Consider the following 57,671-nt stretch of genomic DNA (forward strand, 5'->3'; position numbering starts at 1 on the left):
TTAGATTTTATTTGAACCTCATTGTGGATAATTTTTATAAGATGGTTCCGCAGCGCCATAGCCTCACTATCATCATGTATTGTTTTTCTATCTAGTTTTTTATCGTTTTCAAATGAATGGGTGTAAATGATTTTACTAGGTGTTTGCCCAAACACAAAAATATCCGTTGCTAGGAGTAATGCCTCATCTACATCATGTGTAACAAAAAAAATTGTCTTCCGATTTGCAGTTTCTTTCTTCCACAATTCTAAAACTAAATCTTGAAGTTTTATCCTTGTTACTGCGTCCAGCGCACCAAATGGCTCATCCATTAAAAGAATAGGAGGATCTATGCTGAAGGCACGGGCAATTGCACAACGTTGCTTCATACCGCCAGAAAGCTCTTTGGGGAGCTTGTCAAAAACTGACTCAGCTAACTTCACATCTTTCATCCTTCTAAGTGCTTCCGCTTTGCGCTGGCTGAAGCTCAAATTCTTAAACTTTTGTTTAAGGGCAATCATTATATTTTCTCCAGCAGTCATCCAAGGAAAAAGACCATAATCCTGGAAAACCACACCTCTCTGTAGGTCTGCTTTTTTAACAGATTCGTTGTTTACAAAAATTTCCCCAGAGTTTGGCTTTTCCAAGCCTGCAAGTAAACGAAGGAAGGTGCTTTTTCCGCAGCCAGATTGCCCTAGTAGGCAGATAAAAGCTCCAGCTTTAACCTTCATATTAATATCATCTAATATCAAATCCTTGTCATAAGAAAAACTTAAGTGCTTTACTGATACATTCAGCATAGATTTCCTCCCTTTTCTACTGTCCCTTATACTATGATCATTGATATAAGTTTCTTCTTGCATAACTTAAATTAATAGTTGCATAAAAACACATAAGATTTTTTATTACCAAATCAATTAGAAATCAATAACGTTACAGTGAAGTTCTTTAATTGGCAATATTTATGATGAATCTTTTAAAACTATACACGATTACAGTGGAATTGTCTAATTGTTTATATTTATAAAAAAGCCTTCACTCATTGATTTCTTCGATAAGTGAAATAGCCATCCAACCAATTCATTACCTTTATTATCTATAAATATATAATTGCACTCCTCCCAAAGCTTATGGTATAATATCAAGTATTAGTACCAGGTAATAAGGATATAATATCATTAAAGCATAACATAAATTTAAGGAGGTTTTTTTAACTATGGACATGAAAGAAATTAAGGACTTAATTCTGACAATAGACAAAACCAGTATACAAACAGTTGAAATAGAAAAAAATGATATTAAAATCAAGATTGATAAAAGATCTATAAATAAAAACAGTCCATCAATGATTGTTACAGATACAAATGAAGCGAAGGTAACTTCTAAAGATGTAGCATCTGAAGTAAATGTTCCAGAGCATATTCAGCCAATAAATGAGGATGAAAATATTTATACAGTAAAATCCTCTATGATCGGTACATTCTATGAAAAACCCAGTCCTGATGCTCCACCTTTTGTAAAGGCAGGAGACAAAGTAGACAAAGGCCAAACCTTGTGCATTATTGAAGCGATGAAAATGATGAACGAAATACAATGCGAATTTGACGGTGAGGTCATAGAGGTATTGATAGAAAACGAAGATATCGTTGAATATGGCCAGCCTTTAATGAGGATCAGGAGGTATTAGGATGTTTAAGAAAATACTTATTGCCAATAGAGGAGAAATCGCCCTTAGGATTATTCGAGCCTGCAAAGATATGGGCATAGAAACTGTGGCTGTTTATTCTGAAATAGATGAGGATTCTGCCCATGTACATATGGCAGATAGAGCAATTTGTATAGGGCCTGCGACATCTAAAAAGAGTTACTTAAACATAGATAACATAATAAGTGCAGCGCTGGTCACAAAATGCGAAGCTATCCATCCAGGTTACGGATTTCTCTCAGAGAATTCTAAGTTAGTAGAGGCATGTGAATTAAATGATATAAAGTTTATTGGCCCTTCTAAAGAACATATGGAGAAGATGGGAAATAAGTCCGAAGCAAAAAAAACAATGATAGAAGCCGGCGTTCCTGTTGTCCCTGGTTCACAAGGTTCTACAAATAAAGCAGAGGAAGCCTTTGAAGTAGCTAAAAAAATTGGTTTTCCCGTTATCATAAAAGCTGCCAGCGGTGGCGGTGGAAGAGGAATGAGAATCGTATATTGTGAAAATGAGTTTATCGAAAAGTTTAACATGGCAAAATCAGAATCCGCTACAGCCTTTAATGATGACGCTATGTATGTAGAAAAATTTATAGAAGAACCTAGGCATATAGAATTTCAAATATTAGCAGATCATTATGGCAATGTAATTCATCTAGGTGAAAGAGACTGTACCCTACAAAGAAGAAATCAAAAGGTTTTAGAAGAAGCTCCTTGTGCAATTATAGGTGAAGATCTAAGAAATAAAATGGGAGAAATGGCTCTTCGAGCAGCTAAGTCTGTTCATTATACAAATGCTGGCACAATAGAATTTTTGTTGGATAAACATAATGATTTTTACTTTATAGAAATGAATACAAGAATACAGGTGGAACATCCTGTAACAGAAATGGTCACTGGTATCGATTTAATAAAAGAACAGATAAAGATAGCCTATGGAGAAAGACTGAATATTACGCAAGACCAAATAAAAATCAATGGTCATGCTATTGAATGTAGAATCAATGCTGAAGATCCTAGTAAGGACTTTAGGCCTTCCCCTGGTGAAATAGAAGGATATTTTCCTCCCGGTGGCTATGGTGTTCGAATGGATAGCCACATTTACAGCGGTTATAAAATCCCCCCTACCTATGACTCCATGATTGGCAAACTTATCGTATGGGGAAAAGATAGAAATGAAGCTATAGATCGAATGAAAAGAGCCCTAGATGAATTAGCAATCACCGGTATCAATACGAACATTGAGTTTGAAAAAGCTCTTGTAAGTAATGAAAAATTTCTAAAGAACCAATTAGATACTTCCTTTATAGATAAAGAAATGTTTAATAATAAAGTCACAGAAACGGAGGCAAATAAATGTTAAAAGACCTCTTTAGCAAAAAAAAGTATGCACCTATCAATGCCCCTAATCAACAAACAAAAAAAAATGTTGCACCTAGCAATACCGTAAAGCCTACCCCAGTAACCTCAGAGAAGGTTGAAAAACTTAAAGGCTTAGGAGCCAGAGATAGAATAAAAGAATTAGCAGACGAAAACACATTTATAGAATATGATGCAGAATTAAAAACTACAGATCCTCTAAATTTTCCTAATTACACTGAAAAGGTTATATCAGCAATGTCCAGTACCCATGAAAACGAAGTTGTAATCACAGGAGAAGCCAAAATCCAGGGAGAACCTTGTATTCTTTGCGTGATGGATCCTAATTTTATTATGGGAAGTATGGGTTCTGTGGTGGGAGAAAAAATCACAAGGGCTATTGAGAAAGCTATTGAAAGCAAACTGCCTGTTATTATTTTTTGTGCCTCTGGTGGAGCTAGAATGCAGGAGGGAATATTATCTTTAATGCAGATGGCGAAAACATCAGCAGCTTTAGCTAGATTATCAGAAGAGGGATTATTATATATTTCTGTTTTGACGAATCCAACAACAGGCGGGGTTACTGCTAGTTTCGCTATGTTAGGGGATATTATTCTTGCTGAACCTGGGGCTCTTATTGGATTTGCAGGGCCTAGAGTAATTGAACAAACGATTAGGCAAAAACTACCCGAAGGGTTTCAAAAATCTGAGTTTTTGCAAGCAAAGGGCTTTGTTGACAAAATCGTAGATAGAAAAGATATGAGAAATGTTCTATCTAAAATTTTAAAAATCCATGCAGTGGGCGGTGAAGAAATAGATGCATAATATTTTAGAGTTTGAAAAGCCGATTCATGAGCTTGAAGGAAAAATTATTGAATTAAAAAACTTTGCAGATAAAAATAATATCAACCTATCTCATGAACTTGAAGTACTAACACAAAAGCTTGAACTCATGAGAAAAGAAGTTTATGAAAGCCTAAGTCCTTGGCAAAAAGTAAAATTAGCACGGCTTCAGGAAAGACCAAAATCCTTAGATTATATCAAAAGGCTCATTTCTGATTTTACAGAGTTTCATGGAGATCGGTTTTATGGAGATGATAAATCAATCGTAGCAGGAATCGGAATGTTTGAAGGGATACCTGTTACAGTAATAGGCCATCAAAAAGGTAAGAATACCAATGAAAATGTTAAAAGAAATTTTGGTATGCCTCATCCAGAGGGATATAGAAAAGCCCTAAGATTAATGAAACAGGCAGAAAAGTTTAAAAGACCTATTATAACTTTTATTGACACGCCGGGAGCTTATTGTGGTTTGGCTGCTGAAGAAAGGGGCCAAGGAGAGGCTATTGCTGTTAATCTAATGGAAATGAGCAGGCTTAAAACCCCTACCCTATCTATCGTTATAGGAGAAGGTGGAAGTGGCGGTGCATTAGCCCTTGGTGTTGCAGATCGAGTTTGTATGCTAGAACATGCTATCTATTCTGTCATATCACCAGAAGGCCTTTCTAGTATATTGTGGAAGGATGCTAGCCTCGCAGAAAAAGCAGCGGATATTATGAAATTAACAGCTCAAGATTTACTCTCTTTAAATGTTATAGACGGTATCATCAAAGAGCCTTTGGGTGGTGCTCATAAAGACATAGATTTTACAGCAGATAATATCAAGCAATATATCTCCCAGGAGTTAAAAACCCTTAGAAAAATGAATTCAGTAGAGTTGCTGGACACTAGATACAAAAAACTTAGGAAAATAGGAGTTTGGCAATAAAAGGTATATAAGCAACAAAAATAAATAGACCTAAAAGCTCTATATATAAAGCTTTTAGGTCTTTATCATTAAGCGTTACTTTCTGCACAGCAGCGACGCAATAAGCTCTAGCTTGAAAATAGAAGGCATCGGGTAAACAATCTCTCATATCCTTCTGATGCTCCCAGTTCCATATAATCCATTTTATTCGCTAGCGCTTCAATTTCTTTCCTTACTTCAACAGACATCAATGCCATATAGGCTCCTGTTTTAGAGGAATTTCCTACATAGACTATTTTTTCCTTAACCTCTTCTGGTAAAATCCCTGTTCCTACTAAGCTTTCAGCAGGTAGATGGGCTCCAAACTGCCCTGCGATCATCACTTTATCAAGTTGCTGCATAGCTATGTTTGCCTGATTTAGCAAAGCATAAAAACCTGAGAGGATAGCACCCTTTGCTAATTGCACCTGACGGACATCCCCTTGTGTAATGAACAGTTCTTCAGCACCATCCTTTAAAATAAATGTTCGCTTTTTTCCATCTACTTGAAGCATCCCATAGCGATAATCTGATTCTTCAAGTTTTTCTTTCTTTATAAATGCTCCATCTTTTTTTACAAGTCCTATGCGAAGCAGTTCCTTCACAGCAGCCAATATTCCGCTTCCACATATCCCTGCTGGTTCCTCGCTCCCTATCACCTTAAGTTCAATCCCTTTTTTACTGATTTTTACATCTTCAATAGCACCCTCCGCAGCCCTCATACCACAAATAATATTCATTCCCTCTAGAGCAGGGCCTGCAGCACAGGAACAGGATAATAGTTTTCCATGATTGGATAAAACGATCTCTCCATTTGTACCAATGTCTATGAATAGTATATTTTCCTTTGCCCTATGAAGCTGGCAGACATAGGCCCCTGCTACAATATCTGCCCCTATATAGGATGAAACCGATGGAAGACAGTAGAGTCTTGCCCCCTGTGCTGCCTTTACACCAATATCTCGCGCCAATATATTTTTTGATTTCACAAATACTGGAGCATAGGGAGATTTCCCGATGGATGTGGCATCAATGCCCAAAAGAAAATGCATCATTGTACAATTTGCTGCAATAACTATCTCATAAATACTACTTCTGTCTATTTGGGATTGACTACATAGGTCTTCAATCATCTCATTGATCCCCTTGACAATTACATGTTGCAACTTTTCTTTAGCATCTTTTGGATTCTCAAGTTCATAAGTAATCCTGGTTAGAACATCAAGACCAAACTGTTTTTGAGGGTTAATCATGGAGGCTATAGCCAATTCTTCACCTGTCTTTATGTCAATTAATGCAGCTACAACAGTTGTGGTTCCGATATCAATAGCAATGCCATAAAGAGAATCAGTGGTATCGCCTGATTCAATGCCAATTAGGTCCTCGCCGTGAAAAACCCCCGTGACTTTTCCATATGTGATTTCATGCTGTTGCAATAATCGCCAATCAAGCTTTTGGATGCCCAACGCAGCACATAGGGCATCCTCAAAGGAATCTTGCTTCTCTAAAGTTGGCTTTTCTATTTGGAAAACTTCTTTATGAATTGCAGGATGAAAGTGAAATTCCGGTAGATATCCCTTTGTAAGAATCTCATGTTTTCTTTCTTTTTGTAAGATTTCAATTGTAATGTCTTCTTGTGGTATTACAAGACAGGATAATCTGACCCCAGCATGGATTTCTTCTTGTTTTAGAAACTTCTCTTCCGTCTCTGAAATAGCAGGTAATTTTCCTTCTAGAAATCTTATTTTACACTTTCCACAAGATCCTTTACCATTACAAGGATTATCCACGAAAACTTCATTTTCTAATAATAGCTGCAATAAATCTTTATCCGGCATATATTCAATCGCTTTATTTCTATTCTTGATAAAAATCTTAGGCATTGCTGATTGCATCTCCTTTTGTTAAGGATTCTATCATTGATTTTACATTTTTTAATGGAGACTTCATTCCAAGACCGCATGCAGGAGATAGGATATTTGCTCCGTCTTTTACACATTTTTGCGTTAATTCAGCAACCTTCCTTGGTTCTCCAAATTCAATGGTATAAGTACTAACATTTCCCATCAGCAACCTCTCAGGTAGATTCTCTTTTGCTTCCTTCATACTGACGATAGAATCAAAACTTAAGACATCACTTTTTATTTTATTTACTTCTGCATAGACATTTTTCATCCGTCCGCATATATGCACAATGGTTCCTACATTTTCTTTTTGTATAGCTTCAATAATTTTGTTAATATATTTCACAGCAAATTCTTCAAACAGTTTCGGCCCTAAAATTTCACCAGTACCACTTGGGTCAGAAATCGCAATTATATCTGCTCCTGCTTCTATTTGCTTCTTTGCAAATAAAATAAGTTGTTCTGTAACAAAATCAATAAATCCATGTGCCTCATCATTATTCTTTCTTAATTCTTTGTAAAAGACAACCGGTTCCATGATGGAGCTTGCGGCACTAATGGGTCCAGTTAAGTTACCTATTATGGGTACACCACTGTCCTTTGACTTCAACAATTTAATGGCATCAAGCACTACTTTTGCTCTTCCTTGTTGAAAATTAATTTCAGAGACCTTTTTCCATTCCTTCACAGAATTCATCACATATCCAACAACATGAGGCTCATAAATATTTGTCCCCATATCTACCTTTGCCCCAAAGTCTTCTGCTTCAATGGTCATGCAAAAGGGCACACCGTAATTTTCAAAACATCCCTTTTCATATACTGCTGTTGCCAAATCCACCATCATTTCTGCATTGGTATGGGCTTGCGGAAATTTTATTTTAACTTCTTCTATTAACTCTGTTGTGACCATATTCATCATGCCGCCAGGACAAATACATGGTGGTCGATCAACTTCTTTTCTGTTAAGTACCCTGTTTAATCGTTCTATCGGCGATAACATAGCTTTCACCTCTTTCTATGCTATATCAAGCAGATTTTTTACCAGTTTCACTGCCTCAACTGCATTAGGAGCATAGCCATCTGCCCCGATGGTATCAGCATATTTCTTTGAAATTGGTCCTCCGCCTATTAGTACTTTTACTTGTTCTCTTACCTCTGCTTCCTTCAGCATCTCTATCACTTTACCCATCCCACTCATTGTCGTTGTCATCAATGTTGACATACACACAAAGGAAGCATTCACTTCTTTGGCCATATCAACAAAACGCTGCAGCGGAACATCTCTTCCCAGGTCAAACATCTCAAAACCAGCTGTCTCCAACATGATTTTTACGAGGTTTTTTCCAATATCATGGGTGTCTCCTTCTACTACACCAATTACACCCTTTATTTTCTCCTTTTCTGCTTCCTCTGCAGGAAGATGAGGTCTTAAAACTGCTAGTCCTTCATACATGGCATCTGAACATAATAATACATCTGTAACAAAGTATTCTTCTTCCTCATATAATTGACTTGCACGATTCATACCATCCACAAGCCCCTCCATGATCCCGTCAAATGCTGGATATCCTGCTGTTATATATTCATTACATGCTTCAATGACATCTTCTTCCTCCATATTGACTACACCATCTGATAATCTTTTTAATAACGCTTCCTTTGATGCTGACATCATTTCGCCTCCAATTTGTTAGTTAATATTTTAGATGAAATTTTTCGGATCTAACGGCCACTTTCCATACTTTCTAGCGGAAGCCATAAATTGGTCAATATTTTCTAAGGGAACATCCCCCGAAAGATCACATCCTGATGCCAAAATATATCCACAAGGACTATCATAGGCTTTTTGGATGCAGTCTTTTACCGCTAGGTCTACATCATTGGTATTTCCTAAATACAACACCTCTACTGGGTCTACATTTCCCAGGATAGGCACTTTACCTCCTGCCACCTGCTTTGTATAGGCTAAATCTACCCTGTTATCGACACTTAACATATCACAGCCTGATGTCACCATATCCCCTACAATTGCAGTTGTGTCTCCACAGATATGATAACAAACCATGCCATTGGCATCGTGAATATCCTTCATTAAATCTATCGTATAAGGTAAAACAAATTCTAAGTATTGCTTTCGATGAAGAATCGTTCCTGATGCAATGGGATCACATAATAGAATCATAGCTCCTGCTTTTATAAACTCTCTATAGATCATTTTTAATCCTTCATTACAGAAATTGATTAATTGATGTAATTTTTCAGGATTTTTTTTCGTTGCTCTTAACAAATTTTCTGTTTGATAGATGCTTGCAGCTGCAGTAAAAGGACCAGATATTAAAACCCCGGTTGGAACCTCTTTTCCTACTTGATCAATTAAAATTTTTGTAGCCTCTATATGCAATTGGAGTTTTTTATCGTTTTTCAGCTCTAGTTTTGACATATCCAGTTGATCTACGTCATTTAGATCATTTAAAGCATATTTTATGATGGCTGGTATTGAATCCTCAGGATCACTCATCTGACTGCCTAAAGCCCCACCAACCCCATGTAATCCATACTCAATGATAGTTAAATCATTCCCAAATCTTTCGTAGCAGGCCACCTGTGCCTTAGCTTCGTTTACAGCACTCATTCTTTTTTCTTTATGGGTGATTCCTAAACCTAGTCCGGACATCGAGCATAGGACCGGCATGGCCAGTATCCTGTCCATAGGCTTTCCAGTCATAAATGCCCCCAAGCGTTCATTTGGTGTCATTTGATCATCTTTATGCATTATAATATCCTCCCTTTATAAGTTCCACGTTGTCCTAAGCTGGCTAATTGGTTATCCTTCTTCTTCATATCAAACACTTAAGCCAATTTAATGGTTTTTATTATTCCATTTTTTAACTGATACCCTTTGTTTTTAATACACATTTGTCCAACAAACTTTGCCTGCCCAATTACTTTTATGCAGGCTTCAGAATATTTCATTGGAGTACCTAAGTTTATATCCTCCCATTGAGCTTTATCTGTTCCTAGCAGTGCAAAAGTAGTTTTGGGACAAAGCAGTACAATGGTTTCATCACAAAGTTTTTCTTCTATGCTTTTAAACAATGGATAAGTAAACATCTCTGCCACTGCTTCTGAAAGCTTAGGGCCTAAAATGTTTAATCCTCCAGTTGAATCCCCATAACTAATCATGTTAACCCCTGCTTTTTGAGCTTCTTCTACAAAACGCAATATTTCTTTTCTAAATTTATCTAAAATGGCCTTCATAGTCTCAGGATTTTTTCTAAATAGCTTAAAAATATGACGTGGATCCATTAAAACATTCATGATGGTAAAAGGACCTGAAATATATAAGACTACGTTTTCCCCTTCTTCTTCTAAATATCTGCAGGCCTTTAGAACTTCTGCTATACGCCCTTTTGAATAGTCAATTTCTGGTAAACCCAGCATTTCTTCAGCAGTAGTACAAATATAATCCTTTGCTCTTGGTCCTATATTTTCATCACCATAATTAATACTTCCACCTAGGGCTTCTCCTTCAAGGGTATGGCAAAAGGGCAATTCACAAAAATTTACATCATCATGCTCTTTTATAGCAATGGCTAGCTGAGCCATGCTATCCCAGTTTTTATAGGCTTGAGGAAATTTCAAATTCGTTTTTTCTACAATCTCTTTGCTCATACCTACGGAATTATCATAGGTACATTGAAAGTCAATTATTTTACTCATACCAACGCCTCCAAACTATTGTTGAAACCCTTCAGCTATTTTTTCTTTATTTAAATTGCTGCCAATAACAGCTACTTTTGTTTGTTTATTTTCTTCTAAATATTTCCAGTGATAATGATGTGGTGTAAAATCAAAGTGAACAAATCTCTTAGAATCAAGTTCTAAGATTCCTTTTGCTCTCAAAATACTACCGTATTCCTTATTTTTTAAAGAAATTAGTAGGCTATTCAACTCATCTTCAGAAAAAACTCTTGGACTCACTATGGAGAAAGTAGCAAACATCCTACTGGCAGGACTTAATATGGACTTCTCCTTGGGATCAACACTACAATTTTCAACAGTATTTAATATCTCAATGATTTTTTCTCCATCATAACCATACCAATCTTCCTTTAAAATAAAGGCTGTGGGATTGTTTAATCTTATTTTAGAAATGATCTTTTCTACTTCTTCATGGTTCAATTTATCAAAATGGCTTAGAAAAATGATATGTGCATTTCTTATTTGATCTAAATAAAAAGCACCAAAGCTTTCTAAATAATCGTCAAATGCACTTACATCTACAATCGTAATTAATTGATGGATGCTGATACCCATATGAGGCTTCTCAGAAAGTTTGCTACAAACCTTTACAATATCCGAGAGGCTTCCCACCCCAGATGGTTCTATTAATATGTGGTCAGGTCTATATTCTAAGGCCAACGCTTCTATCGCCTTTTTAAAATCCTGTACCACACTACAACAAATACACCCAGCATAGATTTCTTTAATAGGAAGCTGATCATCCATCAGATCTCCATCAATTCCAACATTTCCAAATTCATTTTCGATTAAAGCCGTCTTACCTTCCATGTTAGGAATAATTTTTTTTAAAAATGTAGTTTTTCCAGCTCCTAAAAAACCAGAGATAATACTAATTTTTGTACTCAATGTAGGCCTCCTTTGTAATAAAAGGGTTTATTTTTCTAATCCCACGACTGCTCATTTCAACACCTTTAACTTTAAAAAGCTTATATTTTGTCAATTCTCTATAATTCTAACACTTAACATGTCTAATATCTAATCGATGTTTTCTATTATGATATATGTGTGTATAGATATTTTCTATGAAGCTCAGCTGAGTTTAAAATCATTTCTATATTTATCATTGCAGTACTGCCTTTAAATCTTTAATAAATATCTATACACCATCAATATATTTCTTCATATTATAAATAGTAAAGGTTGTAAAGTATAGGGAGGTGTTTGTTTATGGAAATTTTGTTTCTATCCATCATTGCAAAGTGTGGTGTATTCACCCATGTCCGAGAATTAGCTTTATGTATGCAAAAACATGGTGTTCAAGTCACTGTAGGATTCATCCATAATTCAAAAACCATACGCATGTTTAAATCAACGAAAGAAGACCTGCAAAATATGGAGGAATCTCTAAATGGTATCAATCATTTCTTTTATGAATCTGACGAGCATTTATTACAACAAATCAGCTGCAAACACATAGATTTGATACATGCTCATTCACCTCTGGTTTTTCCCACTACGGTACAGGTTTCTAAGAAGCTTAATATCCCTTTCATAGTAACACTTCATAGTGTATTGGATTGGAATAAGCTTTACCCTAATACAATCGCACAGGCAGAGTACATAATTGCCGTTGGCCCAGAAGCAGGAAAGTCTGTAGGTAAAGATTTCCAAGAAAAACTTTATACAATATTTAATGGTATTGATGTAGACTACTACAAGCCTTGCAGCAATAAAACGGTAGGTGGACCCTTACGTATCATATGGATGGGTAGAACTAGTGGTGCAGCCGCAAGTGGAGTCAGTTATTTAACCAAAGCAATCCATATCCTCCAACAAAGAGGCATTCCTATAGAAGCCAAGATTATTGGTTATGCTGTAGGTGCAGATACTAGTAGGCTGAATGTCTGTGGTTGGGTCCATGACCCCTTACCTTATCTACAGTGGAGTCATATTGTATTCGGTCGAGGGAGAGCCCTTAGAGAGGCTATGGCTTGTGGAAATGTAGGTTTTTTAATTGCTCAAGGTTATGGGGGAATGGTTCAGGAAAGTTGGTTTGAAAAGGGCAGACAGCCCCAGCTCAGTGGTTCACTAAAGCACGGATACTCAGAACTCAGTATTTCTACAATAGCTAATGATATATTATATTTTCACAAACATCGTAACCAACTTACACGAGCAAGAAGCTTAGCAAGAAAAATAGCTGAAGAAAATTTTGATATAAAAAAAATGGTAGAACAAACTTATTCCGTCTACCAAAAGGCTCTTCAACATTACATTGGCAAAAGAAAATAGGATTACTAAAGAAAATAATACCCGTTCAGCTAATTTTTCCAAGCCTAACGGGTATTTTTAATATCTTTCATGAAATAAAACGCTATATTGCTAACTGGATCTCTAGTTCTTATACTGAAAATACTACTACTGAGACTCCTGTATCTATCATTAGGTTTTTGCTAAGTAAGCAGCGTAACTTAGTGGTGTAAGAAAAGCCCTTTCTACTGCCTCCTCACTAATTTCTTGAAAGATCGTTTTCTCTGGCTTACCATTGACTTCGATAATCCATAGTTTGTTGTCTAATCCAATACCCAAATCCACACTGATTTCTCCTAAGACGCACAATTCTTTTTCTAAAGTCTTTGCTACCTGAATACTGACTTTCCTAAGTTCATGTGTAATATCTTTTTTCACTACTATGTCCTCTAGAACCTTCCCAACAGGGCGAATAGCATAAGTTATATTGGTTATAAAATGTTTTTTGTAGCTGATTCTGCTCATATCTTCGGTTATATCCCAAAGACCCTCATGATTTTTTTGTACTAACATACGTATATCAAATATACGTCCGTTTATAGTTTTAAAAAAAATGAAGGGTTGCATAATGTAGTTGTCCAGATGCAGATATTTTTTCACATAATCAATGAATGTTTCGGTAGTTTTAAATATTTTCATGGGATAGGGACTTCGCATATACATTTTATATTCCTTGTTTTCGAGGCTAAATTTATAGATATTGCTTCCTAATGAAGAATTTTGAGGCTTTATTATTATAGCCCCTTCTTCTTTCAACATGGCTAGCATAAGTTTTTGATTGTATAGATATGTTGGTATCAACAAATCCTTCAGTTTTGTTTCCTTTAAAATAGAATAAATCTGATATTTATTGAATCGAGTAAAGCTGTTAAAGACCTTGCCCTTTCCTATCACCGTTTCTAAACGGCTAGTTATTTCTGTTGAGCTGGTGTAGCATCTATGATAAACGACATCAGGAAACCCAGTCGTTATTTGTTGCCATTCACCATTTTTTAATATAATCCCTCTAATCTTTTGATTTGTCCAGCTAATTCCTTTAACTGTGAATTTTAAAAGATTGATGGGAGAATCTTTATCTATCTTGTAAAAGGATACCGGTTTTAAATTATTACAGAGTAAACCTATTAGCACCTTTTCTTTCATGATCACACCCCTCCTTAGTACATCATATTCACTTTCGATTTTATTGGTGTGATTCACTTCCAAAAAACCCTCTTAAACTACGAGGGTATAGTAGTACACTTTCCAAACATAATTCATAAAATAAATGAGAAGGGTGGTGATGAAGAATGGGTATCAGGAGTTGTGGCTGCACTTGTTTGGAGTTAACAGAGGACTTTCAATTAGGCGATGATGTTCAGATACGTACTGTTTCAAACTCTTTAGAGCGTGGCGAAATAAGTGAAGTTAGGGAAAATACCATCGTGCTGGATCAAGGGGGAGATGAATTTATTGTTATCTGTTGTGCTCATATTGTCAGCATAGAACCAGCAGGTGATTAGTAACTTAGATAAACAAAATATAGATGTGCGCTTCTAAAATTAAATTTTAATATCGACGGTCTACAGTTTCACCCAAAACCTTGGGCTGCAAATGTAGACCTTAGTATATTAAAATTTAGAGGTACACATCTATAGACAATGTTTTTTTAGACGCTATGATCTTCATCAAGGACCAATTGTTAGTTGCCTCAATGCCTTATCTACTATATTACTTTTTATGCTTTCATCAAAGCCTGTTTTATTTCAAAGTATACTCTAAAATAGCTTAGCATTAGCCAACAGAATAAATATCTGAAAACTCAACATTTATTCTTTCCACATGATCTTGCTTTGCTGGTGGATTTAACTGCCAATTTTCCTCAACTACTCTTGTAGGCAATTGTATAGTAAAAGTGGAACCTTTCTCCAATTCACTTTCTGCACTAATTTTACCACCGTGCATTTCTACGAGAGCTTTGACAAGACTCAACCCTATACCACTTCCTTCATGGTGTCTGGAAAACAAGTCTGTTACTTGACAAAGTCTTTCGAATACTTCTTGCAATTTTTCTGGAGGGATGCCCTTTCCACTATCCTTTACATCGATGTATAAATGATCCTTGTCATGATGAATGTTAACCAATATAGTTCCCTCCTTTGGCGTAAATTTCACAGCATTAGAGAGAAGGTTTAACATAATTCTTTCTATTTTTTCATCATCACAGGCAACTATTTTTTCTTCTATATCTGTATCAAAAATAAGGTGAATACCTTTATTTTCTATATAATTTGATACAGATAGTGTAATTTCCTCTACAATTCTTACTATATCGCAATTCTTTAAATGCACTTCAAATGCTAAAGCGTCTATCTTAGTAATATCTATTAGGTTGTTTACAAGTCTAAGTAATCTATAACAGTTTTGTTTCATGATGGTGACATTTTTTATTACTCTTCCTTGATTTTCGCAGTATGCACTGTCTTTTGAATAGGTTTCAATCAACTGCACTGACCCTAAAATAACATTTAAAGGGGTTCTCAACTCATGAGAGATATTTGAAAAAAACTCTGTTTTCATAGGTGCTAACTTAAGCTAATTATTTCCAAGAACCCTCTTAATTTGTCACTCTTAACATAGGGAAGGATCTTGAAATAAAGAAGAATTTTCTTAATGTCAAATGATGGCTTAAGTTGATGCTAGTGACTGTGTTTTAACTTTATAGCTTAACTATGATGATCTAAACCACTACATTTTGAGAATATGGTACTATATTACTATATTACCTTATTCTTCCTTATTGCTGTTTTTCCTTCTTTTTTTACTTTTATACAATAAAAAAGTCCTAGAGGAGCATATCAATATCATATCAGCTTCTATCAGGACTTTTCCTTTGAGGTAAATTAAGAAAGCAGGCTTTATTTACATGTTATTCCTGCCAAGCCTTACATACATCTACCCAGGAATTTGCATTAGAATATTTTTCAAGTTCATCAATAGTAAGCTCAATAGCACTATTGCTGCTGCCACAAGCTGGAAAAACTGTTGTAAATCTTTTGAGGGATGTATCAAGATAGGTAACTACCCCATCCTTCACTCCAAAGGGACAAACGCCACCCACTGCATGTCCTACAAGCTTAACTACTTCATCAGAAGTTAACATCTTTGCCTTTGTCCCAAAGTGGGCTTTATATTTTGCATTATCGATTTTTGCATCTCCTGCTGTAACAATCAAAATACATTTGTCCTTCACCATAAAGGATAATGTTTTTGCAATTCTTTTTGGTTCACAGTTTGCTGCCTGAGCTGCTAATTCCACGGTGGCACTGGACACTTCAAACTCAAGGATCTTATCCTCCATATTCCATTGCATAAAATATTCCTTAACTTTTTCTATAGCCATTTTTCTTCTCCTTTGCTTTATATACATTAATTTCTAATTACCGTAATTATAACATTCTGTAGGGAAATATAAAAATCCTTCAATCTACTAAATGTATAAGATTATTAGCATCCTCTAATAGAGCCTTACATCATAAGCAATGTACACTATACTTATAGAGTAAAGGACTGGCTTATCCAGCCCCTCCTCATCAAACCGTACATGAAGTTTTCCCTCATACGGCTTTCCGATATTCTTCTTCCTTCAGCATTCAACTACAGCAAGTCTCTTTAATCCTTGTTTATATATAATCTCACAAACCTTTTCTATTCTACAATGCCGATGACTTTTTTGCCTTTTACGATTGTGCCATATTGTAAATTTCTTTTTAATATACCAATCAATTTTACAAAGTTCATGATATGAAAATCTAAGGCTGTAATAATTCCTCATGCCAACAATTTTAGGATTGAGTATTTCAATTAAATCTTTCACGTCTAATAACAAAGTTGCTCTGCTCTGAAATACTTGTTTTATATTTTGTCTCATTTTCTTCATTGCCTTTTGTGAAGGATACTGGTATAAATCCCAAAATTTCTTCCAGTTCTTTGTTTTCCCTTTCTTCCACCTATGATGAAATCCCAAAAAATCAAAACCTTCTTTACTATTCCATAAGTCAATGAACCTTGTTTTATCAGGATGAAGTTTTAACTCTAGTTTTCTCATTATTTCCTTGATTGCTCTCATTGAAAACTTTGCATTCTCCCATCCTTTGCAGATCACTACAAAATCATCAGCATATCTTATTAATCTCCCTAGATGACTATATTTCTTTCCCCAAAGATAATCGAAATAATGTAAATATATGTTCGATAGTAGCGGTGAAATTACTCCACCCTGCGGAGAACCTACTATACTTTCTTGTATTTTCCCATTTTCCATTACTCCTGCTTTTAACCACTTTGATATTAGCTTTAATATCCTTCTATCAGATATACGCTGTTTTACAAGTAGCATTAGTTTTTCATGATTAATGCTACAAAAATATTCTTTAATATCTGCATCTATTACCCATAAACAGCCTTTATTTACTTCTTCATTGATGGCTTTTAGTGCTTGATGTGCGTTTCGCTTTGGTCTAAAGCCATATGAGCAATCTTTAAAGTCTGCTTCAAATACAGGTTCTACTACGATTTTAGTTGCCATTTGTACCACTCTATCTTTTACAACAGGTATTCCTAATGGTCGTTTACTACCCTTTCCATCATTCTTGGGAATATAGCATCTTCTTACTGGTAAGGGATGGTATGTACCGTTAATCAACTCTTTTTGTATTTCAACCAAGAATTTTTCAACTCCATAACTTTCTATATCCATTATGGTTATACGGTCAATTCCTCCTACCCCTCCATTACTTTTTACTCTCTTCCATGCTTCCATTAAAATGTCCGTTCGATACACTTTATCATATAAAGCATGGTATCTTCTCTTGCTGTTTGCTTTGGCTGATAGGTATAGTTTTCTTTGAAGTTGTCGAACTTTATCTATGGTGTTGTTAGCCTTTTGGGCATTCACTCACTCTTACCTCCTCCAAAAACATGAACAAAGTAGAGTCCCTTTCCTAATATACAGTTTTGTTGTCTGTATAATCATCGGTACTATGAACTCCTCTGACTCCCTCTTTGCAGATAAGCAACTTCACTTTCCAGCTTATATGCTATCTCTTTACGAATTAGTTCGTGCAAAGTAGGGTCTCTCCAGTTCCTTTAACTACTATATCAACATGTCGCTACCCATACACCGGAGGATTCTTAGGTACTGCGTATTCAAGTTCTTCATACCATCTGTTGCCTTCGCCCAAGCTATTAAGACTCGGCTTCCTCTTTGACCCTTTTCAGAGTAGTTTTTGACGATGCAGCAGTATTCACTTTATGTTACGACCTGCTGATTTGCCTACACAACGCTTCAACGCTCGTATTACTACTAACGCTGGTTGCTGACTACAAGACTGCTTGACCATTATCTTGACTGGACTTTCACCAGTAAGCAATTAAAAGTTTTCAACTGGACGCGCATAGCTTTTCTACTAGCACCTTCCTAAAGTTATAGCATATGCTATTAACAAAGCCTAAGAAAGGAGAGCAAATAACAGTATAACCCTTATAATCCATATTGGTCCCCCTATTAGAGTACACCTCCAATGTATCCTTCAGAACCCCAAAAACACTTTATTGACTTAAAGGATTATGGACCAGAACCCTATGTAGTTAATATCGAGGAGGCTACTACGCAAAACGATTATTATCGTATCGCTTTGTGGACAGGTAAATATTTGCAACTCACCTTAATGAGCATTGATGTTGGTGATGACATAGGTTTAGAAATTCATGAGGACCATGATCAATTCATACGTATTGAGGAAGGGCAAGGCATTGTTAAAATGGGAGACAAAAAAGATCAGTTGGATTTTCAAGCAAATGTCTATGATGACGATGCAATATTTATACCTGCCGGCAAATGGCATAATCTAATCAATACAGGTTGTAAACCCCTTAAACTATACTCTATTTACGCACCACCCGAGCATCCCCATGGCACAATTCATAAAACTAAAGAGGATGCTGAAAAATGTCATGAACGCTAAATGCCATAAGCTTTACTTCTCTGTGAACTTTAGAAATTCTAAAAGCTTGTGTGAATTTTAACTCTAGACTCTATTAGAAACATAAAATACTTTATAGTAAAACAAAGCAACCACAATATTGTTGGTTGCTTTGCAAATAGTTTAAAACTTATACACTTAATACTTTAAACATTTTAATAACTCTTTATTCTAAGCCATTCACTTTCTGTAATAAATTCAAGAATATCATTTTTATAATTAACCTCTAGTTTCTCTCCTTGATTTATTACTTTAATAATCATTTTATCTTTATTATTAATCAGCATTTCCACTACATTATCCTTTACTTGTTGTACCTTATATTTGTCTGTCACCTCTCGCTCTGACATATAATAACCTTGGTGCATTTCATTATTTATAAATTCTATAGTAGCACCTAAAAAATTATCTACTGGATAAACCCAAATTTTATTTTCTACTAATGACAGAATATCCAATTTTGTTTGTGCTTTATTTCCTGTTTCTAATTTTAAGTTTCCAGCAAGGTCATAGAGTTCAAGATCTTCATTGATAAGAATCCATTCGTTATTTTGCCACTTATATTCATGTTTAAACCCTACTAAATCCCAGTTTCCTACTGGCCAAAATTCTAGATAGAAGGTAACAATAACTTTATCTGCCTCTTCTTTTACTTGGACGTAACTAAAGTCATGTGTTTGATGAATCCCAAACTTATCTAAATAGTATTTGAAATTATCTTTTGAATCTTTGTCTAACAATACAACATATTTCTTATCCAATTGGGGATAGTAAAGGCTTAAGTTATTAGAAGCATCATTTGAAACTTGAGGGAATAAGGGCAGCTTATCCAAATCTGCTTTAGTATAGTTGCTTTTATGTACTGAAGTATCTATGCTCTCGTCATTATTAGCTGCTTCAGCTAAGTTCCAAAAATAATCATCAGAATAGTATCTAAAAGAAAATTCATTTATATTAAATTCAAAACATATATCTTCTTCAAACAAGATAAATAGCGATTCCTCACCAAATCTATTTTTTCTTATCTTATATTCACTAATTGTATAGGTTTCATCAGTTATTCCTTCATAAACTTCCATGTAGTAAGAAACAAATTCTTCCCATAAATAGAATTTATCTTCACTGAATTGCTGAATTTCTTGGTCGTAAATATCATTTAATGCAGGTTGTTGTCTTATGGCAATCTTCCCATTCGTATCAAATATATAATATTTATTATCATTACCATCAACGAAAGTAATATTTTTCCTTGGATCATCAGTATCTTGCTTTGACATACCATAAGTTACACTTCTAAATTTGTCAAATCCAAACATAGCAATATATAGTTCATTAGCAGTATCATGGTCTATCCTATCTTTATTAAGCAGCTTAGCATCTTTAAATGCTCTCTCAGTTAACTCCCACAACCCTGTTTCTTCATTATATTTTGTATACGATTGCTCGGAACTTACTTCTTTTGATTTACTACATCCCATCAATAAACCCACTATTAAAATCACTGCTATAAGTAATATTCCTCTTCTATTCTCTCTCACTTTCTTTCTTCCTTTCCATAGATGGATTAGTATTAATTGATATGATTTAACATTATTAGCATACTACAAAACTTATTTTGTTATTGTCGAACTTTGTCGAATAAAATATGTTTTTGTACTTTTTGCCCGGTGGCAAGTGGTGATAGAGAATTATATATTTAAAACTTATTTTATAAATCAGGAGAAATAATTTTTCTCCTGATTTTACCACTTATCGTATCTCTTATTAAGCAACTATAGAAGAACAGCTCTGATAGTATCCCTACCTTTACATTTTTTTCAGCCTTTAGCTCGAAGATATTAAAGCTATTATCTTCGCCTATGCTATATAAATCAATAGCACTCTTGCCCCCAGTAAATATATAGTTATCTGTACTAGCAATACCGTTAAAAATACCCACAGGATACTGATTCCTGATATCACTTACTATAATATTAAATTGCTCTTTGATTGCTTTTCTAAGTACTTCACTCTCTTCTTTAGTGCTAAAATACATCTCTAACTTATGTCCACTTGCAGCATTAAATTCATCTATATCATCAATGGTATTTCGATTTCCTGGGCTATTTAGAACTAAATCCTTCCATCCATTAAACTTAATTTGATCATCCCAAGTGTCTGATTTTGGGGGAACAGTAAACCATTCTGAATATTTTTTTCCGAAAGCATCTACTCTGTAAATAAACCTATTAAAATGTCTCCTTTGGAAAACCAAAGACCTCCCCCTTAGTGTTCATCCTTAAATCTCAAAGTATCTGCTGCCATCGGAAAATCAACGTAATAGCACCCCTCGTCATAGTTGTACTCAATTAAGTAGCCAATTTTTTTAAGGTCTTTAAAATCCCTGGACATAGTTCTAATACTCATCTGCGGAAAATTTTTTTGATACCAACTTCGGAATGTCAAATAACAAAAAAACATGCCGAAACTTATAAAAACCTGTATCTTTATGGTGATTACACAGGTTTTTATAAGTATATCTATAACTTTATTATACTAACATACAATACAAACAGTAATTACTTAACAGGCATCTATAAGTCTTGTGAACTGCTATTCATTTTGATCGCTCTCTCAAACCTAATTAACGCCTCTTCTAAAACTGACCTTGGACAAGCGATGTTTATTCTAACAAAACCAGCACCACCCTTACCAAAGGTATACCCCTAACTTAGTGTAAATTTGGCTTATTAATACCATCACTCGCTAACATATTCTTAAAGCTTTTTCTTAACTGTTCGTTAGGAATAATAGTATTAGATATCTCCAATCCTGCCATGTTTGTTTATGATAATCTAAAAATACCCTAATAGAATAGTTGAAAATTCCCCTAGAGGAAATATAAAATAACCCTATGATACTTCATAGGGGGGCTAAGGGGATGATCAGTTTAGTGGAAAAACAAGAAATAATTCTATCACATTTCAGGGAGGGAAAGTCCCAGTGGGAGATTCATAGGAGAACTGGAATTGATAGAAAAACCATAAGAAAATATATTAGGGAGTATGAAAAGAAAAAAAGAGATTTACTCAACTCTCAGGAGGAAGATAAGGAACTAATAACAGATATTATCTCAGCACCAAAGTATGATAGCAGCAATAGGATTAGAAGAAAGCTAACAGATGAGATAATAGAGAGGATTCACTTTTTCCTCAAGGAAAATGAGATAAAGAAAGCTACAGGAAGGAGTAAACAACAGAAGAAAAAGATTGATATTTATGAAGCTCTAATTGAAGAAGGTTATGATATAAGCTATCCAACAGTATGTACCTACATCAGGGAGAATTGTAAGCAAACCAAAGAAGCCTACATAAGACAAGAGTATCATCTAGGGGAAATATGTGAATTTGATTGGGGTTATGTGAATCTTATCATAGATGGCAAGCCTAAGACTCTGCAAATGGCAGCCTTCACCAGTGCTAAAGGCAACTATCGTTATGCTAGGTTGTATCATAACCAAAGGATGGAGCACTTTCTAGATGTCCATGTGAAGTTTTTTAACCAAATTGAAGGGGTTTATCAAACAGTAGTTTATGACAATATGAAGGTAGCTGTAAAAAGGTTTGTCAGTAAAACAGAAAAGGAACCTACAGAAGATCTTTTGAAGTTATCCTTGTATTACGGGTTTAGATATAGATTTTGCAATACCTGTAGCGGCAATGAAAAAGGTCATGTGGAAAGAAGTATCGAGTACATAAGGAGAAAGGTTTTTGGCAAAAGAGATACCTTTAAAAACCTTGATGAAGCCAATGAATATCTTCAAGAAGTATTAGTTAAACTGAATAACCGCATAACAGAGTACAACGATGGTAAAAGTCCTAGAGATGTCCTTGAGGAAGAGAAACCATATCTTCTTGAATTAATGCCTAGTTATGATACCGCTAGAACGGCAGAGCTTAGAGTCAATAAATATTCTGTCATAAGCATTGATGAAAACAAATACTCTGTTCCCGATGATCTAGTAGGTAAGTTCGTCTTTGTAAAAATATATCCAGAAACAATCTTTGTCTACCATCAAAATAAGCTCATAGCTCAGCATAACAGAAACTATGGTGTTCACACTTGGAATATTAAGATAGAGCATTACATAAAAACCATAAAAAAGAAGCCTGGGTCACTTCATTCCAGCACAGCCATGCGACAAATGAACCCCACGCTTCAAACCATATACAATAAATATTATACCGAAAATCCTAAGGATTTCATAGACCTTCTTGAATTAATTGGTCAAAAAGGATTAGAAAAAGTTGAGAATATCATTAAAGATTTGGAAAAGCTCAGTCCCATAGGAGTTAATACAGAGAAGATAAAAATGCTTTGTAACAGAAATGAAGACGAAGGAAAAGTCATTAATCGCGAAAGGACTACTCAAATAGAAGAACAATCTAAATTAATATTAAGCCATTATGGTAATCTTCTTAAAGGTTCCTGTGTAGCCTTTAAGAAGGAGGCGAAAATCATATGAACCATAAAGACATCTATGAAAAAATAGCATTGTTTTCTAAAGAACTTAAGCTGCCATATATTCTAAGGCATTTTAAAGAAGAACTTACCGAAGCCAATAAAGACTCTAAAACCTATGACACTTTCCTTTACGATCTTTTAGAAAAAGAATATGACCTTAGAAAAGACAATGGGAGGAAGAGCAGGATTAGAAGTGCAAGATTTCCATATAAAAAATACCTTGAAGATTTAATCATAGAAGATTTGCCAGAAGATGCAAGAAATAAAGTGAAGGTGTTTTCAACCCTTGAATTTATTGAAACGGGTCAAAATATTATCCTTGCAGGTAACCCAGGCACGGGGAAGACCCATATGGCTATTGGTTTGGGCATAAAAGCCTGTAATGTAGGCTATAAAGTCCTATTCACTACCATTCCCCTATTGGTGAATGAATTAAAGGAAAGTAGGTCAGAAAAAAACCTTCGTGCCTTTGAAAAAAGGTTTGAAAAGTATGATTTAATCATAGCCGATGAATTAGGATATATCTCCTTTGATAAGGAGGCTTCCGAGCTACTTTTCACATACTTATCTTTGAGAGCGGGTAGAAAATCAACCATTATCACAACCAATCTTTCCTTTGAAAGGTGGGATGAAATATTTAAAGATCCAGTTATGACAGCAGCTATGATAGATAGATTAACCCATAAATCTTATATAGTAAATATGAATGGTAATTCTTACAGATTAAAAGAAACCAAACGATGGCTTGAGGAACAATAATTTTTTTACTCCCCTAGGGGAAATTTCAATTAGTATATAGAGGAATTTTGGATTGACAAATACAATGTTAAAAGCCTTATGAGGAGAAGTACAAATAATACTATTTTGAGAGAAGGTTTCAGAAATCGATGCGAAGGGTATATGCTTATTCCTTTTAAAAACTGTTTCAGCATGAATTTCATCCGATATAACAATCACATTGTTTTTCATACAGAGTTTTCCTAGTCTTACCAACTCATCACGGCTCCAAACTCTACCCACTGGGTTATGTGGACTACAAAGCAACATCAATTTTACCTTGGAATCAAACTTTGTTTCTAAATCATCAAAATCTATTTCGTATTTTTCTCCACTAAATTTTAGTAGATTATTTACAACACGCCTACCATTATCTTCTATTATATGAAAAAAAGTTGCAAATACGGGAGATTGTACAATGACTTTATCCCCAGGATTCGTAAAAGTTCTTATAGCCCTACTTAAAATAGACACCAAATTACCACCAAATACAATCCATTCTTTTTGAATTTCCCATTGATGCCTATGCTTCATCCAGTTGATTATAGCTTCATAGTATTCTTTATAGCCTCCAGCATATCCTAATATACCATGGTCTAGTTTCTTTTTAATTGCATCTAGTACTGGCTGAGGACTTCTCATATCCATATCAGCTACCCACATAGGTAAAAGGCCTTCATCTTTTATTCCTAAACGCTCTTCTATTCCATCCCATTTTAAAGAACCAGTGCCCACTCTATTTATCACTTCATCAAAATTATATCTCATGCTACCTTCACCTTTCCTGTTGAGTTTGCTTTCAATAATATAATTAACTTTTATACTTTATAAAGTACATCTACTTTCTTTTGATATGGAAGATACTAAAACGAGACAACCTACTAACACTTCAGCCGTCTCGTTAAGTTCTTTTATCTACTCAATCTACTGATAAACTTTGTAATTCTTGGATTTGTTATAGATGAGAAAATCTCTTCTGGTGTTCCTTCTTGTAATACCTTCCCTCCATCCATGAAGGCTATTCTATCAGCTACTTCTCTAGCAAAATTCATTTCATGAGTGACAATAACCATGGTCATATTTTCCCTAGCTAGTTTTTTGATAAGCTCTAGTACCTCACCTACTAGTTCCGGGTCTAAGGAAGATGTAGGTTCATCAAATAAGATGACCTTTGGATTGACAGCTAAAGCTCTGCCTATAGCCACTCTTTGCTGCTGTCCACCAGATAATTTAGCAGGATAAACATTTCTTTTTTCTTCTAATCCAACTTTTCTTAAAATATCCATACCTATTTCTATAGCCTTGTTTTTTTCAATTTTCTTTATTAATACCAAGGACTCTATGATATTTTCAAGCACTGTCTTATTCTTAAACAAATTAAAGTTCTGAAAAACCATAGCTGTAGACTCCCTAAGCTCACAAATTTCTTTTTTTGTTATGATTTTTGCATTCAACTGTAGCTTATCTAGAATAATCTCTCCTTCATTTGGTTTTTCTAAATAATTGATACACCTTAATAAAGTTGATTTTCCTGTTCCAGAAGGCCCAATTATTGCCTTTACCTCACCCTGCTTAACCTCTAGATTTACACCCTTTAAAACCTGTAAATCTCCAAAGCTTTTATGTATATTCCTTAAATTTAACATCAATATCACCTAGTATTGATTTAGTCTTAGTTCTAGTTTATCTTGCATATATGTTAAAACACTTATGATTAGCCAATAGACTAAAATAATGACTACGAAAGCTTCTAAATACCTATAGCTAGAAGCAGCCTCTAATTGAGCCATTGCCATCATTTCTGTCACCCCTATTGTATAGGCTAATGATGAACTTTTCACTATATTTATAAAGCTATTCGACAATGCCGGTATTGCTGTTCGTATAGCTTGTGGTAATATAATTCGTCTCATAGCCTGCCAATAGGTCATCCCAATAGACATACATGCCTCCATTTGCCCTTTATCTATTCCCATAATAGCTCCTCTAATAGCTTCCGACATGAAAGCTGCTGAATTAAGACTTAGTACAATAAGGGCAGCATTAAAGGCACTTAACTTTAGAAGCACAGGAATAACCTGCGCTAAACCAAAGTATAATAAGAATAATTGTGCTAAAAGTGGTGTTCCTCTAAAGAAAGAAACATATATTTTCATCAAGGGGGATAAAAAAGTTATTCTAGCATCAATTATCAGTGATATGATAAAGGCTATTATCAATCCTATTATCATAGTAAGTACAGATAACAAAAGTGTTACTTTTAAGTATTGCATCATTAATGGTACTAATCTTAATGCGAATTGAATATCAAAATTTACCACAAGACATCACCTAAATTACCATTATGGTTTTACAGTTGTATCTAGATCAAACCAGTTTTGTGAAAGGTTTGATAGCGTACCATCTTCATGCATATCTCTTATAGCTTTACTTATATCTTTTCTCAATGCATCTTTTTCACTGCCTTTAACAAATGGATAAGCATTTGTTTCAAAGACTAACTTTGTACCTAATAGTTTTAAATCAAGATTATTCTGCTCTATTGTGGCTAATGTCTTAACTTCACCTTGCCAACCAGCATCAATACGGCCTAGTTCCACCTCTTTCTCGATGGGTACACCATCATAAGTTTTAATATCTAAATTAAGACTATACTCTTCATTAATTGCTCTTAACGTTCTTTCTCCATTGCCGCCTTGCCAACACCCTACACTCTTTCCTTTTAGGTCATCTAATAACTTTAATTTACTATCACCTTTTACTGCGAAATCATAGAAACTATAAGCATAAGGTTCTGTAAAATTATACTTCTCTTTTCTCTCTTCTGTTATAGACATTTGGTGTGCAATCGTATCTATTCTTCCTGTATCTAACATGCCTATAAGTCCACTAAACTTAGAAGTCTCAAAGCTTATTTCTAAATTATTTCTTTTAGCAATTTCTTTCCATACATCAATCTCAAAGCCTTGTAACTCTCCATCTTTTTGAAATGCCCATGGATAGTATTCTCCAGAAGTGCCTACTACAAGTTTTTCTTTAACAACTTCTTCCACTACTGTTTCTTCTGAGCCAGTGACTTCTGTAACTTCTGTATTACTACATCCCCATAATGCTAGTAGAGCTACTAACATAAGTCCTAAAATGATAATTCCTTTTCTTTTATTAATCATTTCCTCTCCTCCTTCAAAACAATTTCATTTTCGGTTTTGCCCTATAACCCAATTTATTGTATCACCATCTTATTAATTTGAAAAATTAAAAATTTCTATATATTACCAAGTGTTGATAGATAAATATGATATTCAATTAACAAAGTTCATTTTTTAAATTCATTGCCTCAAACTATAACAAATCACGTCAAATGGATTTTCCTACATTTCAAGGTAAACCAGTGGCAAAAAGAACAAAGTCTTCCTTTGAAAGAATCATAGGTAGACTTTGTTAAAATACATTACGAAAATTATGACTTATCTACAGTTTATAAAAGTACATAATTTCCTATATATTATAAAAAAATCAACACAAAGTGTTGATTTTTTTATAGAAAGCTTTTTTACAATTTTTTTTAGTTTCTTCTTGCTTGCTCTATTGCCTGTAAACCTCTTCTTTGGGCATCTGCTAAAGCCTCATCTATAGTTTTACGATTATGTATTAATTGTTCTAGCTCTTCTCCAAGTACATCTAGAGCAGACATTGCACCTATTAGTCGCTCTCCCTGTCTTCCATTTTCTATCCCTTCAAGACCTGCCACATCTATTGGATTTTCTTTGCCGTATGCTTTAAATTCTTCCATTTCTAATACAGAATATCTGATTGGCAAGTATCCTGTATTCATAGCCCAATATATAGCATTTTCTGTATTTATAAGATATTTTAAATAAATAAAGGCAGCTAACTTCTCTTCCGGTTCTGATGTATTAAACATAGTAACATTTGTACCAAAGTACAGTTGAACATCTTCTTTATGAGCAGGAAGTGGTGCTATTCCCCAATTGGTTCCTGGGGTAATATTAGCTCTAATACTAGGTATTCTTGATGTAGAGGCGATTGCCATCGCTGCTCTTCCTTGTTCAAATGGAATATTAGATCCTCCATCTTCACCTGCTAATCTAGCAATATCCTGCTGAATTAAGCCGTTAATAAATGATATTGCTTCTATCGTAGCTTCTGATTCAAAAAAAATAGTGTCTTCATCGTCACTCATATGCTTGCCACCTGCTTGCCATACCCAAGGTGCTATATCTGTAGCAATATCATTTTGTAATACTAATCCGTATATATCCTTCTGTCCATTTCCGTCTAAGTCTTTTGTCAAAATAGCAGCTGCTTTTTCTAGTTCTTCCCAAGTTGTAGGCACATCAATTCCTGCTTCATCAAACATATCTTGAATATAATATAATCTTTGGGAGCTTTTATTAAAGGGAAGTGCATAATAAGTGTCATTCCATACTCCATCATCTCTGAAAGCTTCTATAATATCCATTACTTCTTCTTCAGTATATCCAATTTCAGGATGATTCATATAAGGATCTAAAGCTTCTACTAGTCCCTGATTTACGTACCATGATAATCGATTTGAATAAATCTGTGATAAAGCTGGTAACTGACCAGCTCTTGCTGAAGCCATAAGCTTTTCAAATAAATCACGATATCCCCCTTGGTATACCAGCTTAACCTCAATCATATCATGTTCTTCATTAAATCTATCGGTGATCTCTTCTAAAATCTTACCATCTACTCCTGTCATAGAGTTCCAAAATTCGATGACAACTGGTTCCGTAATTTCAGTTGCAATACCATATTCATTTTTCACTACTTCTGCTGTTGGTTTCTCCTGGTTTTCACTGGACCCTCCACAAGCAGATAACAGCATACTTAATACTAATATCACCGCAATCAATACTCTTTTTTTCATTTTTCTTCCACCTCATTTTAATTTTAATTTCTATAAAAATATACAATTCCATCATTTATTTTTTAACTTAACTAATGGAATTGTATACTTTTCCATATAAATATCAGTCCCTTAGCCCTTTGTTCCTCCCCTTGCAATTCCTTCAATAATATATTTTTGTAAAAATAAATAGCTTAAAAATATAGGTACAAGAATCATTGTGGTAGCAGCCATTAATAGATGATAACTTGTTCCCGCCTCAGTTTGAAAATAAGTAAGTGCCACAGGCAAAGTCCTCATGCTTTGAGAGTTGGTTACGATTAAAGGCCACATAAATGAATTCCAGCTATTAATAATTTTTAGTAACCCAATGGTAGCAATAGCTGGGCTTGCAATAGGTACCATAATATACCATAAAAATTTAAAATCTGAACACCCATCCACCTTCGCCGTTAAATGAAGTTCTTTGGGTATATCTAAAAAACATTGACGCAATAAAAAAACAAAAAAGACACTGGCTAAATATGGAACAATCAATGCTTTGTAGCTGTCAATCCACCCTAGCTGACTAAGGGTAACAAAGTTGGGTATTAATAGAATTTCACTGGGTACAATCATCGTAGCTACTAAAAAAGAAAACAATATATCCCTTCCTAGAAAATTCAACTTTGAAAAGGCAAAGGCTGCTAAGATAGTAGTCAACAATGTACCTATTGTACCTAATGTAGTTATAACAAGACTGTTTAAAAAATATCTTAATAAAGGAGTGGCTTGAAAAACCGTAACATAGTTGCCCCATTGAAGTTTTTCTGGTAATAAACGAATAGGTACCTGCAATACTTCATAGGGTGCTTTAAGAGATGTGCTTAGCATCCATAAAAAAGGCATTATTACTAATATTGCACCTGTCCATAACAGACATATATGTATCCCTTGTATCCATCTTTTCCCCAATCTCATGCTGTACCATGCCCCTTTACTGTATATTCCAATTTTTTGTAATCTTTAATTGTATCAGTGTAAATACTAGTACAATGGCGAACAGTACAAAAGAAGCTGCGGCCGCATTGGTAAACTCCCAGTTTTGATAAAACTTCATGAAAATATAATATACCATCGTCAATCCACTCTTTAATGGGCCACTGGTACCATTATAAAGTACATATACTTCATCAAAAATTTTAAAGGCACCAATAAAAGAGGTAATTATTACAAAAATCAAAGTAGGTGTCAATAATGGCAGTGTGATGTGCCAAAACCGCTGAAAGGCTGTTGCACCATCAATCCTTGCCGCCTTATAGTAGGTTTCATCGATACTTTGCAGACCTGCTACAAAGATAATGATCCTATAGCCCATTCCCTTCCAAACACTAAATAAAATTAATATCGGAATCGTTAAGGATGGTGTTGATAACCATGCAATAGGTAACATCCCAAAATAAGATAAAAAATGATTCACTAAACCATACTGACTATTAAACATCCATCTCCATACCATAGCTACAGCCACCGTAGAGGTAATAAAGGGTAAAAAATATACGCCGCAAAAAAATTTTTTCCAAAACCCTACACGGTTTAGCAGTAAGGCAAAACCCACAGAAACCACTAAATTTAGTGGCACTACTCCAATAACAAAAATGAAGGTATTCTTTAAGCTTAAGTAAAAATCAGGATCGCTTAAAATATATTCAAAATTATCAAAACCTCGAGCATATACTTCATTGTTAATATAACTATATTCGGTATAAAAACTCATACCTAGTGCCTTAATAATTGGATATATCTGAAAAGTTCCAAGTACCAATAAGGCTGGCAGCAAGTAGAAAAAAGCTTTTATACTATAGGATTTTCTTGTCTTTATTTCTCTTGTTTTTAAAGAGAAATACCTTCTTACACTATGGGATTTTTTAACCACCTGTTCTCTGGTATCCATGAAAATCTTCCTTTTCCTTTAACATATGCTTCTTAAAACAGTAAAGCTTTTTGAATTTCAATATATACTGTCTCACCCACATTTATATCGCTATTCCAAGGTGCTATAAATATCATCTTTTGGTTTTTGATTTGTACTTTAATATATAATTCTTTTCCCATTAATTGAATATGTGAAACGCTACAGGGAATACTGTTTTCTTTTTTTTCTTTTCTAACGATTACATTTTCTGGGCGAATACCCACCTCAGTTTGCGTAGTGATTTTATCACTACAAGCTTTCACCTGATTTTCCTGTAGGCTGATCTTAATACTGTCGTAGCCCTCCTGTTGAACTTCAATAACAAAGTGATCCTCCTCTTTTTTCCAAAGAGCTTTAAGTATATTTAGAGGAGGATTCCCTAAAAAATTTGCCACAAATCGATTTCGAGGCTCGTCATACATTTCTTTTGGATTTGTGTATTGTTGAAGCTCACCTTCGTTTAAAAGCAAAATTTGATCAGAAATACTCATGGCTTCTTCTTGATCATGGGTCACAAATAAAGTAGTAATTTGAGTTTTCTTTTGAATATTTTTAATTTCTTCACGCATTTCGATTCGCAATCTTGCATCTAAATTTGAAAAGGGCTCATCCAGTAATAGCACTTGAGGGTTCTTTATCAAAGCCCTTGCAATCGCCACCCTTTGCTGCTGTCCCCCTGATAATGCCTTGGGCTTTCGATTTAGTAGCTCTTCAATTTTTACTAATTTAGCAATTTCCTTTGCCCTCTCCTCTGCTTCCTTTTTAGGTACTTTTTTCATTTTTAAGGGAAATACAATATTTTTTAATGCTGACATATGAGGATATAATGCATAGCTTTGAAATACCATCCCAATATTCCGGTGCTCCGGTTCAACATTATTCATGTTTTTATCCCCAAAGAACACTTCTCCTTCATTAGGTTCTATCAAGCCTGCGATTAGATTTAATATAGTGCTTTTACCACAGCCACTTGGCCCAAGCAAGCTAACAAGGCTTCCACTCTTAATTTCAGCATTTAGCCCTCTTAATGCCTCAACACCCTCATAATGTTTTGTTAGATTCGTCAAACGAATATCCAAGCATATCCCTCCCTAAATCTTTACCAAAGCTCATTATAGCATGCAAAAAAATAAAATTACCAATTGAAAATTCCAATGAAATATTGTTAATAAATTAATTTATTTTATAGAAATAATTTCCATGTTTTATAGGGCTTCAATTATTGCTATAAATATCCCCTAATAAAGTCTTTTTTTATGAATAAAAAAAAGCCCTACTAGGCTCAAATTCACAGTAATTCTCTTTTTATTTTATTATTGTTTTCATTATAGCTTCCCTAATTATGATATTACTAGTTCTTCTATTACATCCCCTTTGAAATTCAGAAAAAAAGTCACCGCCATCGGCTAAATAATCACTGGTAGCTACTTTATATTTTTTTTCTAGATCTAAAGCATCTCCGTTCTTCAGCTTTATATTTTGAATTTTTTTCTCTCCATCTACAATGTCATATATAATACCATCCGTCTGCAGTCTTCCCCACAACGCATCAATAGACCTCTCTATAAGTTTTTTTATGTCTCTACCCTTCAGTTCCATAGTACAAATAGTATTATTAAAGGGAAGATTTTCTTTTATATCTATATCATAAATTACTCCTCCCTAATGACACTCCTAAATACCTCCGTATTAATAAAAAAACCTCAGCTTCTACCTCTAGATTAATAGTTGTATAACCTATTTTTTCTACCCTATTACAGCCTGTGCCTCTATATTAATCTATAGTTTACTTTATCTTAGGGTGAAGAAAATAATTGTGGAATTCAGTCCACCTAATACTTTCTATGATCCCATGAAAGTCATGAATACTAAATAAATGAATAGTAGTTTCTGTTATATTCTCCATAGTTTCACCACCTGCTTACTTATTATTGCTTAAGCTACTTTCTTCCATTTCAATAAATAGTCTCAAACCTTTAATAGATTCCTCTAGGCAAGATTCGTCTAAGCCATAAAGAGGCAGTTCTATATTATTTAACTTAAGAAGCTCCTGTATTTCTTCTATAAATACGCCTTTTTCATATTTAACTTCAATCGTATCTATTTTTTCCTTCCACACATCACTAGTTTTCCACTCACCTCCCCAGACTCCATCACAGGTTCGATTGATTCCACAGGTAGGACTACCATTGATTCCCACTAAACCTACTATCTCATATCCATTTTTCATATAATCCTTAAGTTGATGTAGATAAGGCTTGAACAACTGCTGACAGCTCTCTCTATAATATGGAGTATCAAACTGAGATTTTACCTGCCCCCAGCGTTTAATGCCATGATTTAATAATTCGGGGCAGGGCAGCTGTATCATTCCAATCCCCTTTTCAATCAATAAAGTAACTACCTCTCCTATTGCCCCCTGAAACCTAGACAGGCCCTCCACCTTTGAGTTGGCATTCAAAATACAATGACATAGCAACACCATTTTTTTACTTCTTTCCATATGTATCTCCTCCCTATGTGTATCATCATTTTTAGACCTTTTAAAAGGACCGCTGCTATTTTTAAGTTTATGACCACTATTCTAATAGCTTATAAATTTCAATGCTATCAAAATATCTACTTAACAGCAGTTATTAAATAGAATTTGTAAATTACTACTATATAGTAAAATGGCATAATATTACAACATGTTTATTTATATAAGGAAATAAAAAAATCAACACAAAGTGTTGAAATTTTGAAAAGCGAGCAAATCTATAAGCCGAGTTCTGTATTCGATAATCATCTATCTAGGTCAATTGTTGCCAATTGACTCAAGCGACCTACCACGGGACACGACGGGCCGCCGTTTTTCTGTCCCTACTTGGTCTTGCTCCAGATGGGGTTTACATAGCCAACTAGTCGCCTAGCTGCTGGTGAGCTCTTACCTCACCTTTCCACCCTTACCTTTTACAGATGTAAAAGGCGGTATCTCTCTGTTGCACTTTCCTTGGAGTCACCTCCACTGGGTATTACCCAGCACCCTGCCCTATGGAGCTCGGACTTTCCTCGTCCACAGTTACCTGTGGCCGCGATTATCTGATTTACTCGCTATATTTATTTTTCTCTTTCAAGAATATTATCATACCATGAATTCTTTTATATGTCAAAAGTAAATTTTTGGAATTTATTTTTCGTCCATTGCTTTATTTGCCAATGCGTCCGCTTTTTTATTATGTTCTCTTCTGACATGCTCTATATGAAACTTACTAAATTTTTTTACTAAGGGCATTACCATATTATACATGGTGATCATCCCTTCATTTTTTACCTTGTACTCACCTTTGATCTGCTTTGTTACCAGCTCACTGTCCAGATAACATTTCACACCAGTTGCACCCATATCTAAGGCCGCCTCCAAACCACGGCTTAAAGCTTTGTACTCCGCAACGTTATTCGTTTGATTTCCGATATACTGACTAATTTCCTTTAAAGTGTTTCCTTCTACATCTTGAATGACAATCCCTATTCCTGCTTCTCCTGGATTACCCCTTGAACCGCCATCTGTATAAATTACAACCTCCATTGCATCTTCACTACCTCTCTATAGTATATTAAAAGGATTAATTTCCGTGCTAGGAGCAACAATTTCTACCTCCATATTCTCCATAGAAAACTGTTCCCTTAAATAGGCCACGACTAAATCCACAAAAAATATTTCTGTTTCAAAATGCCCAGCATCAATCACTGTTATGCCAAATTCTAAAGCTGTTTGAGCTTGATGGTATTTAACATCTCCTGTAATCAGGCAATCACAGCCCCTTTCAGCTGCTAATTCTATGTAATCCGCCCCACTTCCGCAGACAATACCTATGGTTTCAAGCGTCTTATGAGGATTGCCGGCATATTTTACTTGTTTTAGCTGAAGCAGTTGCTTTAATTCTTCTGCAAAGGATGATAAAGACTTGGCTGTCTGCAGCTTCCCTATTCTTCCAAGGCCTTTTTTGCTGCCCAAATTATTTAGAGGGTAAACATCATAGGCTACTTCTTCATAGGGATGTGCCTGGATGATATTATTGATAGCTTCAGCTAAATGACTTTGAGGAACGATGGTTTCAATCTTTATTTCTGATACTTTTTCCAGCTCTCCTTGTTTTCCTATAAAAGGATTAGTTCCTGCCAGCGGCTTAAAAGTTCCCGTACCTTCACTTCTAAAACTACAGTGACTATAATTGCCTATATGCCCAGCTCCAGCTGTTGCTAAACCTTGTGCTACCTTTTCCTCATACCCTTCTGGTACAAATACAGCAATTTTATATAGTTTTTCTCTTTGAGTAATATCTAAAATATCTGTATCTTCTATGCCAATCTTCTTAGCTACAAAGGCATTTAATCCCTCTGTAGCAATGTCCATGTTGGTATGAGCAGCATAGATATTGATATCCTTTTTTATAGCTTCATGAATTAAAGATCCTTTATAATCTTCCTTAGTAATAGATTTTAAAGGAGAAAAAATCATAGGATGATGGGCAATGATTAAATCAACTTTTTTTTCTACGGCTTCCTGCAACACCTCTTTTGTTACATCCAAACATACCATGACCCTATTTACTTGGCTATGATTGCTACCTACCTGCAACCCTACATTATCCCATTTCATTGCATCTTGTTTTGGAGCTAATTTTTCCATGATGTCTATAATACTTTTTACTGTTTCAGCCATGCTAACACCTCCTCTAATTTTATCAACTTTTCCTTACACGCTTTATATTTTTTCATGGCAGCAGAAGAATCTTGATTTTGCACCTGAAGTATAATTTCTTTTTGCGTCTTTATTTTTCCTTCTATAAATTCTTCTGCTAAATCTCTAGGATTTGATTTAAGTAAGAATCCCGTTTCATAGTAGATATCCTCTTCTACTATTTGTGTTCCTTGTTGAACTACAATAATTTCATAAATTTTGTGGTCTTCCTTTACTAACAGATCTTTACTGATTCTAAAATTGTTAGCAACTAAATACCTTCTTAAATCCGCCTGTGCCTGCATAGGCTGTAGAATAAAGGTATGAACACTCTGGATAATAGTTGGAACCTTGTCTAACAGCTCTGATATCAATATGCCGCCCATTCCTGCTATAATCACTGTCTCCACCTCACCTGCTTTTAAAACCTCCAAACCACTACCTAACCGCATTTGAATTTTATCAACATAATCATGCGCTTGGATATTTTTTTCAGCAGTTTCTAATGGTCCTCTATTGACGTCACTGGCAATTACATGAGAAGTAATACCATTTTGTAAAAGGTAGATGGGTAAATACCCATGATCTGTACCAATATCTGCTACACTGCTGTTCATTGGCACTAAATCCGCTATTTTTTTTAATCTTGGTGTTAATTTCACTTGCATTTTCTTAGTACTCCTTTATTTAACAATATTTTTCTCGTAAATTACATTATATTTTTAGAGACTTCTTCCTACACTAATAAAAAGGAGGTATCTTTATGCCACATAGAGACAAAAAGAAAAAAATCATTACGCCTCCCCGTGACATGGTTCATTTCAGTTGGGGAGGTCGAACTCAAGAATGGGAAGAAGAGGCTGACCAGATTATGCACATTTTGCAAGATCAAATAGATAATCAAGAAACACAGGAAGAAATAAAGAAAAAAATAGAGTATGGAAAACAAAAACAATATTGGTAGCTCTCATCACCATAATACAATAGATTCGCAATCTGCGAATCTATTGTATTTGATCTATTTATTCTAGATAGTCTTTTAATTTTTTGCTACGGCTAGGATGTCTTAATTTTCTTAAAGCCTTTGCTTCAATCTGGCGGATACGCTCTCTTGTTACCTCAAACTTTTTACCTACTTCCTCTAAAGTTCTAGCTCTACCGTCATCTAACCCAAATCTAAGTCTCAAAACTTTTTGTTCTCTAGGAGTCAGAGTATCTAGTACCTCAATTAGTTGTTCCTTCAATAGAGAAAAAGCTGCAGCTTCAGCTGGTGCTGGTGCATCATCGTCTGGAATAAAATCTCCTAAGTGACTATCTTCTTCTTCTCCTATCGGTGTTTCTAAGGACACTGGTTCTTGAGCAATTTTTAATATTTCTCGCACTTTATCTTCTGATAAATCCATTTCTTCTGCAATTTCTTCAGGCTTTGGCTCTCTTCCTAATTCCTGTAATAACTGCCTTGAAACTCTGATCAACTTATTAATGGTTTCTACCATATGTACAGGAATTCTTATGGTACGGGCTTGGTCCGCAATCGCTCTTGTAATCGCTTGGCGAATCCACCAGGTTGCATAGGTACTAAATTTATATCCTTTTGTATAATCAAATTTTTCTACTGCTTTGATTAAGCCAAGGTTACCTTCTTGTATTAAGTCTAAGAACAACATTCCACGACCTACATAACGTTTTGCAATACTTACAACTAATCTTAAGTTGGCTTCCACTAAACGTTTTTTTGCTTCCTCGTCCCCATCTTCCATTCTTTGTGCCAATGCTATTTCTTCGTCGGCGGATAATAAAGGAACTTTTCCGATTTCCTTCAGATACATCCTAACAGGGTCATCTATATTAATACCTTTGAGTAAGGCGGAATCATCTTCAATATTTTCTTCTATTACAATGTCATTCTCTAAGTCAATGTCATCTACCTCTAGATCATCTAAGTCATCCTCCTTATCTCCTACTATGTCAATCCCCATTGTAGCTAAATGCTCATAAACTTCATCTATTTGATCTTTGTCTATATCAATATCCTCAAGGGCGTCCATGATTTCTGTATAAGTAATCATTCCCCTTTTCTTACCTTTTTCTACTAATTTTTTCACAGACTCTTTTTTATCTTTTATCTCTTTGGGATTGTTCAATGCTGTTCCCTCCTTTCCTCCGACTGCAGTTTCTGTAATTCTATATTAATTTTCATCATTTCTACACCTAGCTTTAACAATTGTTTTTCAACCTCTTCCTTATTTGGATTTTCCTCTGACATGATAATATTTTGCTGTTCCTTTAGCTTATTGCGTTGATACAATAGCTTAGAACGTTTTATTTTGGTTTTGTATTTTTCTATGGACTTATTCATATCCATTTGCTGAATATCTATGTCAAGAATGCTTTTCACTTCTTTTTGCAGGTTAGGAAGTTTTTCTTTTATGTTATCTAAGTTTTCTTTATTATGAAAGTTATTTATAATATATTGAAATATGTCACGATGACTTTCTAATATAAAATCATCTAAATCAATTTTTTGTAGTATACTAGAAATTAATTCAGGATTTGTAAGCATAAATTTTAATAATTGCTTCTCAGCGATAATATACCCTTTCTGTTCAACCAATGGTAATGATTCTATATACTTATTATTTCTTTTGTGGTTGGAACTATACTTAGTATTATTAGTTATATTCACTGAAGTCTTTCTACCGTACATTTCTGCTATAATAGCATCTTTGGATATACCAAACTTCTCTTCAACATTTTTAATATAGGTTTCTTGCTCTATTGGACTTTTGATTTGTTTTAAAATATTTGCTACTGCTTTTCCTAACTTAATTTGATCTTCTAAACTTTTTGAAGCATATTCTTGTTGCGCTATATAAATTTTATAATCAATAAAATTCAAAGCACCCTTTAATTTTTTTTCAAAAGCGTCTTTTCCTTTCTTTTTGATAAAATCATCGGGATCCACATTATCAGGTAAAGTTAGTACTTTAATATCTATATGGACATTTTGTAGTATTTCTATACTTCTTAAGGTAGCTTTTATGCCAGCAGTGTCTCCGTCAAAGCATATAATAATTTCATTAAAGTATTTTTTTAGCATTAAAGCATGCCCCTGTGTTAAGGAGGTGCCTAATGTTGCTATGGCGTTTTTAAATCCCTGCTGGTGTAGTGCAATCACATCCATATATCCTTCTACTAAAATTCCCTGTCCATTCATAGCATTTTTTCTAGCTATATGAAGACCATACAACACTTCACTTTTATTAAAGTGTTTGGTTTCCGGCGAGTTCAGATATTTAGGCAATGCATCGTCCAACACTCTCCCCCCAAAAGCAATGACATTACCTCGAACATCAAAAATAGGAAACATGATGCGTTTTCTAAATCGGTCATAGTAACCATCTTTTTGTTTGTTTTTAACAATTAAGCCACTTTTTTCTATGTCCTCTTTGCTATAACCCTTCTTTACTAAATGATTTAACAAATAATCCCAACCATCTAAAGCATAACCTAGCCCAAAGGACCTGATAGCTTTAATGGTTAGACCTCTTTTTATTAAATAGTCTTGAGCCAAATTCCTCCTTTGTACTAAGTTATCATAGAAATATCTCCCTGCTTGTCTATTAATGTCGTAATAAATTCTGTCATTTTTTTGTCTTTCTTTGATTTCATTAGGATGGGCTAATTCATCTATATAAATATTGGCTCGTTGTGCCAATATCTTTACAGCTTCAACAAAATCTAAGTTTTCAATTTTCATTACAAAACCAATAACATCTCCACCTTCTCCACATCCAAAGCACTTAAACCATTGCTTTTCTGTATTCACATGAAAGGAAGGTGTTTTTTCATTATGGAAAGGACATAACGCTTTATAGGAACTTCCAGTGGATCTCAGTTGTATATATTGAGAAATCACTTCTACAATATCATTTTTTTCTTTTATTTCAATAATCAATTCTTCTGGAAAATAGTTTTCCATGTATACCACCTAGCAATTTTATGACTTTTATATATAATTCTTTCTTTATTATTGATTTCCTTCTCTTTAAAATATTCCTTACAAAAAATTAATACCTTTATCTTATAAAGGTTGTCGAGGAAAGTTCGACATTTATCTTCATAATTCCTTCTAATAAATTAAAGAAAATAAATTCTGAATATTTTGTAATGTATTGCTTTCAAAAATACTTTGGAGAAGGGATTACCATTGTTTGAAATAATTTAATGGCATCATGATCCGTACAATTGGCTATATAATCCACGATACTTCGCTGCAAACCTTCTTTGCATATTGTTCTACCATGAATAGCATGTATTTTCTCTGGATTTTCCATAAAGTAATGAAATAAGAATTCTACAATATAAGTAGCTTTTTCTTTTTCCCTAAGACACAAATCTCCGTTATATACAGTTTCGAACATAAAGAAACGCAGTTGCATCATGGTTTCCTCAAGAGTCGCTGTTTGGTAAATATTCGGTGGATTGCCTGATAATATTTGCTTTGAAGTTTCCTCAATGATATCTTTAACAAAAACATTCACACGACCGCTATGTGCATGCCCCAATACCTCAATAATATCCTTAGGAATATCTTCTTGTTTTAATATCCCTGCCTGAATACTATCTTGAATATCATGACATAAGTAGGTAATACGATCCACTAACTTTACCAGTTTCCCCTCCATGGTGACTGGAATACCTTCACCAGTATGATTTAATATGCCATCCCTTACTTCAAAGGTGAGGTTCAAACCTTTGCCATCTCTTTCTAGCTTTTCTACAATTCTCAAGCTCTGCTCATTATGTTTAAAGCATCCAGTAATCTTATCTAATACCTCTTCCCCACTATGTCCAAAACAAGTATGTCCTAAATCATGGCCTAGAGCTATAGCCTCTACTAAATCTTCGTTTAATCTTAGAGCTCTTGCGATCGTTCTTGCTATTTGGCTGACTTCTAAGGTATGGGTTAATCTTGTCCTAAAGTTATCGTTTTGCACAATAAAAACCTGTGTTTTTCCCTTCAGTTTTCTAAAGGACTCACAATGAATAATACGATCCCTATCCCTCTGATAAGGAGAACGAACATCGCATTCTTCTTCTTCAAAGCATCTACCCTTTGTGTTTTTACTTAACTGTGCAAAGGATGATAAATAGGTTTCTTCAAAAATTTCTATATCTTCCCTTAATTTTTTCCCCATAGCTTTCTACCTTTCTTTCACTAATACTGTATATATACTACATTTATTCTTCAAATCCTCTTTAAATCTTTAAAATTCTCTACTTTTCTAAGTTTTTTCCGCTACTAGATAATTTTGACATTTGTTTATTTTTTATACATTACATTATATTATTCATTTATATAGCTTTATACCCAAAGATGTATAAATTGAAAGAAATAAAATGAAACTTAATTCAGGGGAAGTTTTTTACTCTCCCTGAACTGTAGCCGAATTTACTTTGAAGATGTACGCATCCCTTGGAGTATTACACTTCATGGGAATCTATCCATAAAAGTCAATCTCAGTTTATAAGAAAAAGACGAAGGTTTAACCTTCATCTTTTTCTTATAAACTGCTTATTTTTGATATATGATATCATTCAACGTAATAAAATTGTTCAACATATTGGCTTGGAAAAAAACACCGTTACTTGTTCTCCTGTCCCCTCTATACTTAATTTAACTCAATAATGATATCGTCTAAGAGAAATTCTCTATCTTCATTTATTTGCATTGGTTCTAATTTCGTCTCATTCCCATTTTCATCAATGGAAACTCCTATTATATTGGTAGAATAGTATACTCTCGGTGTAACAATTAATTTCGTCGCTTTTTCATCTAGCTTCCCAAAGGTCATACTCCAATTCATAATCCCTGTCGGGATATATCCATGCCCTCCATTGTCTTGCCCTTTGTAAACATTACCTAAATCATCCTTCACTACTAGTTCAGTGATCACATAGTGCCAATTAGCTCGGTATACTTCAGGTACTTGTTGTGTATAGTCCATAATAAATGACATTGGTGTTTTATTTATCTTATTAATAGTTACGCTGAAACCCTCTTTCTCTGTACCCTGATTGATTATTTTACTACTACGCTTCACGGCATCTAGTTGGAATGTAAAAATCCATTTTCCTCTAATCTTTTCTTCTCTATTCGTCTCATTTACTAGAATATCTTCAATCTTTAACTTGCATTTTACTTGATCTAATTCTCCTGAAATGCTATAGTTTGCCTGTCCGATATAGATTCCTTCTGCTACTTTTTCTACCTGTTCGCTGCCTCCAAGTCCGCCTATATAATTTACTATACTAAAAGAAGATCCTAAACCAATTATTGGATGCTCTCCTAAATCTTTATCGGTATTAATTTCATAAGTATAGGTAATAGTTTTACCATCAAAAATTGCATCCTTAACCGTTATCTGAATACCGTTACTCTCTTTGCTGATATTAATCCCGTTAGCATTTTCTTTATATAAATCATACACACCAGTACGACCATTGTCCAAAAACCGGAATATATCTCCTATAATCGGAATTCCTGCAGCATACGCTGGGTCGGTAATCCCTATGTAAGCAGTGCCCCCTATTACTAAACTAACTAGAACTGCTGCAATTATTCGCTTACTATTCCAGCCTTTATTCTTTCTTATTGATTGTTTCAATCTGTTTTTTGTCCTTGCTCTTTCTAACTCTGTTACTTCTACCTCTTTTTCTACTTCTCTCATTTCCAACTGATCCACCTCAATCTCTTGCAATAATTGATAAATATTCTTCATCTATATCTCCCCCCATCTATTCGCTATTGCCTGTTGATTCAATTTTTTCTTTCCTCGAAAAACTCTGTTATCTACCGCAGTTCTAGTTAGACCTAGTTGGTTGGCGATTTCTTCTGATTTAATTCCTAAAAAATATTTCATAGTAAATATTTTTCGATCAATTGGTTGTAATGTATTGATGAGAGCCACTAATTCCTTCTTATCCTCATTCAACATGACTTGATCTTCTGTGGATTCAACCTGTATTAGAGAATCAATCTCCAAGGAAACTTCTTCTCGCTTGACTACCTTTCTATAGTAATCAATAGCTTGATACTTAGCTATTTTGTAGACCCACTTTTTAAACTCTTCTTCATTTCCCTCAAATTGATTTCCATGGTTCCATATGGCAAGGAATACATCATTGATGCATTCTTCTATAGGTCCTCCTCTCTCTATTGAACCTAAAACTTTATACACCGTTCCTTTTACCAACCCTAAATATTTATCTACTATAAATTCTAGGCCATCTTCTTTTTTCTTTTTTAACCTCTTAATGTAATTTTCTTCATCACACCTCATTTATTCTATTCCTCCTAGATATTCAATAAAGGCCCTTATACTATATACAACGAAAGAAAGTCAATTTTCTCTCATTATTTAAATAAATTTTTTATCTCTATATTTACTCCAAAACAAAAGTATGTAAAACTGGAAAAAGTCACCTGCTTAATCACAGGCGACTTTTCATCATTACAATGTTAGTATGGTTTTAGTAAAATGGTCTGCCAAAAAATCCCCCGCCAAATCCTGAGAATCTTCCAAAACCACCAAATGGTCTACGCCATATAGCCGCTAAGATGAGAAACCATAGTAATAAACTGGTACCCCCAAAGAAAAACCGGCTATCCACACTAGAACCACTGTTCGATGAATCTGTACCTTCAGTTAATATTTCTTTAACTGCTGCGATTCTTTGTTCGGTTACATCGGTAACAAAACCATTCATTTGGGACAATGAATCAAGATTTTTGATATGCAGGCTCAATAAATCTTGTGAAAGCTGACTTTTCGTTTCTGCTATTTCTTGAAAAATTTCGTAGTCTGATTTATCGCCATATTCTGCCATAAAGTCATTGAACTGTCCTATATGCTGGCTTGGTACCATAATGAAATCTAAGGTATATCCTCCTTTAGCATTTACAATTTCAGCCATTAATCTTCACCTCCCCCCCTTTTCGATAATATATTATGTCCATTAAAGGAAAAGGTGATCGTTATATATAATGTAAAAAAACAAGAAATATCTCAATAACTTTTTCTTGTTAGACCGTGTTGCTATCTCATAGGTGTCATACAGGACGTCGACTTATTTCTAGCTGTGCAAGAAGATTATATTACTGCAAAGGGAGATGGGTTAAGTAATCAAGAGATAATAAATAATTACATGTTTTTTATCCTCTCACTATTTTTTACTATTATGGGACACATCTATACAATAACATCTTATCCGTGCAAACTACTTACATAATATGCAAATGATATATGCAAATGATGTGCCATATGAACCGCCTAAGATAATACTTATTTAACAATACTATCTCCAGGTCCATGACACTTCCATATATTTCTGATACATCTCGTCAGATGCAGCAATTATTCTGCCATCTGCAAATTCCACAGCAAATTGATTCATTTCTTCATTGATAAGCATAAATGGTGCTATTTCATTTGTGAGAGGAAAAGAAGCATTTTGAGAGTAAGTAATTCTTTGAGTTGTATCAGGTCTGCCTCCAAAATTCCACCAAATACTAGCATTCATGCCATCACGGCCTGTTCTTTCAAAACAATCAATATAAAATCTGCCCCAATAATTTTGTTCTTTTGAAAAAAGATAATTACTTCTTTCACCCTCCATAAAAACTGTTGTTTCTCCGGTTACAACTCCATTTTCATATATATTAGCAGTGATTTCTTGATTGATATTTGAGTAAAATGGAATCTTAGAAAGAATCCAAAAGCCAATTGCTAAAATTACAATAACTTTTAGGATGGATTTATATCTGTTTTTCATTCATTCATCTCCTATCAAAATATAAAGAATCTTTGTTTCACATTTTTCTACTTATGCTCATTATAAGATATTTTTCATTCTACCCTTGTTCAGTATAATTCGTACAAAACCTACTTGTTAATTTCATAGAGTAATTCATACATTATTCAGAGCTCATTCCTATTTGCATGCCTATCAATAATTGGAAAGTAATAATATTATTAATATCAGTATCTTATATTTAATTTTGCGTGCTCCCACCTTCTTCCCTAATAATGAATACAGCAAATATAACAAGTGAAATGCCTAGCATTTTAAACAATGTGAGTGGCTCACTGTATAAAATAACACCTATAACTGTTGCAACTATCGGTTCTAATGTCGCAATTATAGAAGCCTTGCTTGTTTCAAGATATGATAAACCCTTAGTGTACAATAAGAAAGGCAGTACAGTAGCAATTAAACCTAATGCAACTGCATAGTATAAAGCATTTACATTTGAAAATAGGCTTATCATTTCCTTAATATCAGTAAGTGGAATTAAACCAATACTTGCAAATATAAAAGTATATAGGGTAACAGTTATAGAATCATATTTTTTTAGTGCATATCTTCCAAATATACTATAGAGTGCGTACCCCAGTCCTGAACCTAACCCTGCCAGTATACCAGTAACCGTAATCTTATTCCCTGCCCCCTGCACAAAGGCTGCAACAAAAATACATCCAACAAAAGTTAACATCAGCGATATAATCTTATTTTTTGTCATCTTTTCTTTAAACAGGATTGCAGAGAATACCATTACTATAGCTGGTGCAGTATACAAAAGTATTGCTGCAACAGATAATGAGGTTATATTTATAGCTACAAAATAGCACCAATTGAAAAAAACAAAACTGAATATTCCTGTTCCAACAAAGTATACAGAATCAAGAGGCTTAATTTTTAGAAGGTTTGTATTTTTGACTAATGTAAACAAAACAAGAGTTACAGATGCTCCAATAGCTCTTATAAATACTACTTGTGCAGGATTAAAGTCAAACTCGTTTAGCTTTTTAACAAATATCCCAATAGTACCCCATAGCATTGCTGCTACAATGACAAAGATATATGCCTTTCTTTTTAGCTTTTGATTACTTTTTTCATAAACGGCTTTACTGCTATCAAAACTTGCATCATCCATTCCTATTCCCCCTCCAATCAAATACCAAAATGAGGAGCTATTCAATTTAAGTAGTTCCTCATTTCACACTCACTATATTTACATTGCTCCCAACACTCCATATGTGCTTTATGGAAAGATAATGTGATTTTGTAGAATAGGAATACCATATTCCTTAGAGATAGAGGGGCATATCCATTTGCATGTTGAATTGCATGTCCTACCTCCTCCAATTTCAATAAGTTTAGGATTAGACTTGGAATTTCCGCATTCTAAGCCTAATCCTTCTTTTCCTATTAACTTGATAAAATCCTCATAAATTCTTCTCCTGTTATAGTTTCCCTTTCTATAAGATATCGGGATAACTCATGGAGTTTATCTATATTCTCCTTTAATATATTAATGGCCTTTTCATGAGCTTTCTTAATGATGTCTAGTACTTCTTCGTCAACCTTAGCTGCAGTTTCTGGTGAACAGGTTAAAGATGCATCTCCTCCAAGGTACTGATTAGAAACTGTTTCTAATCCCATCATGTCAAAGTTTTTGCTCATCCCTAATCGTGTTACCATCATTCTTGCTATTTTCGTTGCCTGTTCAATATCATTTGAAGCACCTGAAGTATAAGTTCCAAAGACTAACTCCTCTGCAGCACGTCCTCCGGTATAAGTTGCAATTTTATTCAGGGCTTCTTCCTTCGTCATCAGTACATTTTCCTCTTGGGCTATCTGCATGGTATAGCCAAGAGCTCCGGAAGTACGAGGAACAATTGTTATCTTATGGACAGGTGCGGATTCCATCTGCTTTGCTGCAACAATGGCATGACCGATTTCATGATATGCAATAACCTGCTTTTCCTTTGGTGAAATAACAGCTCCTTTTCGCTGATAACCAGCAATAACAACTTCTACCGCTTCTTCTAAATCGCTTTGTACTACATAGTTGCGACCACATTTTACTGCCCTTAGGGCACCTTCATTAATAATATTGGCAAGCTCCGCTCCTGAGGCCCCTGAGGTTGCCCTAGCGATTGCATTAAAATCAATCTGACTATCTACCTTTATTTTCTTAGCATGAACCTTCAGTATAGCCTCCCTGCCAGAAAGATCTGACAGTTCCACTGGCACACGACGGTCGAATCTTCCTGGGCGAAGCAATGCCTTATCAAGGGATTCAGGTCTATTGGTTGCCGCAAGAATAACCACCCCTTGTTCTCCACTGAAACCATCCATCTCCGTCAATAGCTGATTTAATGTTTGCTCTCGCTCATCATTGCCTCCTAAACCTCCGTTATCACGTTTCTTACCGATAGTATCAATCTCATCAATAAATATAATACATGGAGCCTTGGATTGAGCCTGTTTAAACAGATCCCTTACTCTTGCTGCTCCCATACCTACAAACATCTCAACAAACTCTGAGCCTGAAATTGAAAAGAAGGGTACCTTTGCTTCTCCTGCTACAGCCTTTGCAAGAAGGGTTTTCCCTGTACCTGGGGGCCCCACCAGTAAAGCTCCTTTAGGCATAATAGCCCCTATTTCCTTATACTTCATTGGGTTATTAAGAAAATCTACAATTTCAGTTAGTGCCTCCTTCGCCTCATTTTGTCCTGCAACATCAGCAAAGGTTTTTCCTGTCTGAGTCTCAACATAGATTTTGGCATTACTCTTACCAAGCCCCATCATTCCTCCACCCATATTTTTACTCATGGATTTTGTTAATACTTGGCCAAGAGCGATAAAAATCATGATAGGAAAAATCCAGCTTAACATAAAGTTTACTATAGGTGAGCTTTCTCTTGGAATTATTCTAGAAAACTTAACTTCAGCATCATAGAGACGATTTACTAATTCTGGATCATCCATACGACCTGTTACAAATACCTTCTCCTCACCTTCGTAATCGAATGATATAAAGGCAATTTGGTTTTCCTGGATTTCTACGGTTTTTATGCTACCATCTTCAATTTTTCCTAAAAATGTACCGTAATCTATTTGTGTAATATTTCTTTGTACTATTAAAGGAAAAACAAAGGCGTTTAGAAGCATGACAATCATCATTATTGCTATATAATAATAAATCATCGGTTTTTTTGGATACTTTTCTTTTTTCATGTCACAACCTCCTCTGTGATCATTGTTCTTATATTTTCATTACACTAAATCATTTTCTCGATTATGAAACTATTATATAACTTTAATATGAACTAAGTATGAACTATCAATAAAAATTAGTCCTAGACATAAAAAACATGCTGCATTTGATGATTGATCAGTACAGCATGTTTAAATTTCTTAGATTTTTTCAGTAATTCTCTATGATCTATATGGCTTTAAATCCTCTCTTTGTCTTACATATGGTTTATTTATCATTAGTTGCTGACCCATTTGGAATAGATTGCTTATTCCCCAATACAAGGTCAATCCAGCTGGAAAGCTTCTTCCCCACCAAAAAATCATAACAGGCATAAAATATTTCATCATAGATTGCGTTGCATCTTGTTTAGTATCCGGAGTAGACATAGTGACACTGGATAAATAGGTGGTTAAGCCTGCAAATAGTGGTAGTATCCATGGATCTGCTTCAGATAGATTAGGTATCCACAAAAACCCTGCCTGTACTACTTCTTGAGAAAATCATTTTTCATTTCCATAACACTACTGCAATTATACATCCAAACACCACATTCAAAGTGTAGGTACAGGCTCCTATAATCCATATTGATTCTACCAACGACGCCATACTCATCATCTGATATATAGGTTTTGGAATGAATGAATCCTGGGGTGTATTTATAGATTTTTACTCCGCTTTCAATGAGAAGCCTAACTAAAATAAAAACAACTATTCTTGTTTCACCCCTATTAAAATTAGTTGCCAGAATCACCTATTATATAGGTTTTATCCTGGCAATATATAATAAATGGAAGGGGGCATATTATTAGAAAAATTATAATGGTAGTTCTACTGCGAAGGTTGAGCCCTTCTTTGGATTACTTTCTACATAGATTTGGGCATCGTATAAATCAAGAATACGCTTCACTAGGGGTAAACCTAGCCCGCTACCCTCATAAGAATGAGCTTTATCTCCTTGGTAGAACTTCTCAAAAATACGTTTCTTAGTTTCTTCAGTCATACCGATGCCATGATCTATAATTTTAACTTCTACAACTTCATCCATTTGTTGTAGTATTATGCTAATTGTACTATTGTTATGAGAAAACTTAATAGCATTGCCTATCAGATTAATCCAAACCTGTTGAAGTAATTCTTCATCTCCTAGATACTGAACTTTATCAAGATGGATATCAAATTCAATATTCTTTTTACTCCATTGATGTTCAAGGATTAAGATACTTTTTCTAATTTGTTCATCTAAAGAAAATACAACTTTTTTCTCTAAAATTTCCTGATTTTCAAGTTTTGAAAGCTTTAGTATATTAGATGAAAGATTAGATAATCTGGTTGTTTCTTCAACAATAATATTTGTATATTCTTCTCTTTCCCTCTGAGATAAATCCCATTTTTGCAATAGCTTAGCAAAACCTTGGATGGATGCAATAGGCGTTTTAAACTCATGAGATACGTTAGTAATAAAGTCCTTACGAAGATACTCAATATTCTTTAGTTCCCTTGTCATTTTATTAAAGTTCTGTGTTAACTGTCCAATCTCATCATAACTTCTGGTTTCAACATGTATATCAAAATTCCCCTTTGCCACTTCCTGAGTTGCTGCAGTTAGTTTCAATATTGGTTTAACCACTCTTTTCGCTAGTACTATAATTAGTAAGGCCCCTATAACGACATATAAAAGTAGCGAGAACCATATCCGGGATGCAACAATCTTTAAAATAGTATTGTGGGGATAAAGACTTATTTTAATATAAGCATCATTTACCATTGTTATTGTTATCGGGTCATGAAATCTACCTTTAGTCAAAAAAACAATTTCATCATTTTCAATATGTTTTAGTTCTTCCTTAGTTATTTCTATCAAACCAATATCCTCAATCCTAGTGATCTCATACATAGAAGTGGGCATTAAATTAACAATTTCCTCTATACTTAAATTTGTCTTCTTTTCTAATTCTAATATAGAAATTGCTATTTCCTTTTGATTTAACTGTATTTCATTTTCAATATCTTTCGTATGGAGGGTTGATCCAACAAAGGATAAGGCAGATGAAACACAAATAAGAAAAATAAAGAACAGAGCTAACTTTAAAGTAATTCTTTTCATACTTTTATCTCCGCTTTATATCCTAGTCCTCTAACTGTAACAATCTCAAACTCACCGCAATCAGAAAACTTTTCCCTTAACCGCTTAATATGAACATCTACTGTACGCTCATCAGTTTCTGCCTCCATGCCCCATATTTCGTCCATTAGTTGTTGTCTTGTGAATATTTGCTTAGGATAGCTAAGAAGCTTAAATAAAAGATGAAATTCTTTTTTAGGTAAAACCATTGTACTTCCTTTTCTATTTACAGTTAAAGTATTATAATCAAGCTCTATTTCACCAACTACTAACCGAGACTCATTAATGATTCGAGAGCGACGTAATAAAGCAGCTACACGTAAAACCATCTCATCCATATCAATAGGTTTTACCATATAATCATCGGTTCCCACCAGGAATCCCTTCTTTTTATCATCAAGGGTTTCTTTGGCTGTTACCATTAAAATTGGGAGGTTATAATTTGATTTCCTTAGGGCCTCCGTCAAAGTATACCCATCCATATTTGGCATCATAATATCACTAATAATTAAATCTATATGGAAGTTATCCAATATATCTAGTGCTTCTAATCCATCTTTAGCGCTTAACACATGATATCCCTGTTGTTTTAAAACAGCTGTCATTAGTTTTTGTAGATTTTTATCATCTTCCACCACTAAAATATTTACCATTTCTCTCACCTCTTTCTTATATTCTTCCTACAAAACGCAATAAAGATATCCTATGACTTTATTTATATATATGTTTAGTTCATAAATAGCTTTTCATTCTACTGGATTCATGATAGTCCTACTATAATAATCTAATATGAACTGAATATGAACTTTACATTCTAAACTATATATTCAATAATAAGGAAGAAAACTAGTACATAGAAATTATATATCTATAAAGGTCAATAAAAAAGTATTGCCTCTTAAAATTACTAAAAGACAATACTCTTACTTTATTAATAATGCTTTTCTAATCTCTGATATATATGAATCAGAAATCTATGTCTAAAGGCTTGCTTCATTATTTATTTTCGAGGATAATTAATTTGTGCCTGGGCTGCTGCAATCAAAATAGACCAATCACTGTTTTTTACTATTATGTAACACTTCATATATTCAGTAATCTTCATTTTCTTCAAAGCTTCTATGAATTTCAAAAAGTATCTGCATAAAATCCTGCCCTTCATCTTCCTAATGCCACCCTGATACGTGATATTCCTCTAACCTCCTAATACTGGCTATAATCTTACCTAGAGCTTATCAGAACCCAGTCACAATTTAGTGCTAATAGAAATATTATATAGGGAAAACAGTAAAAAGGGAGGTTAAGTAAGTTAATGAAAGTTAAAGTTCGTTTACAGCCCATTGTTAGCAATATCAATTTACCTACTGTTTTGAAAACAGCTATGTTTCCGGGCGATTCATTCGAAAGATTATTTATTGCAACTCAGGTTGGGGAGATCTTTTATACAGGAAATGGCATTATAAAGACTTTTTTAGATATTCGCTCACGAATCATAGAACTAGGTACTTCCAATGGCGGGTATGATGAACGAGGATTGCTAGGGTTAGCCTTTCATCCCAAATTCTATTATAACGGCCTGTTTTACCTTCATTATTCTGTAGTTGGAACACAAGGTCCAGGTGCTCTTCCAGAATCTTTTAACCCTAATCCTTGTGATCCAAAGACTTTAAACCTAAAGTGGTTAAATAGGGAAAATCAATATGATCATATTGATACAGTTGAAGAATGGATTTTACAATCAAATGGTCAGCCTCAAAAGCGGCGGACATTACTTAATTTAAGAAGACCATTTTTTAATCATAACGGTGTCAATAGCTTAAACTTTTCACCCGAAACAGGAAAACTAGTTTTAACAACCGGGGATGGTGGATCTGGCTATGATCCATTCAATTTAAGCCAAGATTTCATGGAAATAGCCGGTAAAATCATTGAAATTGATATAGATAAGAATACATTTATCTATAATCCACCGGTAGTCACACGTTTTTTTGAGCTTCCCGTATCAATTCAAGAAACCCTTACGGTAATTGCCAAAGGAGTTCGCAACGCACCTGGTATTTCATTTCAGCGGTTTTGCGATCGATACATCAAATACGTGGGCAATGTGGGGCAGGATCTGGTAGAGTCGATTTTTTCTTTTTCGTATTATAAGCCAATACCGGTTACTCAACTTATTCAAGCCTATTTAATGAATTCTGACCCTGACCAAGAAAGATTTATCAACTTCGGTTGGCGCGGTTGGGAAGGTGATTTTCCTTCTCCGATTATAAGGAATTGTCCTGAAAATCTAGATTTGGATGAGAAAGTAATTACTTACTACAATGATGCAGTAATAACTTCAGCTAAGCGCATTCATCCTCTAATTAATTATTTTCATCAAGATCCTCGTCCAGATAAGTTTAAGGGAACTTCGCTTACAGGGGTTCAGCCATATATGGGGAATAGAATCCCCTATTTAACGGGAAGCGTTGTGTTTACCGACTTTGCTCGAAGAAATGAAGAAATTCAGGCTCCAGTTAGAGGGGTTTTAGTTTATACTAGAGTAAGAACAGATTGTAAGCCAAATGATTTTAGTGTTATTGAAACCGATTATAATTTTGGCTATCAGTCAGCTTATTATGTTAGTTTGGGAACGAATCTGGGTCAAACCAGACTATTTTTAGGAGTTCATGGCTCTGCCAATGTGACTGATTTTAACAAAGGTACCGTTTTTGAAATTGTTCCATGATTCATGGCTATAAAATTCGAAATAATACTAGATAATGTGCATTATCCGAAACTTTGTGTCTCTTCAATGATAATTAATTGATTAGAATTAATTGATTAGAATTGTAATATAACCGGTTATTACACGAAAAGAGGTATTTACTTTGAAAAAAATGAATGTAGTTAGGTTTATTAGTATTGGAGGCATATTAACAACAATAGCTGTAATATTCCAGTCGGCTCCTGTATTTTTACCCGTGATTGGATTGGCCTTCAGTCCATTAAGCACACTACCTATTGCATTAGCAGCTTTTTATAATATTTCACTTGGAATTGCTGTGTTTTTTTCTTCTGCATTAATTCTTACTTTAGTTAGTGTACAAGAGACAGTTATTCTGCTTTTTACCACTGGACTACTTGGAATCATTATGGGAGCATTACTTTATAGGAAGGGAATTTTAGTATCCATATTATTTTCTAGTGCAATATTATCTTTAGGAATGATATTGCTAACTTTTGTATTGGATATTTCGGCATTTGGTGATTTAACTAACACGGTGTCAACCCCTTTAACTGTTCTAATCTTTTCATCATTTTCACTTATTTATGCAAGCACCTGGAATATATGCTTTAGAAAATTTATCAATTATCTTATCAGAATAAAATTAACAAATATATCCTAGAATATACCAGCAAAAAAACCTTTGAGTATCCTCCATGCTGTCACAGAAAAATAGCCTTAACCCTGTAAAATCAATAAGTTTATAAAAAACGCAGGTAAATGGTATATTTTTCATAACTTGCGTTTCTTTATTTTGCATGTCAATAATACTTGTAGAGCAATCTATAATATTCTAAACTTTAAAATCGTTATTGTAGCCCAACACTATATAAGTAATCTCAAGTCTAAGCTATCAATAACCTTATTACCTACTACCTCAATTACTTTTTATTGTAAATATTGTACAATAAAATAGGACGTTATTTCTTAAACTTCCTAAGAAATAACATCCTTATTTTACTTTATACTAAATCTATCAAACCTTTGGCATACAAAGCCTTTGAAGCTTCAACTAACTGTTTTTAAGTCTTATTTTGATTGATCTTTGTTTCTAATCGCCGCTTGTGCAACTGCTATCATAATAGACCAATCACTGTTTTTTACTATTATGGAACACTTCTTGTAACCATAAATTTTATTGTTGTTTTGACTAACTGCACAAAATATAAAAGAAGCGTCTTAAGTTCATAAGTCATCACATTGATTTATTCTTTATTTTTATTGTAATCCATTACTGCACCTATGACTATTCCAAAAAGCATTCCAAATGCAGATCCAAGAGCCATAACTATCGGAAATATACTATCTCCTATTAATCCAAATACAAGTCCAATAACTATCGCAAATAAACTGCCTCCTAATAATCCAAATCCAACTCCAAAACCCACATAGGAATTATTATCTTTATTAATATTATTTTTGTCAAACATATTTAATCAACTCCTTCTGACCTTGACTTTTGCTACTGCACATAAATATACTAATGTTCATTATAACATATTTTGGGGGTACGCTCATTTCTTAGCATTTTGCGTCAAGCCATACCTATTAATTTAATAGAACAATTGCAGTAAACACTTGTTTTAATTTAAATTTTATAACAAAAATAGGGTACTGCCTCTTAATCTAATTAAGCGGCAGTACCCTTGTTCTGATTTTTAATGAAGCACGCAAAGTCTTGATATATAAGACTTTGCATGCTTTTACCAATACTGTTTAAGCCCTACTTCGATTGGTCTTTGTTGATAATCGCCGCCTGAGTGGCTACTAACAAAATAGACCAATCAGGATTTTTTACTATTATGGAACACTTTTAATAATAATTGTTTATCATTATCTTTTAGCGGTTCTTTCCAACTCTAGTTGAATATAAATTGATTTATGTATAACACTAATATTTAGTTAATAAAACAGATGGAAGTGTTATATATGAATGAATTTGTGAAATCATTGGATCCTGCACTCAACTATTTAACCCATGAAACACATGAACACAATATAATCATTATTGTAGAGTCAAGCCGACATGTGATAGTATGTCCTTATTGTGGCAAGACATCATCTAGGGTTCACTCTGTTTACCAGAGAGAATTTCAGGATTTACCTTTGCAGGATAAACAGGTTACTATCATACTAAACAATAAAAAATACTTTTGCGATAATCAAGACTGCAGCCATAGGACTTTTGCAGAAAGATTTAATTTCATTACACCTAAATCTCGAAAGACTAATAGACTAATCGGAAAAATTCTAAGACTATCTGCTATGGTAAGCTCAGTATCTGCATCACAAATATTAAAATCAGATATGACTATGGTAAGTAAGAGTACAATATGTAATCTGCTTAAAAAAAATGTTTGTCCCTATGGATAAAAGTGGTATCGTTAGAGTTTGTATAGATGATTTTGCATTTAAGAAACGATATTCTTATGGAACTATTATGATTGATCTTGATTCGCACAGAATAATTGATATTCTTGATTCTAGGGACAAAGAACCAGTTATAGAATGGTTGCGGAATTATCCAAATATTGAGATTGTGTCTAGAGATGGGTCACAAGTTTATGCTTCAGCTATAACAGAAGCTCATCCAAGAGCCGTTCAAATCAGCGATCGATTTCATCTTTTAAAAAACTTGTCTGGGGCAGTGGAAAAATATATGTTTCGATTGTTTCCTGCTCGTGTTGAAATACCAGCTACAGCAAGAACAAGAACACCTGAAATGCAAGCTTTACTAGATACAAGAAACCGTGCGCAACGGATACGTTTTGCCAGAACCAAATATGAAGAGGGGTTAACTGTAAATGAAATTGCTCTTTTAATGCATTCCTCACTTACTACAGTAAACAAATATCTAGCGATGAAAGAGGAAGATATCCCAGAAGATATTGATTCTGCTAGGGAACGTCAACACAAAGTAGCAGTATCTACAAGAGAACAGAAAATAGCATATGTTCGCAAGCTTTTTGATGAGGGATGCTCTCTTCAAGAAATTAGCCGAATTACAGGATATGTATTTAACACAATAAAAAGGTATCTATCAGAAGATGGCCCGAGTATTAATGGACATTATGACAATCGACGTCCAGGAAAATTACAGTCCTATGAGTCGGAGATACTAGAATTACGTTCAAAAGGTTTGACATATACAGAGATTACAGAAATTATAAAGAAAAAAGGATATACAGGTACAGTTGACGCATTGCGGGTTTTTATGCAAAAAGAGCGTGAACATCAAAAGAAATGCGAGACTAAAGATTCAGAATCGAAAGAATACATACCAAGAAAATGGATGGTGCAGCTTATATACAAGGCAATCGACCATGTAAAAGGGATTACACAAGAACAATATGAAGAAATAATTAAAAAGTATCCCATTCTAGGCAAAGCATATGAAATGCTTAGAAATTTTCATGAACTAATGTTTTCTAAAAATCTAGATAAGTTAGAACCATGGATGAAGGATGCTGAGAAACTTCAGATAGATGAAATGAATTCTTATCTAGCAGGTTTACGAAAAGATCTAGATGCAGTAAAGAATAGCATTATTTATACTTATAGTAATGGTCTAGCAGAGGGAAGTGTCAATAAGCTAAAAGTGATAAAACGAATTATGTATGGTAGAAATAGCTTTGAACTTTTAAGATCAAAACTACTCCTATTAGAATCATTCCATCAAATCAACTAACATTGGAAAGAACCCTTTTAGCGTTTACGTATTCAATGGCTTCCTTGTCAATTATGTGCTCGCTCTCATCGCATAATCATTAAATATTTTGTTGAGGATATAAAAAATTTTTGTTATACCTGTCTATTTGACAGGTAGTGGCTAATAATAACGCACCTCTTTAAGTTACAGATAACATATTGTATAATTTCAACAATCGTACGTCATCTTTGGAAACTTTGAGTTGATTAATCAGAGCAGAATCTTCTTTCAAACAAGTTTTTGAAAGAAGCATTTTAATGGCAATCGGCATCATTGGTCTGGATGAGAATCCGTTAAACAATCCCCATTTGATATCAGAATCCAAATATGAGGCAAGTATCTGAATACTGGCCTTTTCCATTGGCGTGTCCTTGTTATTAAGGGAAATATGGGTAAGTGCATCATAATGTTCAATAAATCCCCAATAAGTATTTTCACAATTCTGATAATTATCAAAAACTTTATAGTTCATATACATCATAATTTTGTACTGATGATTTTCTGTTTCAGAGAGTACATCAAATACACAACGTATGATATTGTTGCTTCGTCCATCATAAAGATAGGAGTAGAATTGAGATACTCCACTGAAAAAGGCAGGACTGTTATTCTGGGAAGAGATAACGGTACGTTTCGGAGGACAATAGAGCAATTGCTCAACATGAATTTGCAAAGCATCAGCAATTTCATATAGTGTTTCTATATCAACGGATATTTCTCCCTTTTCATATTTGGAAATTGTGGATTTGCTTTTATGAAGCACATAGGATAATTGAGCCAGTGTTAATTTCCGCATTTTTCTAAAAGTTCGAATTTGTTTTCCAATCTGTATATTAATCTCAGACATCGTTTCCTCCCCTTATATAAAAAGTTTCGTATAAATACACAAAAGTTCCAAAATTGGCTAGTTTTTATATTATACAAGAATTTTAGCATAGAAAAAGGAAAAAATCTATTCTAAAGAAAAAAATCACAAAAATAATCCACTCACAAGAAACTTTAACCGTTTTGACTTAACAAATTTTGATTGTTAAAATTACTTATGTGGTAGAATGGTTTGCGAATGATGCCATTTAATTACGTAAGTACAGATATAATTATAGGGTTTTAAAGTAATGGAAGGATTGATAAAACATGTATAATTTTGATGAAATTATTGACCGCCGACATACAAATGCTATGAATACGGATGGGTTCCGCAATTATATTTTTCATGCAGATGAGACAATGACATTCCCTTATAAAGATGAAGAATTTATAAGGATGTGGGTTGCAGATATGGAATTCGCAACTCCAGATG

General features: G+C 34.3%; 57 protein-coding genes and 1 other RNA gene (2 of these 58 running past the window's edge). 15 read left to right on the forward strand and 43 right to left on the reverse strand.

Annotation, left to right across the window (positions count from 1 at the left end; translation table 11 throughout):
• Window positions 1-779 carry the 5' portion of an ABC transporter ATP-binding protein gene (locus BJL90_RS17505; RefSeq protein WP_070971064.1) on the reverse strand. The gene continues 7 nt to the left of window position 1, outside the view, so the window shows 779 of its 786 coding nt (coding positions 1-779); it begins with the start codon at window positions 777-779; the stop codon falls past the left edge of the window.
• 416 nt (window positions 780-1,195) lie between these two features.
• Here BJL90_RS17505 and accB point away from each other — a divergent pair, with 416 nt between their 5' ends.
• From accB to BJL90_RS17525, 4 genes are read left to right on the forward strand one after another with little or no spacing between them, the layout of a single operon-like run.
• Complete coding sequence (gene accB, locus BJL90_RS17510) at window positions 1,196-1,666, forward strand: acetyl-CoA carboxylase biotin carboxyl carrier protein (RefSeq protein ID WP_070971066.1); 471 nt, start codon at window positions 1,196-1,198, stop codon at window positions 1,664-1,666.
• A gap of 1 nt (window position 1,667) precedes the next feature.
• A complete protein-coding gene (locus BJL90_RS17515) occupies window positions 1,668-3,044 on the forward strand; it encodes an acetyl-CoA carboxylase biotin carboxylase subunit (protein WP_070971069.1) in 1,377 nt (458 codons plus the stop codon).
• The gene (accD, locus tag BJL90_RS17520) at window positions 3,038-3,865 is read left to right on the forward strand and encodes an acetyl-CoA carboxylase, carboxyltransferase subunit beta (protein WP_070971071.1); all 828 of its coding nucleotides are present in this window, start codon (window positions 3,038-3,040) and stop codon (window positions 3,863-3,865) included. Before BJL90_RS17515 ends, accD begins: the two co-directional genes overlap by 7 nt.
• Window positions 3,858-4,808, forward strand: a complete 951-nt coding sequence (locus tag BJL90_RS17525) for an acetyl-CoA carboxylase carboxyltransferase subunit alpha (RefSeq protein ID WP_070971072.1) — start codon at window positions 3,858-3,860, stop codon at window positions 4,806-4,808. Before accD ends, BJL90_RS17525 begins: the two co-directional genes overlap by 8 nt.
• A gap of 107 nt (window positions 4,809-4,915) precedes the next feature.
• Here the strand turns inward: BJL90_RS17525 and BJL90_RS17530 are convergent, their stop codons facing one another.
• The 6 genes from BJL90_RS17530 to BJL90_RS17555 form a co-directional block, all read right to left on the reverse strand.
• A complete protein-coding gene (locus BJL90_RS17530; protein WP_070971075.1) occupies window positions 4,916-6,709 on the reverse strand; it encodes an ASKHA domain-containing protein in 1,794 nt (597 codons plus the stop codon).
• Window positions 6,702-7,733 (reverse strand): methylcobamide:CoM methyltransferase MtbA, encoded by a 1,032-nt coding sequence (locus BJL90_RS17535; protein WP_070971077.1) that lies wholly within the window; start codon window positions 7,731-7,733, stop codon window positions 6,702-6,704. Before BJL90_RS17535 ends, BJL90_RS17530 begins: the two co-directional genes overlap by 8 nt.
• Window positions 7,734-7,748: 15 nt before the next feature.
• Window positions 7,749-8,405: a corrinoid protein gene (locus tag BJL90_RS17540; protein WP_070971078.1), complete on the reverse strand. Its 657-nt coding sequence runs from the start codon at window positions 8,403-8,405 to the stop codon at window positions 7,749-7,751.
• 30 nt (window positions 8,406-8,435) lie between these two features.
• On the reverse strand, window positions 8,436-9,506 hold the full coding sequence (locus tag BJL90_RS17545; RefSeq protein ID WP_070971079.1) for a uroporphyrinogen decarboxylase family protein: 1,071 nt from the start codon (window positions 9,504-9,506) through the stop codon (window positions 8,436-8,438).
• 77 nt (window positions 9,507-9,583) lie between these two features.
• A complete protein-coding gene (locus BJL90_RS17550; RefSeq protein ID WP_070971080.1) occupies window positions 9,584-10,453 on the reverse strand; it encodes a uroporphyrinogen decarboxylase family protein in 870 nt (289 codons plus the stop codon).
• A gap of 15 nt (window positions 10,454-10,468) precedes the next feature.
• Window positions 10,469-11,383, reverse strand: a complete 915-nt coding sequence (locus tag BJL90_RS17555; protein ID WP_070971083.1) for a CobW family GTP-binding protein — start codon at window positions 11,381-11,383, stop codon at window positions 10,469-10,471.
• A 321-nt stretch (window positions 11,384-11,704) separates the two neighbouring features.
• On the opposite strand from BJL90_RS17555, the gene BJL90_RS17560 reads away from it, so the two are divergent.
• Window positions 11,705-12,769, forward strand: a complete 1,065-nt coding sequence (locus tag BJL90_RS17560; protein ID WP_070971086.1) for a glycosyltransferase family 4 protein — start codon at window positions 11,705-11,707, stop codon at window positions 12,767-12,769.
• A gap of 150 nt (window positions 12,770-12,919) precedes the next feature.
• Here the strand turns inward: BJL90_RS17560 and BJL90_RS17565 are convergent, their stop codons facing one another.
• The gene (locus tag BJL90_RS17565) at window positions 12,920-13,930 is read right to left on the reverse strand and encodes a YheC/YheD family protein (protein WP_070971089.1); all 1,011 of its coding nucleotides are present in this window, start codon (window positions 13,928-13,930) and stop codon (window positions 12,920-12,922) included.
• Window positions 13,931-14,076: 146 nt separating this feature from the next.
• Here BJL90_RS17565 and BJL90_RS17570 point away from each other — a divergent pair, with 146 nt between their 5' ends.
• Window positions 14,077-14,289, forward strand: a complete 213-nt coding sequence (locus BJL90_RS17570) for a DUF2642 domain-containing protein (protein ID WP_070971091.1) — start codon at window positions 14,077-14,079, stop codon at window positions 14,287-14,289.
• Window positions 14,290-14,560: 271 nt separating this feature from the next.
• On the opposite strand, the gene BJL90_RS17575 is transcribed toward BJL90_RS17570, so the two are convergent.
• The 3 genes from BJL90_RS17575 to ltrA form a co-directional block, all read right to left on the reverse strand.
• Window positions 14,561-15,346, reverse strand: coding sequence for a sensor histidine kinase (locus BJL90_RS17575; protein ID WP_070971095.1), 786 nt, complete (start codon window positions 15,344-15,346; stop codon window positions 14,561-14,563).
• A gap of 349 nt (window positions 15,347-15,695) precedes the next feature.
• Entirely contained in the window at window positions 15,696-16,169 is a 474-nt protein-coding gene (locus BJL90_RS17580) for a YbaK/EbsC family protein (RefSeq protein ID WP_070971098.1), read from the reverse strand.
• 243 nt (window positions 16,170-16,412) lie between these two features.
• Window positions 16,413-17,723, reverse strand: coding sequence for a group II intron reverse transcriptase/maturase (ltrA, locus tag BJL90_RS17585; RefSeq protein WP_070971101.1), 1,311 nt, complete (start codon window positions 17,721-17,723; stop codon window positions 16,413-16,415).
• A 625-nt stretch (window positions 17,724-18,348) separates the two neighbouring features.
• Between ltrA and BJL90_RS17590 the strand changes: the two genes are divergently transcribed.
• Window positions 18,349-18,792, forward strand: a complete 444-nt coding sequence (locus tag BJL90_RS17590; RefSeq protein WP_070971104.1) for a cupin domain-containing protein — start codon at window positions 18,349-18,351, stop codon at window positions 18,790-18,792.
• 173 nt (window positions 18,793-18,965) lie between these two features.
• Here the strand turns inward: BJL90_RS17590 and BJL90_RS17595 are convergent, their stop codons facing one another.
• A complete protein-coding gene (locus BJL90_RS17595; protein WP_070971107.1) occupies window positions 18,966-20,348 on the reverse strand; it encodes a hypothetical protein in 1,383 nt (460 codons plus the stop codon).
• A gap of 170 nt (window positions 20,349-20,518) precedes the next feature.
• The gene (locus BJL90_RS17600) at window positions 20,519-21,064 is read right to left on the reverse strand and encodes a hypothetical protein (RefSeq protein ID WP_070971110.1); all 546 of its coding nucleotides are present in this window, start codon (window positions 21,062-21,064) and stop codon (window positions 20,519-20,521) included.
• 666 nt (window positions 21,065-21,730) lie between these two features.
• On the opposite strand from BJL90_RS17600, the gene istA reads away from it, so the two are divergent.
• A complete protein-coding gene (gene istA, locus BJL90_RS17605) occupies window positions 21,731-23,314 on the forward strand; it encodes an IS21 family transposase (protein WP_070963420.1) in 1,584 nt (527 codons plus the stop codon).
• On the forward strand, window positions 23,311-24,072 hold the full coding sequence (gene istB, locus BJL90_RS17610; protein WP_070963417.1) for an IS21-like element helper ATPase IstB: 762 nt from the start codon (window positions 23,311-23,313) through the stop codon (window positions 24,070-24,072). The genes istA and istB overlap by 4 nt, the downstream gene beginning before the upstream one ends.
• Here istB and BJL90_RS17615 read toward each other — a convergent pair.
• The 14 genes from BJL90_RS17615 to BJL90_RS17680 all read right to left on the reverse strand — a co-directional run bounded on the left by BJL90_RS17615 (window position 24,037) and on the right by BJL90_RS17680 (window position 36,329).
• Window positions 24,037-24,858, reverse strand: coding sequence for a MalY/PatB family protein (locus BJL90_RS17615; protein WP_070971112.1), 822 nt, complete (start codon window positions 24,856-24,858; stop codon window positions 24,037-24,039). The two genes, istB and BJL90_RS17615, sit on opposite strands and share 36 nt — an antisense overlap.
• A gap of 143 nt (window positions 24,859-25,001) precedes the next feature.
• A complete protein-coding gene (locus BJL90_RS17620; RefSeq protein ID WP_070971115.1) occupies window positions 25,002-25,736 on the reverse strand; it encodes an amino acid ABC transporter ATP-binding protein in 735 nt (244 codons plus the stop codon).
• A 9-nt stretch (window positions 25,737-25,745) separates the two neighbouring features.
• Window positions 25,746-26,411, reverse strand: a complete 666-nt coding sequence (locus tag BJL90_RS17625; RefSeq protein ID WP_335617806.1) for an amino acid ABC transporter permease — start codon at window positions 26,409-26,411, stop codon at window positions 25,746-25,748.
• 21 nt (window positions 26,412-26,432) lie between these two features.
• Window positions 26,433-27,260, reverse strand: a complete 828-nt coding sequence (locus tag BJL90_RS17630) for a transporter substrate-binding domain-containing protein (protein WP_070971118.1) — start codon at window positions 27,258-27,260, stop codon at window positions 26,433-26,435.
• A 395-nt stretch (window positions 27,261-27,655) separates the two neighbouring features.
• Entirely contained in the window at window positions 27,656-29,005 is a 1,350-nt protein-coding gene (locus BJL90_RS17635; RefSeq protein ID WP_070971121.1) for an ABC transporter substrate-binding protein, read from the reverse strand.
• Window positions 29,006-29,116: 111 nt separating this feature from the next.
• Window positions 29,117-29,944, reverse strand: coding sequence for a carbohydrate ABC transporter permease (locus tag BJL90_RS17640; protein ID WP_070971123.1), 828 nt, complete (start codon window positions 29,942-29,944; stop codon window positions 29,117-29,119).
• 16 nt (window positions 29,945-29,960) lie between these two features.
• On the reverse strand, window positions 29,961-30,917 hold the full coding sequence (locus BJL90_RS17645) for a carbohydrate ABC transporter permease (protein WP_156778842.1): 957 nt from the start codon (window positions 30,915-30,917) through the stop codon (window positions 29,961-29,963).
• Between the two features lie 32 nt (window positions 30,918-30,949).
• Complete coding sequence (locus tag BJL90_RS17650) at window positions 30,950-32,017, reverse strand: ABC transporter ATP-binding protein (protein ID WP_070971126.1); 1,068 nt, start codon at window positions 32,015-32,017, stop codon at window positions 30,950-30,952.
• 226 nt (window positions 32,018-32,243) lie between these two features.
• Window positions 32,244-32,591: a 5'-nucleotidase C-terminal domain-containing protein gene (locus BJL90_RS17655; protein WP_081562078.1), complete on the reverse strand. Its 348-nt coding sequence runs from the start codon at window positions 32,589-32,591 to the stop codon at window positions 32,244-32,246.
• Between the two features lie 268 nt (window positions 32,592-32,859).
• Window positions 32,860-33,441, reverse strand: a complete 582-nt coding sequence (locus tag BJL90_RS17660; RefSeq protein ID WP_070971133.1) for a CD3072 family TudS-related putative desulfidase — start codon at window positions 33,439-33,441, stop codon at window positions 32,860-32,862.
• Window positions 33,442-33,682: 241 nt separating this feature from the next.
• Window positions 33,683-34,031: RNase P RNA component class A (gene rnpB, locus BJL90_RS17665), an RNA gene on the reverse strand.
• A gap of 76 nt (window positions 34,032-34,107) precedes the next feature.
• The gene (locus tag BJL90_RS17670; RefSeq protein WP_070971136.1) at window positions 34,108-34,506 is read right to left on the reverse strand and encodes a ribonuclease HI family protein; all 399 of its coding nucleotides are present in this window, start codon (window positions 34,504-34,506) and stop codon (window positions 34,108-34,110) included.
• 18 nt (window positions 34,507-34,524) lie between these two features.
• Window positions 34,525-35,643 carry a Nif3-like dinuclear metal center hexameric protein gene (locus tag BJL90_RS17675; protein WP_070971141.1) on the reverse strand — a complete coding sequence of 373 codons (1,119 nt, stop codon included), beginning with the start codon at window positions 35,641-35,643 and terminating at the stop codon, window positions 34,525-34,527.
• Entirely contained in the window at window positions 35,628-36,329 is a 702-nt protein-coding gene (locus BJL90_RS17680) for a tRNA (adenine(22)-N(1))-methyltransferase (protein WP_081562079.1), read from the reverse strand. Before BJL90_RS17680 ends, BJL90_RS17675 begins: the two co-directional genes overlap by 16 nt.
• Before the next feature lie 95 nt (window positions 36,330-36,424).
• On the opposite strand from BJL90_RS17680, the gene BJL90_RS17685 reads away from it, so the two are divergent.
• Window positions 36,425-36,625 (forward strand): hypothetical protein, encoded by a 201-nt coding sequence (locus BJL90_RS17685; protein ID WP_070971144.1) that lies wholly within the window; start codon window positions 36,425-36,427, stop codon window positions 36,623-36,625.
• Window positions 36,626-36,683: 58 nt separating this feature from the next.
• Here BJL90_RS17685 and rpoD read toward each other — a convergent pair whose 3' ends face one another.
• From rpoD to BJL90_RS22170, 14 genes are all read right to left on the reverse strand, one after another.
• A complete protein-coding gene (gene rpoD / locus BJL90_RS17690) occupies window positions 36,684-37,805 on the reverse strand; it encodes an RNA polymerase sigma factor RpoD (RefSeq protein ID WP_070971147.1) in 1,122 nt (373 codons plus the stop codon).
• Window positions 37,802-39,643: a DNA primase gene (gene dnaG, locus BJL90_RS17695; protein ID WP_070971150.1), complete on the reverse strand. Its 1,842-nt coding sequence runs from the start codon at window positions 39,641-39,643 to the stop codon at window positions 37,802-37,804. The genes rpoD and dnaG overlap by 4 nt, the downstream gene beginning before the upstream one ends.
• 199 nt (window positions 39,644-39,842) lie before the next feature.
• Window positions 39,843-40,862, reverse strand: coding sequence for a deoxyguanosinetriphosphate triphosphohydrolase (locus BJL90_RS17700; RefSeq protein ID WP_070971154.1), 1,020 nt, complete (start codon window positions 40,860-40,862; stop codon window positions 39,843-39,845).
• Window positions 40,863-41,336: 474 nt separating this feature from the next.
• Window positions 41,337-42,446: a DUF4179 domain-containing protein gene (locus BJL90_RS17705; protein ID WP_070971158.1), complete on the reverse strand. Its 1,110-nt coding sequence runs from the start codon at window positions 42,444-42,446 to the stop codon at window positions 41,337-41,339.
• Entirely contained in the window at window positions 42,447-43,007 is a 561-nt protein-coding gene (locus BJL90_RS17710; protein WP_070971163.1) for a sigma-70 family RNA polymerase sigma factor, read from the reverse strand.
• A 190-nt stretch (window positions 43,008-43,197) separates the two neighbouring features.
• Window positions 43,198-43,641, reverse strand: a complete 444-nt coding sequence (locus BJL90_RS17715) for a hypothetical protein (RefSeq protein WP_070971166.1) — start codon at window positions 43,639-43,641, stop codon at window positions 43,198-43,200.
• 381 nt (window positions 43,642-44,022) lie between these two features.
• A complete protein-coding gene (locus tag BJL90_RS17720; RefSeq protein ID WP_070971169.1) occupies window positions 44,023-44,499 on the reverse strand; it encodes a hypothetical protein in 477 nt (158 codons plus the stop codon).
• A 220-nt stretch (window positions 44,500-44,719) separates the two neighbouring features.
• The gene (locus tag BJL90_RS17725; protein ID WP_070971173.1) at window positions 44,720-45,661 is read right to left on the reverse strand and encodes a DMT family transporter; all 942 of its coding nucleotides are present in this window, start codon (window positions 45,659-45,661) and stop codon (window positions 44,720-44,722) included.
• A 275-nt stretch (window positions 45,662-45,936) separates the two neighbouring features.
• Window positions 45,937-47,751 carry an ATP-dependent zinc metalloprotease FtsH gene (gene ftsH / locus BJL90_RS17730; protein ID WP_070971176.1) on the reverse strand — a complete coding sequence of 605 codons (1,815 nt, stop codon included), beginning with the start codon at window positions 47,749-47,751 and terminating at the stop codon, window positions 45,937-45,939.
• A gap of 201 nt (window positions 47,752-47,952) precedes the next feature.
• The gene (locus BJL90_RS17735) at window positions 47,953-48,243 is read right to left on the reverse strand and encodes a YidC/Oxa1 family membrane protein insertase (RefSeq protein ID WP_081562081.1); all 291 of its coding nucleotides are present in this window, start codon (window positions 48,241-48,243) and stop codon (window positions 47,953-47,955) included.
• A 14-nt stretch (window positions 48,244-48,257) separates the two neighbouring features.
• The gene (locus tag BJL90_RS21600; RefSeq protein ID WP_081562082.1) at window positions 48,258-48,524 is read right to left on the reverse strand and encodes a phospholipase D-like domain-containing protein; all 267 of its coding nucleotides are present in this window, start codon (window positions 48,522-48,524) and stop codon (window positions 48,258-48,260) included.
• A 63-nt stretch (window positions 48,525-48,587) separates the two neighbouring features.
• Window positions 48,588-49,877, reverse strand: coding sequence for a HAMP domain-containing sensor histidine kinase (locus BJL90_RS17740; RefSeq protein WP_070971179.1), 1,290 nt, complete (start codon window positions 49,875-49,877; stop codon window positions 48,588-48,590).
• Complete coding sequence (locus BJL90_RS17745; protein ID WP_070971182.1) at window positions 49,874-50,548, reverse strand: response regulator transcription factor; 675 nt, start codon at window positions 50,546-50,548, stop codon at window positions 49,874-49,876. The genes BJL90_RS17740 and BJL90_RS17745 overlap by 4 nt, the downstream gene beginning before the upstream one ends.
• 347 nt (window positions 50,549-50,895) lie before the next feature.
• A complete protein-coding gene (locus BJL90_RS22170; RefSeq protein WP_156778843.1) occupies window positions 50,896-51,057 on the reverse strand; it encodes a hypothetical protein in 162 nt (53 codons plus the stop codon).
• A 150-nt stretch (window positions 51,058-51,207) separates the two neighbouring features.
• On the opposite strand from BJL90_RS22170, the gene BJL90_RS17750 reads away from it, so the two are divergent.
• Both BJL90_RS17750 and BJL90_RS17755 read left to right on the forward strand, forming a co-directional pair.
• Window positions 51,208-52,623, forward strand: coding sequence for a PQQ-dependent sugar dehydrogenase (locus BJL90_RS17750; RefSeq protein ID WP_070971185.1), 1,416 nt, complete (start codon window positions 51,208-51,210; stop codon window positions 52,621-52,623).
• A gap of 151 nt (window positions 52,624-52,774) precedes the next feature.
• Window positions 52,775-53,284, forward strand: coding sequence for a YybS family protein (locus BJL90_RS17755; RefSeq protein WP_236905094.1), 510 nt, complete (start codon window positions 52,775-52,777; stop codon window positions 53,282-53,284).
• Between the two features lie 583 nt (window positions 53,285-53,867).
• Here BJL90_RS17755 and BJL90_RS17760 read toward each other — a convergent pair.
• Window positions 53,868-54,092, reverse strand: a complete 225-nt coding sequence (locus tag BJL90_RS17760) for a hypothetical protein (protein WP_070971191.1) — start codon at window positions 54,090-54,092, stop codon at window positions 53,868-53,870.
• Between the two features lie 499 nt (window positions 54,093-54,591).
• On the opposite strand from BJL90_RS17760, the gene BJL90_RS22850 reads away from it, so the two are divergent.
• Both BJL90_RS22850 and BJL90_RS17770 read left to right on the forward strand, forming a co-directional pair.
• A complete protein-coding gene (locus BJL90_RS22850; RefSeq protein ID WP_070971194.1) occupies window positions 54,592-55,035 on the forward strand; it encodes a transposase family protein in 444 nt (147 codons plus the stop codon).
• Complete coding sequence (locus tag BJL90_RS17770; RefSeq protein WP_236904949.1) at window positions 55,028-56,350, forward strand: ISL3 family transposase; 1,323 nt, start codon at window positions 55,028-55,030, stop codon at window positions 56,348-56,350. Before BJL90_RS22850 ends, BJL90_RS17770 begins: the two co-directional genes overlap by 8 nt.
• Window positions 56,351-56,510: 160 nt before the next feature.
• Here BJL90_RS17770 and BJL90_RS17775 read toward each other — a convergent pair whose 3' ends face one another.
• Window positions 56,511-57,218 carry a helix-turn-helix domain-containing protein gene (locus tag BJL90_RS17775; protein WP_070971197.1) on the reverse strand — a complete coding sequence of 236 codons (708 nt, stop codon included), beginning with the start codon at window positions 57,216-57,218 and terminating at the stop codon, window positions 56,511-56,513.
• A gap of 287 nt (window positions 57,219-57,505) precedes the next feature.
• Here BJL90_RS17775 and BJL90_RS17780 point away from each other — a divergent pair, with 287 nt between their 5' ends.
• Window positions 57,506-57,671 carry the 5' portion of a MalY/PatB family protein gene (locus BJL90_RS17780; RefSeq protein ID WP_070971199.1) on the forward strand. The gene runs 1,061 nt beyond the window's last position, so only the first 166 of its 1,227 coding nucleotides appear in the window; its start codon is at window positions 57,506-57,508; its stop codon lies off the right edge, out of view.

The sequence above is a fragment of the Clostridium formicaceticum genome (genome assembly GCF_001854185.1).
GTDB classification, from domain to species: Bacteria; Bacillota; Clostridia; order Peptostreptococcales; family Natronincolaceae; genus Andreesenella; species Andreesenella formicacetica.

Excerpts from the sequence above, each read along its gene's own strand:
- accB (WP_070971066.1), top strand. The coding sequence starts at position 1,196 with ATGGACATGAAAGAAATTAAGGACTTAATTCTGACAATAGACAAAACC.
- BJL90_RS17515 (WP_070971069.1), top strand. The coding sequence starts at position 1,668 with ATGTTTAAGAAAATACTTATTGCCAATAGAGGAGAAATCGCCCTTAGG.
- accD (WP_070971071.1), top strand. The coding sequence starts at position 3,038 with ATGTTAAAAGACCTCTTTAGCAAAAAAAAGTATGCACCTATCAATGCC.
- BJL90_RS17525 (WP_070971072.1), top strand. The coding sequence starts at position 3,858 with ATGCATAATATTTTAGAGTTTGAAAAGCCGATTCATGAGCTTGAAGGA.
- BJL90_RS17530 (WP_070971075.1), bottom strand. The coding sequence starts at position 6,709 with ATGCCTAAGATTTTTATCAAGAATAGAAATAAAGCGATTGAATATATG.
- BJL90_RS17535 (WP_070971077.1), bottom strand. The coding sequence starts at position 7,733 with ATGTTATCGCCGATAGAACGATTAAACAGGGTACTTAACAGAAAAGAA.
- BJL90_RS17540 (WP_070971078.1), bottom strand. The coding sequence starts at position 8,405 with ATGTCAGCATCAAAGGAAGCGTTATTAAAAAGATTATCAGATGGTGTA.
- BJL90_RS17545 (WP_070971079.1), bottom strand. The coding sequence starts at position 9,506 with ATGCATAAAGATGATCAAATGACACCAAATGAACGCTTGGGGGCATTT.
- BJL90_RS17550 (WP_070971080.1), bottom strand. The coding sequence starts at position 10,453 with ATGAGTAAAATAATTGACTTTCAATGTACCTATGATAATTCCGTAGGT.
- BJL90_RS17560 (WP_070971086.1), top strand. The coding sequence starts at position 11,705 with ATGGAAATTTTGTTTCTATCCATCATTGCAAAGTGTGGTGTATTCACC.
- BJL90_RS17565 (WP_070971089.1), bottom strand. The coding sequence starts at position 13,930 with ATGAAAGAAAAGGTGCTAATAGGTTTACTCTGTAATAATTTAAAACCG.
- BJL90_RS17570 (WP_070971091.1), top strand. The coding sequence starts at position 14,077 with ATGGGTATCAGGAGTTGTGGCTGCACTTGTTTGGAGTTAACAGAGGAC.
- BJL90_RS17575 (WP_070971095.1), bottom strand. The coding sequence starts at position 15,346 with ATGAAAACAGAGTTTTTTTCAAATATCTCTCATGAGTTGAGAACCCCT.
- BJL90_RS17580 (WP_070971098.1), bottom strand. The coding sequence starts at position 16,169 with ATGGCTATAGAAAAAGTTAAGGAATATTTTATGCAATGGAATATGGAG.
- BJL90_RS17590 (WP_070971104.1), top strand. The coding sequence starts at position 18,349 with ATGTATCCTTCAGAACCCCAAAAACACTTTATTGACTTAAAGGATTAT.
- istA (WP_070963420.1), top strand. The coding sequence starts at position 21,731 with ATGATCAGTTTAGTGGAAAAACAAGAAATAATTCTATCACATTTCAGG.
- istB (WP_070963417.1), top strand. The coding sequence starts at position 23,311 with ATGAACCATAAAGACATCTATGAAAAAATAGCATTGTTTTCTAAAGAA.
- BJL90_RS17615 (WP_070971112.1), bottom strand. The coding sequence starts at position 24,858 with ATGAGATATAATTTTGATGAAGTGATAAATAGAGTGGGCACTGGTTCT.
- BJL90_RS17620 (WP_070971115.1), bottom strand. The coding sequence starts at position 25,736 with ATGTTAAATTTAAGGAATATACATAAAAGCTTTGGAGATTTACAGGTT.
- BJL90_RS17630 (WP_070971118.1), bottom strand. The coding sequence starts at position 27,260 with ATGATTAATAAAAGAAAAGGAATTATCATTTTAGGACTTATGTTAGTA.
- BJL90_RS17635 (WP_070971121.1), bottom strand. The coding sequence starts at position 29,005 with ATGAAAAAAAGAGTATTGATTGCGGTGATATTAGTATTAAGTATGCTG.
- BJL90_RS17640 (WP_070971123.1), bottom strand. The coding sequence starts at position 29,944 with ATGAGATTGGGGAAAAGATGGATACAAGGGATACATATATGTCTGTTA.
- BJL90_RS17645 (WP_156778842.1), bottom strand. The coding sequence starts at position 30,917 with ATGGATACCAGAGAACAGGTGGTTAAAAAATCCCATAGTGTAAGAAGG.
- BJL90_RS17660 (WP_070971133.1), bottom strand. The coding sequence starts at position 33,441 with ATGGAAAGAAGTAAAAAAATGGTGTTGCTATGTCATTGTATTTTGAAT.
- BJL90_RS17670 (WP_070971136.1), bottom strand. The coding sequence starts at position 34,506 with ATGGAGGTTGTAATTTATACAGATGGCGGTTCAAGGGGTAATCCAGGA.
- BJL90_RS17675 (WP_070971141.1), bottom strand. The coding sequence starts at position 35,643 with ATGGCTGAAACAGTAAAAAGTATTATAGACATCATGGAAAAATTAGCT.
- BJL90_RS17680 (WP_081562079.1), bottom strand. The coding sequence starts at position 36,329 with ATGCAAGTGAAATTAACACCAAGATTAAAAAAAATAGCGGATTTAGTG.
- BJL90_RS17685 (WP_070971144.1), top strand. The coding sequence starts at position 36,425 with ATGCCACATAGAGACAAAAAGAAAAAAATCATTACGCCTCCCCGTGAC.
- dnaG (WP_070971150.1), bottom strand. The coding sequence starts at position 39,643 with ATGGAAAACTATTTTCCAGAAGAATTGATTATTGAAATAAAAGAAAAA.
- BJL90_RS17700 (WP_070971154.1), bottom strand. The coding sequence starts at position 40,862 with ATGGGGAAAAAATTAAGGGAAGATATAGAAATTTTTGAAGAAACCTAT.
- BJL90_RS17705 (WP_070971158.1), bottom strand. The coding sequence starts at position 42,446 with ATGAAGAATATTTATCAATTATTGCAAGAGATTGAGGTGGATCAGTTG.
- BJL90_RS17710 (WP_070971163.1), bottom strand. The coding sequence starts at position 43,007 with ATGAGGTGTGATGAAGAAAATTACATTAAGAGGTTAAAAAAGAAAAAA.
- BJL90_RS17715 (WP_070971166.1), bottom strand. The coding sequence starts at position 43,641 with ATGGCTGAAATTGTAAATGCTAAAGGAGGATATACCTTAGATTTCATT.
- BJL90_RS17720 (WP_070971169.1), bottom strand. The coding sequence starts at position 44,499 with ATGAAAAACAGATATAAATCCATCCTAAAAGTTATTGTAATTTTAGCA.
- BJL90_RS17725 (WP_070971173.1), bottom strand. The coding sequence starts at position 45,661 with ATGGATGATGCAAGTTTTGATAGCAGTAAAGCCGTTTATGAAAAAAGT.
- ftsH (WP_070971176.1), bottom strand. The coding sequence starts at position 47,751 with ATGAAAAAAGAAAAGTATCCAAAAAAACCGATGATTTATTATTATATA.
- BJL90_RS17740 (WP_070971179.1), bottom strand. The coding sequence starts at position 49,877 with ATGAAAAGAATTACTTTAAAGTTAGCTCTGTTCTTTATTTTTCTTATT.
- BJL90_RS17745 (WP_070971182.1), bottom strand. The coding sequence starts at position 50,548 with ATGGTAAATATTTTAGTGGTGGAAGATGATAAAAATCTACAAAAACTA.
- BJL90_RS22170 (WP_156778843.1), bottom strand. The coding sequence starts at position 51,057 with ATGAAGGGCAGGATTTTATGCAGATACTTTTTGAAATTCATAGAAGCT.
- BJL90_RS17750 (WP_070971185.1), top strand. The coding sequence starts at position 51,208 with ATGAAAGTTAAAGTTCGTTTACAGCCCATTGTTAGCAATATCAATTTA.
- BJL90_RS17755 (WP_236905094.1), top strand. The coding sequence starts at position 52,775 with ATGAATGTAGTTAGGTTTATTAGTATTGGAGGCATATTAACAACAATA.
- BJL90_RS17760 (WP_070971191.1), bottom strand. The coding sequence starts at position 54,092 with ATGTTTGACAAAAATAATATTAATAAAGATAATAATTCCTATGTGGGT.
- BJL90_RS22850 (WP_070971194.1), top strand. The coding sequence starts at position 54,592 with ATGAATGAATTTGTGAAATCATTGGATCCTGCACTCAACTATTTAACC.
- BJL90_RS17770 (WP_236904949.1), top strand. The coding sequence starts at position 55,028 with ATGGATAAAAGTGGTATCGTTAGAGTTTGTATAGATGATTTTGCATTT.
- BJL90_RS17775 (WP_070971197.1), bottom strand. The coding sequence starts at position 57,218 with ATGTCTGAGATTAATATACAGATTGGAAAACAAATTCGAACTTTTAGA.